Source organism: Thioalkalivibrio sp. ALE9, assembly GCF_000377445.1.
GTDB lineage: Bacteria > Pseudomonadota > Gammaproteobacteria > Ectothiorhodospirales > Ectothiorhodospiraceae > Thioalkalivibrio.
In genome coordinates this window covers 1-57671 of sequence record NZ_KB898133.1, presented here as the reverse complement: position 1 = coordinate 57671, position 57671 = coordinate 1, and the positions used below count along the sequence as shown (strand labels likewise).

The 57671-nt window shown below is 66.1% G+C and carries 48 protein-coding genes, 1 tRNA gene and 3 pseudogenes; 28 read left to right on the top strand and 24 right to left on the bottom strand.

The window, feature by feature from the left end:
- Window positions 1-84: 84 nt before the first annotated feature.
- A tRNA-Phe gene (locus D106_RS0112080) sits at window positions 85-160 on the top strand.
- 130 nt (window positions 161-290) lie between these two features.
- Here the strand turns inward: D106_RS0112080 and D106_RS15305 are convergent.
- Both D106_RS15305 and D106_RS15300 read right to left on the bottom strand, forming a co-directional pair.
- Complete coding sequence (locus tag D106_RS15305) at window positions 291-551, bottom strand: helix-turn-helix domain-containing protein (protein WP_026280491.1); 261 nt, start codon at window positions 549-551, stop codon at window positions 291-293.
- Window position 552: 1 nt separating this feature from the next.
- Window positions 553-833, bottom strand: a pseudogene (locus tag D106_RS15300) (type II toxin-antitoxin system YafQ family toxin).
- Window positions 834-1198: 365 nt separating this feature from the next.
- Between D106_RS15300 and D106_RS0112065 the strand changes: the two are divergent.
- The 3 genes from D106_RS0112065 to def all read left to right on the top strand — a co-directional run bounded on the left by D106_RS0112065 (window position 1199) and on the right by def (window position 3592).
- Entirely contained in the window at window positions 1199-1798 is a 600-nt protein-coding gene (locus D106_RS0112065; protein ID WP_018876727.1) for a type IV toxin-antitoxin system AbiEi family antitoxin domain-containing protein, read from the top strand.
- A 280-nt stretch (window positions 1799-2078) separates the two neighbouring features.
- Window positions 2079-2975 (top strand): nucleotidyl transferase AbiEii/AbiGii toxin family protein, encoded by an 897-nt coding sequence (locus tag D106_RS0112060; protein ID WP_196994415.1) that lies wholly within the window; start codon window positions 2079-2081, stop codon window positions 2973-2975.
- A 65-nt stretch (window positions 2976-3040) separates the two neighbouring features.
- Window positions 3041-3592: a peptide deformylase gene (gene def / locus D106_RS0112055; RefSeq protein ID WP_026280342.1), complete on the top strand. Its 552-nt coding sequence runs from the start codon at window positions 3041-3043 to the stop codon at window positions 3590-3592.
- 101 nt (window positions 3593-3693) lie between these two features.
- Here the strand turns inward: def and D106_RS0112050 are convergent, their stop codons facing one another.
- Together D106_RS0112050 and D106_RS0112045 are read right to left on the bottom strand one after the other, a co-directional pair.
- A complete protein-coding gene (locus tag D106_RS0112050) occupies window positions 3694-3957 on the bottom strand; it encodes a Txe/YoeB family addiction module toxin (RefSeq protein WP_018866579.1) in 264 nt (87 codons plus the stop codon).
- Complete coding sequence (locus D106_RS0112045; RefSeq protein ID WP_018866580.1) at window positions 3950-4210, bottom strand: type II toxin-antitoxin system Phd/YefM family antitoxin; 261 nt, start codon at window positions 4208-4210, stop codon at window positions 3950-3952. Before D106_RS0112045 ends, D106_RS0112050 begins: the two co-directional genes overlap by 8 nt.
- 176 nt (window positions 4211-4386) lie before the next feature.
- Between D106_RS0112045 and D106_RS14930 the strand changes: the two are divergent.
- Window positions 4387-4479, top strand: a pseudogene (locus tag D106_RS14930) (peptide deformylase); the annotation flags it as partial.
- A gap of 3 nt (window positions 4480-4482) precedes the next feature.
- On the opposite strand, the gene D106_RS0112035 reads toward D106_RS14930, so the two are convergent.
- The 4 genes from D106_RS0112035 to D106_RS0112020 all read right to left on the bottom strand — a co-directional run bounded on the left by D106_RS0112035 (window position 4483) and on the right by D106_RS0112020 (window position 6996).
- Window positions 4483-4902 (bottom strand): SRPBCC family protein, encoded by a 420-nt coding sequence (locus tag D106_RS0112035; RefSeq protein WP_018880188.1) that lies wholly within the window; start codon window positions 4900-4902, stop codon window positions 4483-4485.
- Window positions 4903-4959: 57 nt separating this feature from the next.
- Window positions 4960-5280, bottom strand: coding sequence for a hypothetical protein (locus D106_RS0112030; protein ID WP_018866583.1), 321 nt, complete (start codon window positions 5278-5280; stop codon window positions 4960-4962).
- 1164 nt (window positions 5281-6444) lie between these two features.
- Window positions 6445-6777: a hypothetical protein gene (locus D106_RS0112025; RefSeq protein WP_018880187.1), complete on the bottom strand. Its 333-nt coding sequence runs from the start codon at window positions 6775-6777 to the stop codon at window positions 6445-6447.
- 12 nt (window positions 6778-6789) lie between these two features.
- Complete coding sequence (locus D106_RS0112020) at window positions 6790-6996, bottom strand: hypothetical protein (RefSeq protein WP_018880186.1); 207 nt, start codon at window positions 6994-6996, stop codon at window positions 6790-6792.
- A gap of 153 nt (window positions 6997-7149) precedes the next feature.
- Between D106_RS0112020 and D106_RS14920 the strand changes: the two genes are divergently transcribed.
- On the top strand, window positions 7150-7737 hold the full coding sequence (locus D106_RS14920; RefSeq protein ID WP_081620089.1) for a tetratricopeptide repeat protein: 588 nt from the start codon (window positions 7150-7152) through the stop codon (window positions 7735-7737).
- A 447-nt stretch (window positions 7738-8184) separates the two neighbouring features.
- Here D106_RS14920 and D106_RS14330 read toward each other — a convergent pair.
- Both D106_RS14330 and D106_RS15115 read right to left on the bottom strand, forming a co-directional pair.
- Window positions 8185-8932 (bottom strand): annotated as a pseudogene (locus D106_RS14330) (transposase).
- 279 nt (window positions 8933-9211) lie between these two features.
- Window positions 9212-10141, bottom strand: coding sequence for a hypothetical protein (locus D106_RS15115; protein ID WP_155986351.1), 930 nt, complete (start codon window positions 10139-10141; stop codon window positions 9212-9214).
- Between the two features lie 472 nt (window positions 10142-10613).
- On the opposite strand from D106_RS15115, the gene D106_RS0112005 reads away from it, so the two are divergent.
- Complete coding sequence (locus D106_RS0112005; protein WP_026280659.1) at window positions 10614-11027, top strand: (deoxy)nucleoside triphosphate pyrophosphohydrolase; 414 nt, start codon at window positions 10614-10616, stop codon at window positions 11025-11027.
- Window positions 11024-14224: a DUF3427 domain-containing protein gene (locus D106_RS0112000; RefSeq protein ID WP_026280658.1), complete on the top strand. Its 3201-nt coding sequence runs from the start codon at window positions 11024-11026 to the stop codon at window positions 14222-14224. The genes D106_RS0112005 and D106_RS0112000 overlap by 4 nt, the downstream gene beginning before the upstream one ends.
- Before the next feature lie 20 nt (window positions 14225-14244).
- On the opposite strand, the gene D106_RS0111995 is transcribed toward D106_RS0112000, so the two are convergent.
- The 5 genes from D106_RS0111995 to D106_RS0111975 all read right to left on the bottom strand — a co-directional run bounded on the left by D106_RS0111995 (window position 14245) and on the right by D106_RS0111975 (window position 18356).
- Window positions 14245-14451 carry a hypothetical protein gene (locus D106_RS0111995; RefSeq protein WP_018880181.1) on the bottom strand — a complete coding sequence of 69 codons (207 nt, stop codon included), beginning with the start codon at window positions 14449-14451 and terminating at the stop codon, window positions 14245-14247.
- Complete coding sequence (locus tag D106_RS0111990) at window positions 14423-15304, bottom strand: nucleotidyl transferase AbiEii/AbiGii toxin family protein (RefSeq protein WP_018880180.1); 882 nt, start codon at window positions 15302-15304, stop codon at window positions 14423-14425. Before D106_RS0111990 ends, D106_RS0111995 begins: the two co-directional genes overlap by 29 nt.
- The gene (locus tag D106_RS0111985) at window positions 15267-16325 is read right to left on the bottom strand and encodes a type IV toxin-antitoxin system AbiEi family antitoxin (RefSeq protein WP_018880179.1); all 1059 of its coding nucleotides are present in this window, start codon (window positions 16323-16325) and stop codon (window positions 15267-15269) included. Before D106_RS0111985 ends, D106_RS0111990 begins: the two co-directional genes overlap by 38 nt.
- A gap of 231 nt (window positions 16326-16556) precedes the next feature.
- Window positions 16557-17537, bottom strand: a complete 981-nt coding sequence (gene galE / locus D106_RS0111980; protein ID WP_018880178.1) for a UDP-glucose 4-epimerase GalE — start codon at window positions 17535-17537, stop codon at window positions 16557-16559.
- Window positions 17538-17579: 42 nt separating this feature from the next.
- Window positions 17580-18356: a YdcF family protein gene (locus D106_RS0111975; RefSeq protein ID WP_018880177.1), complete on the bottom strand. Its 777-nt coding sequence runs from the start codon at window positions 18354-18356 to the stop codon at window positions 17580-17582.
- 252 nt (window positions 18357-18608) lie between these two features.
- Between D106_RS0111975 and D106_RS0111970 the strand changes: the two genes are divergently transcribed.
- The 5 genes from D106_RS0111970 (at window position 18609) to prsT (ending at window position 27110) form a co-directional block, all read left to right on the top strand.
- Window positions 18609-19244, top strand: a complete 636-nt coding sequence (locus tag D106_RS0111970) for an XrtA/PEP-CTERM system exopolysaccharide export protein (protein ID WP_018866590.1) — start codon at window positions 18609-18611, stop codon at window positions 19242-19244.
- Window positions 19245-19402: 158 nt separating this feature from the next.
- A complete protein-coding gene (locus D106_RS0111965; RefSeq protein WP_018880176.1) occupies window positions 19403-20797 on the top strand; it encodes a TIGR03013 family XrtA/PEP-CTERM system glycosyltransferase in 1395 nt (464 codons plus the stop codon).
- A gap of 7 nt (window positions 20798-20804) precedes the next feature.
- A complete protein-coding gene (gene prsK / locus D106_RS0111960) occupies window positions 20805-22856 on the top strand; it encodes an XrtA/PEP-CTERM system histidine kinase PrsK (RefSeq protein WP_018880175.1) in 2052 nt (683 codons plus the stop codon).
- Window positions 22857-22917: 61 nt separating this feature from the next.
- The gene (gene prsR, locus D106_RS0111955) at window positions 22918-24255 is read left to right on the top strand and encodes a PEP-CTERM-box response regulator transcription factor (RefSeq protein ID WP_018880174.1); all 1338 of its coding nucleotides are present in this window, start codon (window positions 22918-22920) and stop codon (window positions 24253-24255) included.
- 8 nt (window positions 24256-24263) lie between these two features.
- Window positions 24264-27110, top strand: coding sequence for an XrtA/PEP-CTERM system TPR-repeat protein PrsT (gene prsT, locus D106_RS0111950; RefSeq protein WP_018880173.1), 2847 nt, complete (start codon window positions 24264-24266; stop codon window positions 27108-27110).
- Window positions 27111-27964: 854 nt separating this feature from the next.
- Here the strand turns inward: prsT and D106_RS0111945 are convergent.
- The 8 genes from D106_RS0111945 to D106_RS0111910 all read right to left on the bottom strand — a co-directional run bounded on the left by D106_RS0111945 (window position 27965) and on the right by D106_RS0111910 (window position 37519).
- A complete protein-coding gene (locus D106_RS0111945; protein ID WP_026280656.1) occupies window positions 27965-28933 on the bottom strand; it encodes a PEP-CTERM sorting domain-containing protein in 969 nt (322 codons plus the stop codon).
- 381 nt (window positions 28934-29314) lie between these two features.
- Window positions 29315-31573, bottom strand: a complete 2259-nt coding sequence (locus D106_RS0111940) for an RND family transporter (protein ID WP_018880171.1) — start codon at window positions 31571-31573, stop codon at window positions 29315-29317.
- Window positions 31573-33462, bottom strand: a complete 1890-nt coding sequence (locus D106_RS0111935; protein WP_018880170.1) for a LysM peptidoglycan-binding domain-containing protein — start codon at window positions 33460-33462, stop codon at window positions 31573-31575. The genes D106_RS0111940 and D106_RS0111935 overlap by 1 nt, the downstream gene beginning before the upstream one ends.
- 37 nt (window positions 33463-33499) lie before the next feature.
- Window positions 33500-34315, bottom strand: a complete 816-nt coding sequence (locus D106_RS0111930) for an outer membrane lipoprotein-sorting protein (protein ID WP_018880169.1) — start codon at window positions 34313-34315, stop codon at window positions 33500-33502.
- Between the two features lie 4 nt (window positions 34316-34319).
- Entirely contained in the window at window positions 34320-35222 is a 903-nt protein-coding gene (locus tag D106_RS0111925) for a ThiF family adenylyltransferase (protein WP_018876707.1), read from the bottom strand.
- Window positions 35219-36094 (bottom strand): PEP-CTERM/exosortase system-associated acyltransferase, encoded by an 876-nt coding sequence (locus D106_RS0111920; RefSeq protein WP_018876706.1) that lies wholly within the window; start codon window positions 36092-36094, stop codon window positions 35219-35221. The genes D106_RS0111925 and D106_RS0111920 overlap by 4 nt, the downstream gene beginning before the upstream one ends.
- Before the next feature lie 2 nt (window positions 36095-36096).
- Window positions 36097-36813, bottom strand: a complete 717-nt coding sequence (locus D106_RS0111915; RefSeq protein WP_018880168.1) for an acyl-homoserine-lactone synthase — start codon at window positions 36811-36813, stop codon at window positions 36097-36099.
- Window positions 36814-36946: 133 nt separating this feature from the next.
- Window positions 36947-37519 (bottom strand): PilZ domain-containing protein, encoded by a 573-nt coding sequence (locus tag D106_RS0111910; RefSeq protein WP_018880167.1) that lies wholly within the window; start codon window positions 37517-37519, stop codon window positions 36947-36949.
- Window positions 37520-37882: 363 nt separating this feature from the next.
- Here D106_RS0111910 and D106_RS0111905 point away from each other — a divergent pair, with 363 nt between their 5' ends.
- From D106_RS0111905 to D106_RS0111830, 15 genes are all read left to right on the top strand, one after another.
- Window positions 37883-39433, top strand: coding sequence for an XrtA system polysaccharide chain length determinant (locus tag D106_RS0111905; RefSeq protein WP_018880166.1), 1551 nt, complete (start codon window positions 37883-37885; stop codon window positions 39431-39433).
- Window positions 39434-39548: 115 nt separating this feature from the next.
- The gene (locus D106_RS0111900; protein ID WP_018880165.1) at window positions 39549-40445 is read left to right on the top strand and encodes an XrtA-associated tyrosine autokinase; all 897 of its coding nucleotides are present in this window, start codon (window positions 39549-39551) and stop codon (window positions 40443-40445) included.
- Between the two features lie 16 nt (window positions 40446-40461).
- Window positions 40462-41934, top strand: coding sequence for a TIGR03016 family PEP-CTERM system-associated outer membrane protein (locus tag D106_RS0111895; RefSeq protein WP_018880164.1), 1473 nt, complete (start codon window positions 40462-40464; stop codon window positions 41932-41934).
- Between the two features lie 3 nt (window positions 41935-41937).
- A complete protein-coding gene (locus D106_RS0111890) occupies window positions 41938-43044 on the top strand; it encodes an XrtA/PEP-CTERM system-associated ATPase (protein WP_018880163.1) in 1107 nt (368 codons plus the stop codon).
- A 15-nt stretch (window positions 43045-43059) separates the two neighbouring features.
- On the top strand, window positions 43060-43965 hold the full coding sequence (locus tag D106_RS0111885; RefSeq protein WP_018866607.1) for an XrtA system polysaccharide deacetylase: 906 nt from the start codon (window positions 43060-43062) through the stop codon (window positions 43963-43965).
- Window positions 43966-43996: 31 nt separating this feature from the next.
- Entirely contained in the window at window positions 43997-45022 is a 1026-nt protein-coding gene (locus tag D106_RS0111880; protein ID WP_018880162.1) for a FemAB family XrtA/PEP-CTERM system-associated protein, read from the top strand.
- Between the two features lie 339 nt (window positions 45023-45361).
- On the top strand, window positions 45362-45733 hold the full coding sequence (locus D106_RS0111875) for a GxxExxY protein (RefSeq protein WP_018880161.1): 372 nt from the start codon (window positions 45362-45364) through the stop codon (window positions 45731-45733).
- A 50-nt stretch (window positions 45734-45783) separates the two neighbouring features.
- Window positions 45784-47034 carry a TIGR03087 family PEP-CTERM/XrtA system glycosyltransferase gene (locus D106_RS0111870; protein ID WP_018880160.1) on the top strand — a complete coding sequence of 417 codons (1251 nt, stop codon included), beginning with the start codon at window positions 45784-45786 and terminating at the stop codon, window positions 47032-47034.
- Window positions 47024-48583, top strand: coding sequence for an exosortase A (gene xrtA, locus D106_RS0111865; RefSeq protein ID WP_018880159.1), 1560 nt, complete (start codon window positions 47024-47026; stop codon window positions 48581-48583). Before D106_RS0111870 ends, xrtA begins: the two co-directional genes overlap by 11 nt.
- 47 nt (window positions 48584-48630) lie before the next feature.
- Window positions 48631-49755 (top strand): TIGR03088 family PEP-CTERM/XrtA system glycosyltransferase, encoded by a 1125-nt coding sequence (locus tag D106_RS0111860; RefSeq protein ID WP_018880158.1) that lies wholly within the window; start codon window positions 48631-48633, stop codon window positions 49753-49755.
- 202 nt (window positions 49756-49957) lie between these two features.
- Window positions 49958-51880, top strand: a complete 1923-nt coding sequence (locus tag D106_RS0111855) for an XrtA/PEP-CTERM system amidotransferase (RefSeq protein WP_018880157.1) — start codon at window positions 49958-49960, stop codon at window positions 51878-51880.
- A gap of 2 nt (window positions 51881-51882) precedes the next feature.
- Complete coding sequence (locus tag D106_RS14915) at window positions 51883-52833, top strand: class I SAM-dependent methyltransferase (protein WP_081619363.1); 951 nt, start codon at window positions 51883-51885, stop codon at window positions 52831-52833.
- A 41-nt stretch (window positions 52834-52874) separates the two neighbouring features.
- Window positions 52875-54218: a phenylacetate--CoA ligase family protein gene (locus D106_RS0111840; protein ID WP_018880156.1), complete on the top strand. Its 1344-nt coding sequence runs from the start codon at window positions 52875-52877 to the stop codon at window positions 54216-54218.
- On the top strand, window positions 54215-55417 hold the full coding sequence (locus D106_RS0111835; RefSeq protein ID WP_018866617.1) for a glycosyltransferase family 4 protein: 1203 nt from the start codon (window positions 54215-54217) through the stop codon (window positions 55415-55417). The genes D106_RS0111840 and D106_RS0111835 overlap by 4 nt, the downstream gene beginning before the upstream one ends.
- The gene (locus D106_RS0111830; protein WP_018880155.1) at window positions 55414-56622 is read left to right on the top strand and encodes a glycosyltransferase; all 1209 of its coding nucleotides are present in this window, start codon (window positions 55414-55416) and stop codon (window positions 56620-56622) included. The genes D106_RS0111835 and D106_RS0111830 overlap by 4 nt, the downstream gene beginning before the upstream one ends.
- A gap of 374 nt (window positions 56623-56996) precedes the next feature.
- Here the strand turns inward: D106_RS0111830 and D106_RS0111825 are convergent, their stop codons facing one another.
- Window positions 56997-57314, bottom strand: coding sequence for a HigA family addiction module antitoxin (locus D106_RS0111825; protein WP_026279226.1), 318 nt, complete (start codon window positions 57312-57314; stop codon window positions 56997-56999).
- Between the last annotated feature and the right edge of the window lie 357 nt (window positions 57315-57671).

Genomic DNA, 57671 nt, shown 5'->3' with positions numbered 1-57671 from the left:
CGACCGGCCCGGCATGCTTGACGTGGCGGCGCCGGGCCGCTTTAATACCGCCCTTCGTCCGCAGGACGAATCCCCCCGCAGTATGGCCGGGTAGCTCAGTTGGTAGAGCAGGGGATTGAAAATCCCCGTGTCGGCGGTTCGATTCCGTCCCCGGCCACCATTATCTTTCCCGTAGCACCATCCTCCCCATCAATAAGCGTTGGCCGTGTCTGCGTATGGGCCGCCCGAGCTGCGTCGCGTCTGCGACCTGGTGCCCTGCTGACTTTGCGTGTTCCCGAATGGCTTGATGGCTATGCGGCCGATTCATGCTCGACATCCCAGCCCGGGAATACGAGTACGGCGGGGTGGCAGCGCAATGCCCTTGCCAGGACCTTGGCACGATCAACACCGAGACGTACACGGTCATTCTCGATGGCCGAAATGGTCGACTGGGGGATCCCGGAGGCATTCGCCAGATCGTTCTGGCTCATTTCCTGAAGCTCACGCAGGATCCGGACCGATTCGCCAACCGAAACCTCGACCCTCTTGTTTGCGTTGCGATAATCACTCATGTCACGCCCTCCCGTAATCGTGGGAGTTACCTTCTCGACTTCAACGAGCACCTTGTCTTTCTCCACCCGGTAAATGACGCGGTACTGGATGTTCAGTCGAGACGATCGGAAGCCTTTCCACTTGCCCGATAAAGCTTCGTCGTTGAAGCCCCGAATATGCCGCAACCCCTGCGGACCGGAGATGGTGACGATGTCCTTCCACTTCTCGTACCGCTTCTGAACTTCAGCAGGGGCGGCCGCCAGGCTCTTTTCTACCCTCTTGTGTTCAAAGATCTCCCACATACCAAATAGAGTATGCATACTGAATATGGTATATCAAGGTCGGACTCCTGACGCGGGCGCCGAGTACGGCTAGGCGGCAGCCAGAAAGATGGGTGTCTTCCTCATCGCACAGCCGATAACCCCATCTGGGCAACGTCCTGTTTCAGCGTTCCTCTCCGGCAGGTATCCCCGTACCAACGTCAGCCTCGGCTTCGTGGCACCATCCTTCCCATGAGCGTCCGCCGTATCCTGCCCGTGGATACCGTGATCTGCGTCGTATCTGCGACGCCGCACCGTATCCGTCGCTCGCGGTCGTGGACAATCAGGGTGTTTCTTTTTGTCGGTAGTGATTGACTTCTACCGGCATAACGGAACAGCATGCCGGCATGGGCAATAGCGCAGAAGCCATCCTCGATCTCGCGCGCAAACGCGGACTGATCCGGTCGCGCGACCTGGAACCACTGGGCCTGCCAAGAGTTGCGCTGACGCGTCTCGTCCGTCAGGGCATGCTCGCGCGGGTTGCGCGCGGCCTCTATGCGCTGCCGGACCGTCCTGTCTCGGAACACACCGCGCTGGCCGAGACCGCGCGCAAGCATCCGCGAGCGGTGGTGTGCCTGCTCTCGGCATTGCGTTTCCATAATCTCACCACCCAGTCGCCATTCGAGGTCTGGCTTGCCATCCCCAACAAGGCCCGCGCTCCCCGGATCGACTACCCGGCCCTGCGTATTGTCCGCTTTTCCGATCCTCTTCTTGCCGAAGGCGTCGAGGAATACTTGATCGAAGGGGTTCCGGTGCGCGTCACCGGTATTGCCAGGACGGTCGCGGACTGTTTCAAGTACCGCAACAAGATTGGCCTGGATGTCGCTCTGGAGGCCCTGCGCGAGGCCTGGAGTGAGAAGCGGGTGCGCATGGACGAACTCTGGCAGTTTGCCAGGCTGTGCCGGGTCGGCAATGTCATGCGCCCTTATCTGGAGAGCCTGACGTGAGTCCCAAAAACCCCGCCGCCTCGGTGCGTGCCCGACTGCTCGAAAACGCCCGAAACCACAAGCAGGACTACAACCTCGTACCAGGGAAACCCTGATCCATGTACACGCTCGCGCTCGAGTCGCTTTTGCGTGCGAACAAGGCGCGGCGACTGCCGTGCAGTCATTCTGCACAAGGGAGCCGCAACGCCGTTCCCGCGCAAAAGCGGCCGAGCCCCTCGGGGTTGGCACCCCAGGTTCCCCGATCCTGCATTACGCCGCTTGCGGGTAGAGCCACTACCGGCTGCGCACCGCGCCTTGTCTCGGAAAACCTGGGACACCAACGCGAGCGTGTACACGGATCAGGGTTTCCCTAACCCGCTATGCCCTTGAACGGTTCCTGTATCGCCTGAGCACCTCCTCCCATGCAGACCAGTTCCTGCTCAAGGGCGCTTTGCTGTTCGATCTGTGGTTCGACATCCCGCACCGTCCGACGCGTGATGCCGATCTCCTGGGCTTTGGGTCAGCCGAGCTGCCGCATATTGAGGCTGTGTTTCGGGATGTCTGTTCGGTGGAGCAGGACGATGGAATCCGTTTTCAGGCCGACTCGGTACGCGCGGAGGCGATTCGCAAGGAGGCCAGCTACTCCGGTGTGCGGATCACGTTGATAGGGCTGTTGGACGGTGCGCGCTGTCACATGCAGATCGACGTGGGTTTTGGCGATGCCGTGACACCAGGCCCCGACGCCATCGAGTTCCCGGTGATCTTGCCCGACATGCCTGCCCCCAGGCTTCGCGCCTATCCCCGCTCGACCGTTGTCGCCGAAAAGCTGGAGGCCCTGGTGTCGCTTGGCATCGCCAACAGTCGTATGAAGGATTACTTCGATCTCTGGGTCTTGTCGCGTTATGCCGATTTCGAAGGCGAAATTCTGTACCAGCCCATTCACGCGACATTCGAACGCCGCATGACACCGCTGCCGGAAGGTACCCCGTTCGGCCTGAGCGACGACTTCGCACAGGACCGATCGAAGCAGATCCAGTGGCAGGCATTTCTGAAGAAAAACACCCTGGCACACCTCCCGCTTTCCGATGTAGTAACGGATCTGCGAGCGTTCCTGTCGCGTCCGCTGCGCGCGGTCAAACAACGTGCGGTGTTTCGGGAAACCTGGCATGCCGGGCATGGCTGGACGCCTTCCAGCTGACACGCGATTCCATCGCGCATCTCCCGCAGCAGCGGAAGATGCGGCGCCGTGGCACCATCGTTTCCATGAGCATTCGCCGTATTCTGCGCATGGGGCACCCCGATCTGCGTCGCGTCTGCGACCCGGTACCCGACTCGGACTTTGACAGCCCTGGGCTGCACGCCCTGGTGGACGACCTCGTCGATACCATGCACGCCAGCGAAGGCCTCGGCCTGGCTGCTGCCCAGATCGGCGTTCCGCTACGCGTAGCCGTGATCGAGATCCAGCCGGGCAATACCCGTTACCCCGGAGCCGTGCCGACCGGCCGCTTGGTCCTCGTCAACCCGACCGTGACCGTGCTGGACCCAACCCCGCAACGCTACTGGGAAGGCTGCCTGTCCGTACCCGGGCTGCGCGGGGAGGTTGCCCGGCCGCGCCACATCGCCGTGGACTACTACGAGCCCGACGGCACGCCCCGCCACCTGGAACCCGAAGGGTTCCTCGCCACCGTCTTCCAGCACGAGATCGACCACCTCGATGGCACCCTGTTCATCGACCGCGTCACCGACACCACCCGCCTCGCCTTCCTCGACGAATACCGCGAGTTCCACGCGGCACCCTCGTCAAAGCCCACGTAAGCCCGCCCCTGCTGGCCATCCGAATGGGCCCGACTTCCTCCGGCTACTAGGACGGTACCGTCGATCGCCGATACAGGATGCGTCGGTAGTCGACCTCGCACTTAATAGTGATATCGGCAGGAGATGATCGTGATAGACGAATCCTCCACCGCATACACAAGTCGATTGGTGTCATCAATCCGACGCGACCAGAAACCCGCCAGGTTCTCCTTGAGGGCTTCCGGCTTGCCAATGCCTTCAAATGGAGACCGCCTCACGTCTTCTATCAACTTGTTGATCCGCTTCAGGGTCTTCTTGTCCTGACGTTGCCAGTAGAGGTAGTCAGTCCATGCTTCGTCGGTCCAGCAAAGCAACCGACTACTCATCCCCACCTACCAACGCACGCTCGGTCGCCTTTCCTGCCTTGTATTGCGTAATGGACCTGTTGAGGTGCTCTGCATTGGCAGGGGAACGCAAAAGATGCACCGTTTCCATCAGGCTGTTGTAGTGATCAAGTGACATGACCACTGCATCCTCCGAATCACGGCGCGTAATCACCGTGGTGTCGGCATCGTTGACCACCCCATCCAGTACGGCCTTGAGACCGTTGCGAGCCTCGGTGAATGAAACAATCTTCATGGCGCCTCCTGTACCTTGACTTGTACAAGTATAGGCCGGCCGGCCCACATGTACAACCAACTGTGCAGGTTGTGCTATCGCGTCGCCGAGTGAAATACCGGTTACCTGACAGCCACTCGCCTGACGCTGGTGGACCCCGTGTTCACCGCGCGGGGCGCGAGCCTGCTGCCTCGGGCCACCTCGACGGTACCCTGTTCATCGATCGCGTCACCGAAACTACCCGCCTCGCCTTCCTCGATGAATACCGCGAGTTCCACGCGCAGGCGTAGGGATCACGCCCCGTGGGGGCGCGGCCATGCGTTGCGCACCACCTCCGCCCCCAGCGCATCCAGCAGCGGGTGGGCCGCCAGGCCGAGCAGGCCATCGGTCAGGGGATTCTCGTCGCCGCAGCGCACGGCCAGTTCCAGATGCGTACCGCGCGCGCTCGGCGTCAGCCGGTAGCAGCCCTCGCAGGACAACCCGGCCAGCGCGCGCCAGCCGAGCAGGCGCGGCGGGACGGCGACCAGCACTTCCACGTCGAAGGTTAGCGGAACCCCGGCCACCCGCACACACCAGCGGTAGCGCTCGGGCCCGACGCAGGTGATGGACTCGATGGCCTCGCTGTAGGCGGCGAACGCCTCTACCCGGGCCATCAACTCGAATACCGCCTCCGGAGCGGCGTCGATCTCCATCTCGTGGTGGATCACCGACATCGCCCACCGCTCCACATTGCAGGGTCGCCGCCGGCAGGCCCGGAGGCCCAGGCCCGATCAGTCGTGCACGATGATGCGGGAGCCCGAGGCGTCGATATCCACGCGCGAGCTGGAGTAGGCACAGGCCTTCGCGATATCTTCCAGCGCGGGCATGTCATTGAGCTCCGCAAGCCGATGCAGAAGACTGCCGCCTTCGCAGTCGTGTGGCACGCCGTTCTCGTCCAGCGTGCAGCCGAACTCGCCCTCGTTCACCGACCAGTCCATGTCGGCCGGCATCTTCAGCACCACCGGCTCCTCGTGCATCACCTGGAACTTCGCCCGCATGGCGTTCTTGCCATCCTGCCAGTCGAGCACCGGCATGTTGTCTACGCTGCGCATGGTGTGCCTCCTTCGCGATTCCGCGAGGTTGCAACGGATTCCGCCGGGCCGTTCCCTGCCCCTTACCCTGGACGCTAGACCCCGTCCTTGCAGCGGTCAAAGGTTACCCCGGTGGCGTTGGGGAAGGGGCTGTGCGGCCGCTCATCAACGGCATGCTGGAATACTTCAGGCACGCCTATCGCGGGGCAAAAGGCAAGGTCTGACCCCGGTGGCTCGACTGCGCATGGTGTGCCTCCTTCGCGATTCCGCGAGGTTGCAACGGATTCAGCCGGGCCGATTCCTGCCCCTTACCTTGGACGCTAGACCCCGTTCCCGAGGCGGTCAAAGGTGACCCCTGAAGCGATGGGGAAGGGGCTGCGCCCGTAGTTCATCAACGGCATGGTGGGTTGTTTCGCGGAGGGACGCCGAAGGGCAAAAGGCAAGGTCTGACCCCGTGGTCCGCGGTTCTCCGCCCCTGTCCTTTGACGCTAGACCCCGTTCCCGAGGCGGTCAAAGGTGACCCCGGAAGCGGATGGGGAAGGGGCTATGCCGTATTTCAGCAACGGCATGGTGGATTGCTTCGGGGAGGGACACCGCAGGGCAAAAGGCAAGGTTTGACCCCCGTGGGCACGACCTGGTGGATTGCTTCGAGGAGGGACACCGCAGGGCAAAAGGCAAGGTTTGACCCCCGTGGGCACGACCCCCGTGGGCACCCACCGACCGCCACTTGGTGGAAACGACTGCCGACATCCACGGCTACAAGAAGAGGGGTATCCATAGCGGTGACCTCCAGGCAAGATCCGACGCCAAAACTCATCCGGCGTCTCGTCTACCTTTCAGCCATCACTCCAGAAGAGTGGGCACCATCCACGTGGGACGCTCCGGATGATGCAGGGGCGGCGAAGGCGGCATTTCAGAACCGAGCACGTCCAAGCGGAGTGCGGACCCCACAAGCCACACCTCCGCCGCCGTCTCGAGTCTAGAACACCTCAACACCCTTCGCCGGCCTGCGAAATCCAAAGGTAGACCCCGGTGGGTCCGTGGTTCCCCGTTCGATTCCGTCCCCGGCCACCATTGGTTTTCAACGGCTTACGCGGTATTCCCCGCAGACTCGCCGTGCCCCTCCTCGCTCTATGTAAGCACTATGTAAGCAGCTTCGGCTCATCAGCACCGGCTTAGGCGAAGCTATCGGCGCACCAGCCAGTTCACCAGAACCGCAGCGAAAAAGACTGTCAGTCCCACCATCACCGACATGGGCAGACTGATCGCCCATTCCAGAACTCGAGAAAGCCCGGCCCAGCCCTCGATCTGTAGGGGCTCCGGCGGGTCCAGGCCAATGAACTCGAGCGCGTTGCGGAAGGGGAGCGGTAGCCATTCCCCTTCTCGAAGCCAGTGCCACACTTGAAACGCGAGCACGCCCGCAAACCAGAGCAAGCCGACGATTAAAGCAATAGAGACCAACGCAGCCGCGGCCTTGTCCCAAACGTCCTCAACCGGTGGTCGCGTCTCGTAACCCATCCTGTTACCCGCCTACGACGCGATGCTTGGCGCTGCTTCCTCCAGCACCCCGGCCAGCCGGTCGGCGGTATGCGCAACCATCTTCAGCAGCGCGGCGGTGTCGGGGTCGGTATGGCTGGCAATCGCCTTGCACCCGGTGCGGATCTCCAGGGCCAGGTCCCGAGCATCCTCCAGTTCCAGAAGGTGCAAGGTTTGGGTGATAGCATCAGTGTTGCTCATGGCGTCTACTCCTATGCAGTGACGTTGTGGGAAGTGCCCGGGGCAGTTGCAGCTACCCCGGGTGCGTTTTTAACGTAGCACCGGGGTTGCACCGGTGCCAGTGCTGGGCTTGGGGGGGATATGTTTGGGATGAAATGGATAAGTTCGGCTTGCATGGGCGCAGTACTGCTTGGCTGCGCGGTATCCGCACCGGCGGGCGAGTTCGAGTTGTTACGTGGGTTGGCAGCTTATTTAGATGGAGATTACCCGCTGGCATACGAAGAGTTCCGCCCGCTAGCGGAACAAGGAGACAAAGTCGCACAAGAAAGACTCGGGTGGCTATACGACAACGGTCTGGGCATTAGCCAGGATCACGCCGAAGCTGCCAAGTGGTATCGACGAGCTGGCGAACAAGGAAACTGGGACGCGCAAAGCAAACTCGGTTTGCTGTACTACCAAGGCCGTGGCGTCCCCCAAGATTACACTGAAGCCGCCAAGTGGTTTCGAAAAGCGGCGGAACAAGGGAGCGCGGCTGCACAGTATATGCTGGCGGTCCTCTATGGTCTCGGTCAGGGCGTCTTGCAAGACCAAGTTCGTGCTCATATGTGGGCGAACATCGCAACCGTAAACGGAGGACCAAACAGCCCCGAGCTCAGGGATATCAGGGATACATTTGCTCGCGAAATGACCCGCGACCAAATCGCCGAAGCCCAGCGCCGAGCTCGCGAGTGCATGGAGTCCAACTACACCAACTGCGACTGAGCCGCTCCGCTAACCATCTCCACCATCGCCGCCCCCATCGGGCGCCTTCAGTTCGCCATCCACCACCGCCCGTAAGCGTCCAGCGAAATACCTTCTTTTCGTCGTCCCGCCGCGGGTCCGATCATGAAGCCGAGTCCAGTTGGGGAGCAACGGCATCATGGGTTGGAGGCGACGGAGTCGGGAGGAGTGGCAGCGGTTGGTATCGGGTTGGCCGCGTAGCGGTCTAGCCCAGGGAGTGTATTGTGCGCAGCACGGGATCTCCGTCGGCAGCCTGCAGCGCTGGCGGCGGCTCCTGGATGCGGAAGCGGCGACGCCGCGACCGAGTTCGTGCCGGTGACGCTGGTGGGCGATCCGCCGCCCGCGGCGGCCGGTGGGCACCGGGGGTCGGACCTTTAGGAGGTTCGACGGATCAGTAAGATAAAGCCTGTGGGGCGATGAATTGGGGCCTTAGAACGGCAATTTGGGGCCGGGAACGTGGTTGTAAGGGGCGGGGTCTTCGGCGAGGTGGTAAGCATCGGCGTCGTTGCGCACAGAGCGATCGACGGCACGGATGCCCAACTGTACGTGGATTGTCCGCACGAACGGTTCGCTTCCCACGGCGAGCGCCTGCGTCCAACGATCATCCCGAGCGGCTCGGTCGTTGTGTAGCGCATCGTCTACCCACCCTCGATGGGTGTCGGCGAGGGACTGAAGCGTAGGCAGGCCGAGGGCCCGGGCCAGTGCCTCGCGGTCGATGATGCGGTAGCGCCGGGGCGGGAGCTGGATCTCGTGGTAGCCGCATACGAGCCACTCGGAGGGGTGTTGGACGGCGCCGGCGCGGACCATGTTGAAGTCGATGTACACGAGGCAGCGGGCGAGGTGATCGCCCGTTTCGACGGCGGTGGCGTGGTAGCGATCCTCCCAGAACGCACCCTTGCGATTTTTTCTGCGGTTGTAGGCTTGGGCGGTTCGCCCGGCGATCAGGCGCATGGCAGCCGGGATCTCGTTGCGTCCGGTATCGCGTACCAGGAAGTGGACAGTTGGACGTGACGATGTAGTTGAGTACACAGAGGTCGTAGCGTTTGCGGCTCTCGAACAGCCATTGACGCCAGCACAGGCGGTCGCGCTGGAACTTCAGGATGAAGTCCCTACGGTGGCAGCGATGGGTGATGTGCCAGACGCGGCCCGGCGCGAAGTAGCGGTTGGCGCGCGGCATGGGTTCCCTCCCTGGAACAAGCCATTTGGCGGTCGAAATGGGCAGTTTAAGCGCCCGGAAACGGGCTTTGAAAGCGGTAGGTGCTTGACTCTTGGGAGGACCGAGAGGTCCGACCCCGCGTCAGGATAGCTGAATCCTCCGACTGTTGGAGAATCCGTGGTCGTCTAGAACTTCTGCGAAGGAATCATAGCTTCCACGAAATACGGTAACCGTCGCTTTCTCTGCCGGTTCGCTCATCAGAATAAGCCTCTAAAAATGTCGTGAACCATAACGCCAAACTCAGCGGCGAAGCCTTTGGCGAGCCCCCTGTATTTGCTTGTTAAATGAATCATTTGCTACACCAAAATATAAGCTTGTCCCACTTACGAACTTAAATACCGAAAGCCTGTATAAGTTTCGAAGCAGTTTTGGCGCATCGGCTTGATGATCATCGAGATCTCTTACTATATCGGAATATAGCTTGAAAGCCTTTTCTTGCCTTTCCAGACTCTCTTCGATGAGGTCGCAGCTCCTAGCCACAAATGCAGTATTTTTTATTTCGCTATTGTTCCCAGCTTGAGAGAGTCGTTCTAGTTCATCAATTAGATGCTTGCTTTCGACGTTTTCTGGCTCAGAATGGGCTATGCCAACTGTACCTGGACACACATATGTGTATGCACTATGCCCCACTAATTTATGAGGCTGACAGAAATTGGAATTCGGGACAAATGATTGATTCTTGTGAACGTTCCAGAATTCTTCTTTAGTGTGAAATACTGGGCTCGCGTAAGTGACAACACCTTCATGTCCCACGCTTGACTCGAGGGCCTCCAGCGTCTTCTGTTGGTGGTCGAGCACTTTGTATCGGTAGTACTCGTGCCCCCAGGAATCCCATTCTGACGAGGTTTCTTTGATCATACGCTCGGGTCTTTTATGCTGCACAAATGCATTAAATTTGAACTTTGGAAGATCATTATCGAACGCTTCTTCTAGTGCATAGACATCTCTTGGAAAATACAAACCATTCAGATAGTTTCTGAAGAACCGTCTGTACCAAGGATAGCCGCCTAAGAAATGGCGCCAAAAATCCCTATTGCGAGTAAATAGTGCCGCATCAAACCCTAGAAAATTTTCAAGGTGTTGACCCGGTGGAAATATCAGGTTACTTCCCTGCAGCAACTCAATATTCAGGTGTTGCTCGTACTGCTTCTCTTCAAATTCTGCGAGCAAGCTAGGAACTCCTTACCATTTAACAGCAGATTAGACAGAATCTATCATATTGGTGATATGCGGTTTCTGCATAGTATCGTGGGGGGCTCTTGTGGCTGTACGCTGTCACGGGTTAAACCATTCTTTTATCATGGTATTGGCGGTTGCGTCGAGTGTGGGGGTGCTACACGCGGGCCCCCGGGAATGAACGGGAAGTCAATCAATACCTTACATGGCGCGAAGCGTTGGACTGCGGGTGAGCTGTAGGGGGAGGGATTGAAGGTTCGTCGATGGGTTGGTTCGCGGCGGCACGGGAAAATCGGTGGCACCGGCGTGGCGGACGATGGCGCTATACAGAATCGGTATATCACCGTTATCGCAGTGTGGCGTGACGGGCGGAGGCACCACGCGTGGGCCGAGAATCGGGCTTCCTGCGGAAGCTGTGGCGGCGTTCCCTGGTACGATCCGGCCAGAGGTTAACGGAGAGCCGGTGTTGGAAGCGCTCATGGAAGCGAATAGGGCTGTGGTGGTCTGCGGCATTCTGGAGGAAGCACAGGGGCGGATCTTCCTGGCGCGTCGCGGGGCGGATCAGGCGCTGGCGGGGTGTTGGGAATTTCCCGGTGGCAAGGTGGAGCCGGGTGAGAGCCTGGAGGCGGCGTTGTGCCGCGAATTCCGTGAGGAGCTGGCGATGGAGCTCCGGGTGGGGGAAGAGATCGGGCGCACGCGGATTCCGGGGAACGGAAGCCTGGAGTTGGTGGCGCTGCGGGCGTGGACGGATGACGAGAGGCCGGTGCTGACGGTGCACGATCGGTGGTGCTGGGTGTCACCATTGGAGGCTCAAGGGCTCGAGCTTGCGCCTGCGGACATCCCATTGCTCGAAGCCTTTATGGCTGCACGTTCCGAATGAGCCGATATAGCGCCGCCAAGTCGCTGTCCGGTGTCCAATGGGTCGGCCTACATGAACGGCTGGATACACCCCGGGTGCGGCAGGCGCTGGAGGCCCTGGGGCTGGAGGATCACGCCCGCTGGAGCCAGGGGCTCGGGGGCGACGATCTGGCGATGAGCCTGGTCGCCGAGCTGGCCCAGCGGCTCGCCGAACGCGCGGGCGAGCTGCGCGAGAAGGGACACGAGGACTGGACCCGGGCCGTGCAGGGACTGGCGGATGCGTTGGCGGCGGCGGGGCATCCCCTTTCAGGAATTGAGGAAGACCTTCCGCAGCCGCCGTTTCGGCAGTTGCTGGAAGTGCGTTCCCCAGCCGCCGACCATGTAGGGCAGCAGGAGACGCCACGGCCGGATGTTCCGCTGGCTCTGTCCAGCCTGCTCACCGGTTCGGATCGTACGCCCAGCCTGGTCACGCAGATTGAAAAGGAGCTGGCCAGTGCGGAGCGGGCCGACTGGCTGGTGTCCTTCATCAAGTGGAGTGGGATTCGCGCCCTGCGCGAGACGCTGAAGCGCTTTACGGAGACCCCGACGGCCGATGGCTCTCCCAGGCTGCGGATCGCGACGACCTCGTACCTCGGCGCCACGGATCTCAAGGCCATCGAGTTTCTGCTAGGCCTGCCGAACACCGAGATTCGGGTCTCGTACGACACGCACCGCACGCGCCTGCACGCCAAGGCCTACCTGTTCCATCGGGGCACGGAGTTTGGCAGTGCCTACATTGGCTCGGCGAATGTCTCGCGGGTAGCGATGGATGAGGGGCTGGAGTGGACGGCCAAGGTCAGTGAATACGAGCTGCCGCATATGTGGCGCCAGATCCAGACCTCGTTCGAGGCGCACTGGGCAGACCCGGCGGAGTTCGAACCGCTCACCCCGGATAACCTCCCCCGCCTGCAACAGGCACTGGAGTCGGAATCCAGCTCGGGGCCTGGGGAGCAGAAAGACGCCACCGCGTTCTTCGACCTGCGGCCGTATGCCTTTCAGCAGGAGATCCTGGAGGACATCCAGCGCGAGCGCCGTTCAGGGATCGACCGCCATCTGGTGATCGCGGCCACCGGGACCGGCAAGACCATGATCGCGGCGTTCGACTATCGGCGGTTTGCGCGCGAGCAGGCGGATAAAGGGCGCCCGTCGTTGCTGTTCATCGCCCACCGCGAGGAGATCCTGCGTCAGGCAATGGCGAGTTTCCGCCAAGTGCTGCAGGACCACGAATTCGGTGACTTGCTGGTGGGCGGGGCGCGCCCGAGTCAGGACCGCCATCTGTTCTGCACGGTGGCGAGTTGGAATTCACGGGACCTCGATCGCCTAGACCCGGCGCATTTCGATTACGTGGTTCTGGATGAGGCGCACCACAGTACTGCCGGGAGCTACCAGCGCATCCTCGAGCATGTGCGGCCCAAGTGCCTGCTGGGCCTGACCGCGACGCCGGAGCGCACGGATGCCGACGATATCCGCCAGCACTTCGGCCAACGTTACACCCATGAGATCCGCCTGCCGGATGCGATCGAGCGTCGCCTGTTGGTGCCGTTCCATTACTTTGGCGTGGCCGACCATGAGTCCGTGGATCTGAGCCGGGTGAGTTGGCAGCGCGGGCGCTATGACGCCGAAGAACTGGAAGGGGTGTTCACTGGCAACCGGGCGCGCGCCGATTGGGTCCTGCAGCAGGCCCATGAACACGCCACGGATCTAGGCTCGGTCAGGGGCTTGGGTTTCTGCATCAGTCGCGCCCATGCCCGCTTCATGGCCGAGCATTTTTCGGCCAAGCAGGTGCCCAGCGCGGTGCTGACGGGCGACAGCTCAGATCACGAGCGGAAGTCGGTGCAGCGCGACCTGCGTGAGGGGCGCATCCGCTTCATCTTCACGGTGGACCTCTATAACGAAGGCGTGGATCTGCCGGAGGTGGACACCGTTTTGCTGCTGCGCCCGACCGAGAGCCTGACGGTCTACCTGCAGCAGATGGGGCGCGGCCTGCGCTTGCACGAGGGCAAGCCGCACCTAACCGTGCTGGATTTCGTCGCGCCGCAGCACCGGCGTTTTCGTTATGCCGCTCGGTTCCGCGCCCTGAGCGCGCGGCCGGAAAAGCGGGTGGACCACCAGATCCAGGAAGGCTTCCCTTGGTTGCCCAGCGGCTGCCTGATCCACCTCGACCGCCTGGCCACCCAGCACGTACTCGACAACATCCGTGCGCAGATCAACCGCCAGCGACCGCAGATCATCCGCGAGCTGAAGGACTGTTTCCGGGAGGACATCGACTCCGCCAGCCTGCCCAAGATGCTGGACTGCCTGCATATGGATGATGCGGAAGACCTGCTGCGCAAGGACCTGCCCTCCCGGCTACGCGCGGACTGCGGAGGCGAATCGACCGAAGCGCTGGGACCCTATGCCAGCGGCCTCAAACGCGGGCTGCAGCGTTTGGCGCGGTGTGACGATCACCAGTTGCTGGAAACCCTGCAGACCCATCTGGCGCAGCCGGCCGCGAACGTGGAGCAGCTTGCCGAAGAAGATCGGCTCCGGTTGGCCCTCGTCCACAGCACCCTATGGGGCAAGACGCGGCCGGGGGACGGGGACCTAACCGCCGTGGATGCCTTCGTCCGCGAACAGCGCCCCCTGTACCGGGATCTCCAGGAAGTCGCCGCCTGGCGACACGAGCGTATCGTCCCCGCCAGCGGCATCACCTTCCCGGAGCAGACGGGGCCGCTGGAACTGCACGCGTCTTACACCCGCGAGCAGATCCTGCTGGCGCTGGGACTTGGCAGCCTGGAGAAGCCCATCACCCAGCAGGAGGGTGTGCGGCACGTACCGGAGCGGCGGGTGGATGCGTTGTTCGTCACCCTGGAGAAGTCCGAGCAGGAGTTCTCCCCCACCACCATGTACGAGGACTACGCCCTCAACGAGCGGCGGTTCCACTGGCAGTCGCAGTCCGGCACCTCACCCACCTCGGAGACCGGGCAGCGTTACATCCACCACGAGGCGCGTGGCTACACCCCCATGCTGTTCATTCGGCGGGCCAAGCGTGATGCGACGGGCCTCAGCGAGCCATTCACCTTCTGTGGCCCGGTGCGCTACCAGCACCACGAAGGCAGCAAGCCGATGAGCATTGTCTGGGAGCTGGAGTACGAACTGCCCACCCGGCTCCTGCACCTCGCACGCCGCACGGTCTTGTAACGCGGCTGGGGAAACGCGGATCAGGCGGTTTGCAGCGCGGTCTTCTGTTCCCAGGCGAGGGCGTGGCGGACGATCTGGTCGAGGTCGGCGTATTGCGGTTCCCAGGCGAGGGTCTGGCGGATGCGGCGGGCGTCGGCCATCAGGGCGGGTGGGTCGCCTTCGCGGCCCTCACCGTTGGCATCATCCAGCGCGAGGCTTTCAGGTTTCGGAAGCCCGGATGCCGTCAAGCACTTCTTCCAGCATTCGAAGGATGCTGGTGGCGCCCGCAGGATCATGTGGTGAGGTGGCGATCATGTCGCCAACAAGCTGAAGCCGCCCGTCCGGCGCTGTCTCCCGTTCCAGGATTTCGACGAGACTGGCCCGGGGCGTCGGCGCCATGAGGGAGGCCAAGTCTGCTCCGAGCATATGCGCCCCGGCTTCTCGATAGTCGAAGTCTTCGCGATCAAGCAGGCTGGCATGCTCCTCGAACAGGCGATCACGATTGCCGGCATCCAGGTACGTCTCCACAAGGTGCCGAAAGTCTTCCGCATCACGTCGTCGTCGGCCGTCCAGCCGACCATCGTCCCAGGCAATGAGCTTGAGCAGGGCCAGGCCTGCAGGAGAGACGCAGCGAACGTCGGACGGTGGGTCGCTCCGGACCCGCACCAGGCGAGCCGTCTTGAAAGCGTCGCCGAAACCCAGGACGTTCATGCGAACCGTGTGGTCGGGTGGCCAGGTGATCTCGTGGTCCGAGTCCTCGATTTTGCCGTACGGGATCAAGTCGACGGGAAGGCGTTGGTCGCCATCGGTGAAAATCAGCCGCTGCGCGGCCCGATCGGAGACGAAACGCCCGGTTGCCAGCAGGCTGTTCTCGAGATCCTGGAACGTATCCCAATGTGCGATCTCCAGCCCGAGGTCGATATCCCGGGTGGCCCGCCGCACCTCAAGGCCGAAACCATGGTGAAGCACCATATCCCGCGCGGTCGCACCGACCACTACAAACGGGATGCGGAGATCGGCGGCCAGGCGATCGATCTCGCCCAGCGCTTCGGCCAGTAACGGGTCAATCCGGTTCGAGATGTCCAGCCAGACCCTGTTCATAAAGCATCCTTGCGGTTTCGATGTTCCGTTCGTGTCCGCTCGCCAGTAATTCGGCATAGACGAGCAGGCGGGGCGCCAGGTCCGGTGCGTCCGTGTTGCACTCCGGGGGCCAGAAGCTCTTGTGGAGCTCGATATTTCCGGTCGGGTCCTTGCGCAGGCCGAAGGTGGCCAGCAGCGGGCCCGGGGGCATGCGCGTGTGAATGGAGATGCGTTCCGGGACCAGGTAGCCGGTGAGTCGTGCGGCCGCCACTTCACCGCCCCATACTGCACGGTAGGGCTCCAGCGCGGCGTCCTGCCACCACTCCGGGTCGGCCGCGCGGTAACGCCCGAGGAAGGTTTTCGGCCGCAGTTGTTCGGGGTAGGCGAGGGTCCAGCGCTCGATCAGGGTTGGGTAGTTGTGCAGTCGCCGTGTGCGTCGGCCGGTTTCCAGGAGAAAGCCCTGGTCCCGCAGTGCATGCAGCGTTCGGCTGGCGCTCCCCAGTGACACGCCGGCGGCCTCGGCGATTTCCCGATAGGTGGAGCTCACGAGATGTGGAGCGCAAAGCAGGGCGAACACGATGCGCAGCCCGGCGCCCTGAGAGGCGGCGTGCGCTGCGGGTCTGGGATCCGGATATTCCATGGCCGTACGCTTGTTGCCCTTGATGAAGACATAGACTGGCGGGGCGTTGATGTACGCGTTGCCGGCGAGGTCCAGAAAGCCGATGTCCATGTCACGCAGGCGGTCGGCCATCTTCGGGTTCACGTATTCGCTGATGATCAGTGCGGGCCATTCGGGATCGAGCCGGTTGGCGGTCAGCCCCAGTTCGGCTGGAGTGAGCCGAGGCAGGACGTGGATTTCAAAGCATCGGTTAGTGTGTTCCGGGGCGAAGCGCAGGAATGCGGACCGGTCTCCCGCCCGAGCCGTGCTTCCGCGGGCGGGTGCGCGTTCAATTTGCGGCCGTAGTCCCGTCTCGCGCTCCAGGCGTTCGTATGCCTGCTGCAGAAGTGGATGTTCCGCCAGGGTTTCGTCGGTCGGGCGCATTCGTTCATTTCTAGTTCGTGTTCAATATGGTTGAACATAGGAGTAAATGGAACAAAAATCAAAGTCCGGACTGTTTGTGCGGTGAGGGACGGGATGTTTCCCGGCGCGCAGTGATGGTTTGGTGTTGCGCCGGTGGCGAGAGCATCGGCGTCCACCCGCGAATCTTCAGACCTTGCGTTTTGCCCCGTCCGTTATCGGGCGGGGCCGCGATCTCCGGGGAGAGGTGAGTGCTCAGGCGGTCTGAAGCGCGGTTTTCTGTTCCCAGGCGAGGGCGTGGCGGACGATCTGGTCGAGGTCGGCGTATTGCGGTTCCCAGGCGAGGGTCTGGCGGATGCGGCGGGCGTCGGCCATCAGGGCGGGCGGGTCGCCTTCGCGGCGCGGGCCGAGGGTGACGGGGAAGTCCACGCCGCTGGCGCGTTTCACGGCGTCGATCACCTCGAGCACGCTGTAGGCGTGACCGTAGCCGCAGTTGAGCACCTGAGAGTCGCCGCCGCCGTCGAGGTGTTCCAGGGCGCGGACGTGGGCGGCGGCCAGGTCTTCCACGTGGATGTAGTCGCGTTCGCAGGTGCCGTCGCGGGTGTCGTAGTCGGTGCCGAATACGGTGATGCCGTCGCGCTGGCCGGTGGCGGCCTGGCAGGCGACCTTGATCAGGTGGGTGGCGTCGGGCGTGGCCTGGCCCAGGTGGCCGTCGGGAGCGGCGCCGGCCACGTTGAAGTAGCGCAGGCTGACGTAGCGCAGGTCCGAGGCGGCGCCCAGGTCCATCAGCATGCGCTCGGACATCATCTTGGAGGCGCCGTAGGGGTTGATCGGCTGCAGCGGTGCGTCTTCCGCAACCGAGACGGTGTCGGGGATGCCGTAGACCGCGGCGGTGGAGGAAAACACGAAATGGCGCACGCCGGTATCCGCACAGGCCTGCAGCAGATTGAGGGTGTTGCGGGTGTTGTTGCCGTAGTACTTGAGCGGATCGGCGACCGATTCGGGCACGACGATATGCGCGGCGAAGTGGAGCACGCCGTCGAACCCGCGTTCTAGGGTGTCGCGCAGGCCTTCGGTATCGGCCAGGTCGCCGACCACCAGCTCGGCATCCCCCACGGCCCAGGCGTGGCCGGTACTGAGGTTGTCGTACACGGTGACCGTGTGCCCCGCCCTGCGCAGGTGCTGCAGGACATGGCTGCCGATGTAGCCGGCCCCGCCCGTTACCAGCAGTTTCATCCATCGCCCCCGGTCGCTGTGGGTTGGGGCTGGCGGGGCGCGTCAGGGGTCGGGTGGTGCCGGGTGACGGCCGTATTGCCAGCGATACCACAGAATACCGAGGTACTCGTGCATGGCGAGCCAGCTCGTGCGAATGGCGTTAGCCTGGGGTTTGAAGGCGCCTAACGACAGCCGCGTGTCATGCGCGACGAACGCCCCGGTTGGCGCCGGGATGGGCTCCAGCCCGGCGCGTTCGAACGCGGCCGTGGCGCGCGGCAGGTGGTGGGCATGGGTGACCAGCAGCACGCGTTGCAGGCCGTGTTCCTGCAGCAGCGCGGCCGAGTGGTGGGCATTGCCCTGCGTGTCGCGCGCCTGAGGTTCCTGCCACACCGGCGATACCCCGAACTCCTCCAGCACCTCGGCCATCCAGCGGGCCTCCGGTTCCCGATCGTCCGGGCCGCCGCCGGTGGCGACCACCGGCAGGCCGGTGCGTCGGTGCAGGGCGGCGGCATAGCGCAGGCGCACCAGGGCCAGGTCGTTCACCGTCTCGCCGGAGAACTCGACGGCGCCGCTGCGGTAGCCGGCGCCCAGCACGACGATCGCCTCGGCGCGTTCCAGCGCCGCCGCGTCGGGGGGTGACCAGGGCGTCTGCAACGGGGCCATCAGGGCGTGGCTGACCGGCGGGAGGCTGAAGGCGTAGGTCAGCAGGAGCCCGGTGATCAGCAGCGCCTTGCCCGCGAGGGTGCGCATCAGCAGCAGGCCCGCCAGGGCCAGCAGCAGCGGCCCGCTGGGCGGGAGCAGCAGCCAGTCGACCAGAAAACGCAGCGACAGAAAATCCACGGGGCATCCTTGTTGGCGGTAGCAGGACGGCCCGGCGGCGCCGTAACGCGAACGTTAGTCAGGAGCCACCGGGAATGAAGGCCTTACGTGGACTCTGTTCACAACCGGGGCCTAACATCAAGTTGCTTGTGGAATCCGGTATTCCCGGTAAGCGTAGCCAGGTATCGCGGCCTTCGGGGTGCGGTGCGGGCCCGGTTCCCGGTCGGGTGAAGCCTCCAAACAACCGCCAGAAATGTCCAAGGGGGAGTCGCGATGTCCCTGATCCATGCTTCAAAGGTCGGGCCGAAGTTCGGGTTTGCCTTCCTGCTGCCGGCCCTGATCCTGGGTGGCTGCGCCACGACCGATTTTCCGGATGCCCCGACCTCCATCGAGCGCACGGTGATCGAGCAGTACATCATCGGTCCCGGCGACTCCCTGCAGGTGTCTGTGCGTGGCAATCCGGATCTCTCCACCGGCGTATCCGTACGCCCGGACGGGCAGATCACCACCCCGCTGGTCGAGGATGTCCAGGCCAGTGGCCAGACGCCCACCGAACTGGCGCGGGCGATGGAGGAGGAGCTCTCCCGGTTCCTGCGTGATCCGATCGTCACGGTGATGGTGACCGGCTTCGCCGGGCCCTACAGCCGCCAGATCCGGGTGATCGGGCAGGCCGCGGAGCCGCAGGCGCTGCAGTACCGCGAGGAGATGAGCGTGATGGACGTGATGATCGCGGTGGGCGGTATCACCGACTTCGCGGCCGGCAATCGCGCGGTGATCGTGCGCAACGAGGACGGCGAGCGCAAGCAGTACCGGGTGCGCCTGGACGACCTGGTGAACGGCGGCGACATTTCGGCCAACGTGGACATGCTGCCCGGCGACACGCTGATCATTCCGGAACGACGCTTCTGACGAGCCCGGGGCGCGACGGGCGGGTTCCGGGCGCGCGGCGCTGAGGCGCCGCCGGGGAATCGTCGCCGCCACGCTGCGGGATCGGGGACGGTAGACATGGACCCCCTGACAAGGACGCACAACCCCGCTGCGCAAGCGCCTCGGCGAGAGGGCTAGTCGTGCGCATCTTCGGTCACTACATACGCCGCCGCGTGCTGATGCTCGCGGCCGCCGAACTGCTGGTGGCGTATCTGTGCCTGTACCTGGTGCTGACCTTGCCACCCTTTCAGCCGGAGGCCCTCAGCCTGCTGGACCCGGAGCTGGTGGCGGCGACGCTGGTCGTCCTGCTGGTGCTCACCCTGGCGGGCCTGTACGAGTCGGACTATCTGGCCACCCGCAGCACGCTGCGCTCCCTGTTGCGCCTGGTGCCGGCGCTGTTGTTCGTGGGCGGGCTGCTGCTCCTGTATGGGGCCCTGGTGCCGGCGGCGCTGTTTTCGCCAACGGCGGTCGGCGGCGGCGTGCTGCTGTTGCTGACCGGGCTGGTTGCCGAGCGCACCCTCTGGTGCAATTTCTCCGACGCCGACGCCTTCAAGCGCCGCATCCTGGTGCTGGGTACCGGCAGCCGGGCCCGCGCGATCGAGACGGTCCACGCGGACAAGGCCCCGGACGACCTGCCGTTCCGGGTGCTGGGCTACATCGCCACCGAGGGCGAGAAGGACTGCGCGCAGGATCCGGCGCGCCAGTTACAGCTGGGCTGCGATGCGAGTCTGCTGGAGATGGCGCGCGAGTTTCGGGCCCACGAGATCGTGGTCGCCATCCGCGACCGACGGGGCAACCTGCCCGTCCGGCAGCTGCTCGAGTGCAAGCTGAACGGGGTGGCTGTCACCGATGTGTCCAGTTTCTTCGAGCGCGAACAGCAGCGGGTGCAACTGGACTCGCTGAACGCCAGCTGGCTGATCTTCGGCGAGGGATTCCGCCAGCACTGGTCCCGCAACGCCATCAAGCGGACCTTCGACGTGCTGGCCAGTTCGATGCTACTGCTGGCCACCCTGCCGGTGATGCTGGTCACCGCCCTGGCCATCAAGCTGGAAAGCCGCGGCCCGGTGTTCTACTGGCAGACGCGCGTGGGGCTGGGGAATGTGCCATTCGAGGTCTGCAAGTTCCGCAGCATGCGCGAAGACGCCGAAGTCGATGGCGTGGCGCGCTGGGCGGTGCGCGACGACGACCGCGTGACCCGCGTGGGGCGCATCATCCGCAAGCTGCGTATCGACGAGCTGCCGCAGGTGATCAACGTGTTCCAGGGCAGCATGTCGTTCGTCGGGCCGCGCCCGGAGCGGCCCGTGTTCGTCGAGCAACTGACCGAGCAGATCCCCTATTTCCCGGCGCGCCACTCGATCCGCCCCGGCATTACCGGCTGGGCGCAGGTGCGCTACCCCTACGGGGCCTCGGTCGAGGACGCGCGGCAGAAGCTGCAGTACGACCTGTACTACGTGAAGAATCACACCCTGTTCCTGGATGTCCTGATCCTGATCGAGACGGTCAAGGTCGTCCTGTTCGGCCGCGGCGCGCGCTGATCCCGTAATGACCAGTGTTCCCCTGGCCGCGATCGGCTACCTGACAGCGGCACTGGCGTTCCTGGTGCTGGCGGTGGTGACGCTGGTGCGCTGGCGCAACCGGCCCTCGGGCCTGTGGGTGGTCCTGGCCGCGTTGCTGTCGGTGGGCTGGGCGGGCTACCTCGGTTTTCTCGCCTGGCAGTACGGGACCAGCGCGGCGATCTCCGGCGGCGTGATGGAGGTGGCGCGCAATGCCGGCTGGTTCGCACTCCTGCTGGCGTTGCTCGCGGGCAGTGGAAGCCGCCCGGGGGTCGATCCGCGCGCCCTGCGCTGGTGGGCCAGTGGTGTTGCGGCCTTTCTGCTGTTCATCCTGGTGCCGATGCTGTGGCCGCAGTTGCTGGGCGCGATCTGGCCGGGGCTGGCCACATTGCTGATGGCGATCGCCGGGCTGGTGCTGGTGGAGCAGGTCTACCGCAACACGCCGCCGCAGAATCGCTGGGAGATCAAGTTCCTGTGCCTGGGCCTGGGCGGCCTGTTCGCCTTCGACCTGTTCCTGTTCGCGGACCTGGTGCTGTTCCAGACCATCGACAGCCCGTCCTGGCAGGCCCGCGGGTTCGTGAATGCGCTGGTGGTCCCGCTACTGGCAATTTCGGTGAGCCGGCGCCTGCCGCAGCGCGAGGGGCCCACGGTTTCGCGCCACCTGCTGTTTCACACCGCGTCGCTGATCGGGGCCGGGCTGTACCTGCTGGCGGTCGGCGGCGCGGGCTACTACCTGCGCCACCACGGGGGCGACCTGGGTGCCCTGCTGCAGGTGACCCTCCTGTTCGGGGCGGTGCTGCTGCTGGCGGTGGTGCTCTTCTCCGGCAGCGTCCGCGCCCAGCTGCGGGTATGGCTGGCCAAGCACTTCTTCAACTACCGCTACGACTACCGCCAGGAATGGCTGCGCTTTACCGGAACCCTCGCGCAGACCGATGACGAGACCCCGTTCCGGCAGCGGGCGATCCAGGCCATCGGCGAGCTGGTCGAGAGCCCCGGTGGCCTGCTCTGGGTCCATCGCGACGACGGCCGCTTTGCCCTCGACGGCGTGCTGAACCTGGGCGAGCCGGAGTACCCGGCGCTGGAACCGGACGATCCCCTGGTGGCATTCCTGATGCGCTCCGGCTGGGTGATCGACATCGACGAGTTTCGCCGCGATCCGACGTTCTATCACGGGCTGGAGCTGCCGGCCTGGCTGGTGGACAACCCGCGCCACTGGGCCGTGGTGCCGCTGCTGAAAAGCGATGGCCTGGAGGGCTTTGTCGTGCTGGCCCAGCCGCGGGCGCGGCATCGCATCGACTGGGAGGAGCGCGATCTGCTGAAGACCGCGGGTCGCCAGCTCGCCGTGTACGTGGCGCTGGTCCAGACCGACGAGGCCCTGCTGGAGGCGCGCCAGTTCGAGACCTTCCATCGGCTGGCGGCGTTCCTGGTCCACGATCTCAAGAACGTCTCTGCCCAGTTGTCCCTGATCAGCGCCAACGCCGAGCGCCACCGCGACAATCCCGAGTTCGTGGCGGATGCCTTCCGCACCGTGGGCCATGCCCGCGAGCGCCTGGAGCGCACCCTGGCCCAGCTGCGCAAGGCCCAGCCGGGGGCCGACAGCCCGCGTCAGGCGATCGAGGTGGACGCCCTGCTGGAGGAGGTCGCGCACGACAGCCGCGAGGTTCGGCCGGTGCCCCGGGTCACGGTCGAGGCCAGCGCCGGAGTCCTCGGAAACCGCGACGCACTGCGGAATGTGCTGCTGCACCTGGTGCGGAATGCACAGGAGGCCACGCCGGATAACGGCGATATAACCATGACCCTGAAAACCCGGGATCAATGGGCCATCATCGAAATCGAGGACAACGGGGCGGGCATGGACGAGGACTTCGTCCGGCGGCGGCTCTTCCGCCCCTTCCAGACCACCAAGGGAAATGCCGGCATGGGCATTGGCCTGTACGAGGCCCGGGACCTGGTGGTCCGGATGGGTGGGCGGATCGATGTATCCAGCCGCGTTGGCGAGGGGACCGCCTTCACGCTGCGTCTGCCACGGTACGGCACATGAGGCGTCTTCGTGCCGTTCACCATCACGTCCTCGCGGGGCCGGGTGCAAAGTAATGGAGTCGATGCTCAAGCTGCTGATTGTCGAGGATGACGCCGGCCTGCAAAGCCAGTTGCGCTGGTGCCTGGACGGCTACGAGATCCTGCAGGCCCAGGATCGCGCGAGCGCGATGGCGCATATGCGCCGGCACGAGCCCGAGCTGGTCACCCTGGACCTCGGCCTGCCCCCCGACCCGGCCAACGCCACCGAGGGCCTTGCGCTGCTGGAGGAGATCCTGGCGTTCAACCCCGGGGTCAAGGTGATCGTGGTCACCGGCAATGACGATCGCGAGAACGCGCTGAAGGCCGTCGCCCTGGGGGCCTACGATTTCTACATCAAGCCCGTGGATGCCGAGCTCCTGCGCCTGATCGTGGACCGCGCCGCTCGCTTGTACGAACTCGAGGAGGAGAACCGCCGGCTGGCCCGTGGCAGCACCTCTTCGCTGTCCGGGATCATCACCTCGGATCCGCAAATGCTGCAGGTCTGCCGCATGGTGGAGCGCGTGGCGCCCTCCGACGCGACCGTCCTGCTGCTGGGCGACAGCGGGACCGGCAAAGAGGTCCTGGCGCGCGCCGTCCACGACCTCAGCAACCGCGCGAAGGAGCGCTTCGTCGCGATCAACTGCGCCGCGATCCCGGAGAACCTCCTGGAGAGCGAGCTGTTCGGCTACGAGAAAGGTGCCTTCACCGGCGCGACGCGCCAGACCATCGGCAAGATCGAGCATGCCGACAAGGGCACGCTGTTCCTGGACGAGATCGGCGACCTGCCGCAGAGCCTGCAGGCCAAGCTGCTGCGCTTCCTGCAGGAGCGCACGGTCGAGCGCCTCGGCGGGCGCAACGAGATCCCGGTGGATGTCCGCATCATCGGCGCCACCAATCAGGACCTCCAGGCCCTGATCCGGGCGGGCGACTTCCGCGAAGACCTGTTCTATCGCATCAGCGAGATCAGTATCGACATCCCGCCGGTGCGCGAACGCCAGGGGGACGCGACCCTGCTGGCCCACGCCCTGCTGGAGCGCTTCGCGCGCGAGCAGGGCAAGCCGCGCCGCGGCTTTACCGCCGACGCGCTGCGCGCGATCGAGGGCCACCCCTGGCCCGGCAATGTGCGCGAGATGGAAAACCTGATCCGGCGCGCCGTGATCATGGCCGACGGCAACCTGGTGACCGCGGAGGACCTCGGGCTCGAGGACCGCGACCAGGAAGCGCCGCCGGAGCGTCTGCGCGAGGCCCGCGACCGGGCCGAATACCAGTCCGTGATCAAGGCGATGGGCCGCTGCAACGGCAACATCGCCCAGGCGGCCGATACCCTCGGCATTACCCGTCCAACGCTCTACGGCCTGCTCGACAAGTACGGGCTCAGATGAGGCACACCATGGTGACTACCCGATACACGAAACAAGCATCCGGCCCGGCCCGGTCCCGTCACAATGGGATACTGCCGGGACGCCTGAAGCCGCTGGCGCTGGCGGTGGTCCTGGCCACCGGCGTGGGCCTGGCGGGCTGTGACCAGATCGGGACGGCCAGCGAACAGGACTACCTCGACCGTGCCCAGGCCCTGCAGGAGCAGGGGGACTACCGGGGCGCCCGCATCGAGTATCGCAACGCCCTGCAACTGAACACCGATGCCCCGGCCACGCGCCGCAGCCTTGGCGTGGTGTATCTGCAGCTGGACAACCCCGAGGAGGCCCGCCGCCAGCTGGAACGGGCGCAGTCGCTCGGTATCCCGGAGGCGCAGGTGGCGCTGCCGCTGGCCGAGGCGTGGTTCGCGACCGACCGCTTCGCGCGGATCCGGTCGCAGTCGGTGCCGGAGGATCTCGCCGCCGAGGAGCGGCCACGGCTGCACGCGCTGCGGGCGGTCGCCTTTGCCGCCGTGGGCGAGCGCGACGCCGCGGAGGCCGAGCTGGCACAGGTCGAAGCGTCCGAGCAGGCGCCGCTGCAGGCCCTGGCGCATGCCCATCTGTCGATGGCCGAGGGTGATGCCGAGCGGGCGATGGCCTCCCTCGAGCAGGCGCTCGATCAGGACCCCGAGCTGGCGCATGCCTGGAGCCTGCTGGGCGAGTACCGCCGTATCACCGGCGATTCCGAGGGCGCGGAAGAGGCCTTCACCCGGGCCATCGAGGTGCGCCCGGCTTCCGGACGTGACTACATGGCGCGCGCGATGGTGCGCCTGAATGCCGGCGATTATGAAGGGGCGCGGGCGGACGTCGACGGCCTGATGCAGGGTGGCTCGTCGCATCCCGGCGTGCATTACCTGGACGGGATGCTCCTGATGCAGGAGGAACGCTACAGCGACGCGCGCGCGAGTTTCGAACGGGCCGTGGCCGGCAATCGCACCTACAGCCCTGCATTACTGGGGCTTGGCCTGGCGCATCGCAGCCTGGGCAATCTGGAGCAGGCCGAGCACAACCTGAACCGGCATGTGCAGGAGAGCCCGGGATCGCTGCAGGGCATCCGTACCCTGACGGCGATCTATCTGGAACAGGATCGGGTGGAGGATGCGCTGCGGTTCGTGGACCGGGTCAGCCGCGACTACACCGGCGATCCCGCCGACATGGCGGAGCTGCGCGGGCGCCTGCTGCTGGTGGCCGGCGACTCCGAAGCCGGGATCGAAGCCTTGCGCGATGCCGTGGCCGCGAGCCCCGGCTCTCAGGGCCTGCAGGAACTCCTGGCGGTGGCGCTGCTCCGGGGTGGCGAGACCGAGGAAGGCCTGGACGTGATGCGTGCCGCCGGTGGCGGCGAGGTTACGGCGCAACAGGTCGATACCACCATGGTGCTCTACCTGCTGCAGGCGGGTCGCTATGACGAGGCGCTGGAACGCGCCCAGCGCCTGCAGGAGCTGGAGCCGGAGGCCGCCGGACCGCTGAGTCTCCAGGGCGCCGCGCTGATGGGACTGGACCGGACCGACGAGGCGCGCGCCGCGTTCCGCGAAGGGGTCGAACGTGACCCGGACGATATCTCCGTGGCGATGAACCTTGCCAGCCTGGAATTGCAGGCCGGCAACCGTGGCGCGGCACGGGAGGTCCTGGAAGCGATTCAGGATCGCCACCCCGGGCATGCCCGCTCCGCGCAGCGCCTGGCCAACCTGAGTCTCCAGGACGGGGACCAGCAGGGCGCCGCCCGCTGGTTTCGGGTGGCGATCGAGTCACAGCCCGAGATGCTGCCACCGCATCTCGCGCTGGCCCAGATCCAGCTCCAGGGCGGCCGCCCCGAGCAGGCACTGGAGACGCTCGAGGCCGCGAGTGAACATCATCCGGACAATCCCGACCTGCTGTATGCGCTGGCCGATGTCCAGCAGACGCTCAATCGGCCCGATGCCGCGGTCGCCAGTCTAGAGGCGGCCGTCGGGCAGGCGCCGGACAATGTGAACCTTCGGCTTGCCCTGGCCCGCGCGCATGCGCAGGCCGGTGACGAGGCCGCCACCGAGGCCACGCTGCGCGAGCTGCTGGAACGCCAGCCGGAACATTACCGGGCCCGCGTGCTGCTGGCTCGAGGGCTGGTCAACCAGGAGCGCACGGAGGACGCCCGGCCGCATCTGCAGCGGCTGGAAGAACGCTTCGAGGATCGCAGCGAGGTCCAGGCCCTGCTGGGACGTGCGGCCCTGCAGCGGGATGATCCCGCGGCCGCCGTGCGGCACTACCGGGCCGCGCTGGCGGACCCGGGTGGCCAGCGCCGGGACTGGGTCCATGAACTGGCGCGAGCGCAACGGGAATCCGGCGAGTTCGAGGCCGGCCAGGCCACGCTGGAAGACTGGCTCGACGAGCACCCGCAGGACCTGGCCACCCGGCACATCTATGCGGCGCAGCAGATGGCAGCGGGCGACGAGTCGGGCGCCGTGGCCTCGTACCGCCGCATCGTCGAGCAGGATGCGGACGACGTGATCGCCCTCAACAACCTGGCCTGGACCCTGCGTGAACGCGAGACCGAAGAGGCGCTCGGACACGCGCGCCGGGCCGCCGAACTGGCCCCGGAGGCGCCCCCGGTGCTGGATACGCTGGCCGTGGTGCTGATCCACGCAGGCGAGCCGGCCGAGGCTGCGGATATCCTGGGTCGCGCGCACGAGCTGGCTCCGGAGGATCCGGGCATCCAGTACCACCTGGCCTGGGCGGAAAGCGAACAGGGCGCACGCGACGCCGCCGCCGACCGCCTGCGGCAACTGCTGGAGTCGCACGAGGCGTTCCCGCAGCGGGCGGACGCCGAGGCGTTGCTCGAGCGCCTGTAAGCCCGAAGAGGTCCGACGTTCGAAGGGGCTGCCACAGGCAGCCCCTTTTTTCATGCCTGCCCGCACGCCTGCACGGCCGGGATGACGGTGTGTGGGGGTATGAGGCCGGGAATCTGGATGCCCTGTTCCGCCCCCTGTGGGAGCCTGCTCGCAGGCGAATGCCCCTGCCCGCGTCCGGCTCTGGCAGGAGCTTCGCCTGCAAGCAGGCTCCCACAAGGATGTTTCCACCGCGCACCCCTCTGTCGTCATCCCGGAGACCGCGCAGCGGTTATCCGGGATCTGCCGGGATCTGCCGGGATCTGCCGGGATCTGCCGGGATCTGCCGGGGGCTGGCGCGGCGTCGGTGGCGGGGGTGGGAGATCCCGGCTCTTCGCTTCGCTACGGCCGGGATGGCGGAGTGTGGGGGAGTGCAGCGGTGGGGAATCCGGATGTCCTGATGTGACCCCTTGACCCCTGTGGGAGCCTGCTCGCAGGCGAATGCCCCTGCCCGTGCCCGACTCTGGCAGGGGCTTCGCCTGCAAGCAGGCTCGCACAAGGATGCCTCCGCCGCGCGCACCTCCCCCTGCCGTCATTCCGGAAACCGCGTAGCGGTTATCCGGGCTCTCCGGGGTTTGCACGGCGTCGGCGGCAGAGTCTGGAGATCCCGGCTCTTCGCTGCGCTACAGCCGGGATGACGGAGTGTGTGGGAACGCTGTGGGCGGGATGACCGGAGGGAGCCTTGGGGGTAGGGCATCCAGGGTGTTGGTCTGGCGTATGGCCGGAGGGCGGGCAGAAAAAAGGGCTCCGCGGAGGGAGCCCTTAACTCGGTGACCCCACAGGGGGGAGTGGGTCACCAAGGCTGTTGGTGGTGCGTGTTATGCGGCCTGGCGGTGGGTGCTGTTGGAGCGGCGGCGCATGCCACCGACGCCGATGAAGCCCGCCAGGATCAGCAGGGACAGACCCATCAGCGCCAGGGTACCCGGCTCCGGCACCGCGAAGCGCAGGCTGCCGTCATGGGTGGACTGGGTTTCGCTGAACAGGCTTTGCCCATCGCGCTCGTCGCCGTAGACATTGTTGGCATCAGCACCGAAGAAGGTCTCCGGCGGCGGTTCCTGGATGGTGCCCGCGCTGGCAAAGGCCGAGACGATGAACGTCGGGGCGCCTTCTTCGTCTTCGATCAGGTCTGCGAAGTCGATGCCGTCAGCGGTGAACCAGAAGCCCGGCAGCACGCTGGCCACCTGGAATTCGAAGGTGAAGGTCCCTTCGATGAAAGCCCCGCCCTGGCTCTCGAATTCCAGGATGCTGTTACCCGATTTCAGGGTCATCTCCATGACCTGTTCGCCAGCGCTGAAGTGGGCCTGCGCCGCTTCATAGTCTTGGCCGAAACCGGGGTTCGGGTCGGCCATGAACAGACTAAAGCAGCACCCGACCCCGGTATAATTGGCGTTGACGACATAGTTTCCGCCCACGGTACCGGTGCCGGTAATCACGCCGCGGAGCTCGTCCCAGAGCAGCCCCATAGAGTATGTACCGCCAAGGAAGTCGGGGCCGGACTGGGGTGCGGCACCGCCAGCGGAGGTCCGGAAGGACCCGGCATCGCCGTAGCCACGGTCATAGAACACATCGCCAACCTGAACCGGGTCCAACGGATCCTGAACGTATTGGAAGGTCTGGGTGTTCAGGTCGAACTGGATACGGCGGACGTTTTCGACCGAACCGCTGTAGTTCGTGGTGGCGTCGAGGTTGATGTCGAAGTCAATGACTTCCGCTGCCGTCGCCGTACTCGCACTGGCGGCGATCATGCCGACACAGAGCGAAGCGAGAAGTACTTTTTTCGCGTTCATGGGGCTCTCCTGATGCTCAATTTACAGCGATTCAACCATCGCCGGGGTCTGGCCTGGTGGCCGTGTCTGTTGCTTTCGGTTGAATACAAAGCAGGCTCCGTGCCAATTTCCCGGCTCGGGGTGGAGGCCTCTCAAGACATTGAAAATAAAGGAGGAAAGTGGGGGTCATGTGCTGGGCCATGGGCCGCGTGATCGCAGGAGGGTCTTGTGGCCGGGGAACTGTAAAGGGTGTCGACGAGCGGGCCGGCTGGATGAGGCCGTCAGGACGCCCGAAACCGGAGAAACCGGTAAAGAATGTGCAAAAACAGAGGGTTGTTCGGATTACTTGGCTTGTAAAGCATCTCGACAGGCCGGCCGCCAGAGGCGCGACCGGGGGCTCGGTCAGGCCGCGCGGGCCCGCGCGAGCCGGTGCCCGACGACCAGCAGGGCCGGGAGGACCAGCAGGTCGAACAGCAGGGCCGCGATCAGCCCGAAGGCGGTCAGCCAGCCAAAGGCGGCCGTGGGCTGGAAGTCGGACAGGGCCAGCAGCAGGAACTGGCCCACCAGCACGATGGTGGTGGCGGTGATCGCGCGCCCGCTGCGGCGGAAGCTGCGGGCGAGCGCCCAGGCAACCGGGCTGCCCCGCCCGCGGCGCTGACGATAGTTGTGCAGGACGTGGATGGTGTCGTCCACGGCGATCCCGATGGCGACACTGGCAATCATGGCCGTGGCCATGTCCAGCCAGATGCCGAGCAGGCCCATCAGGGCGAAGATCATCGCCACCGGTGCCAGGTTGGGGATCATGCTGAGGACGGTCAGCGGGATCGAGCGCCACATCAGCAGCATCAGAAGCGTGATCATCGCGGCCACGGCATACAGGCTGTGCAGCTGCCCCTCGATCAGTAACCGCTCCTGGTCCGCGAACAGTCGGGCCATCCCGGCCATGTCCCATTCCAGGTCGGCCGGCGGGTTGGCCTCCAGGTGGTCGCGCAGATCGTCCATCAGTGCGTTGATGGCCCGCGCCCCGTGGGCGTTCAGGTTGAGCAGGATGCGGCTGCGTTCGAAGTCGCGGTCGACGGCATCGAACAGGTCGCGGCCGTCGTAGATGAACAGGTACTGGGCGACCAGGTTGGGGTCGTCCGGGATGCGCCGGAAGGCCGGGTCTTCCTCGTTGAAGGCCCAGTGCATCTCGGCGACGAGATCCGGCAGGGACAGGCTGTAGTCCACCTCGGGGCGCTGGTCCAGCCAGTCCTGCACGCGCTGGATGGCCAGCATCCGTTCCGGGTCCTGCAGGCTGTCCCAGTCCGGCCCGTCGAACACCACCTCCAGCGCCATTACCCCGGAGAGTTCGCGCTCCACCGCGCGGGTCGCCTGGGTGATCGAGTGGTCGTCGTCGAAGAAGGCGTAGAGATCGGTTTCGACCTCGACTTGCCGGATCTGTGGGATCGCGAGGGCCACCAGGATGGCGGTGGCCAGCAGGACCCAGCCGGCGCGGCGGATCGCCAGGTGTGCCGCCAGCGCGGTGAAGCGGTCGAGCAGGCGCAGGCCGCGCTGCGGGGCGAGCCAGTCGCCGCGATCCCAGCGCACCATGATCGCCGGCAGGAGCAGCAGCACGACCGCCGCGGCGAGCAGCACGCCGAAGGCCCCGATCAGACCGAAGGTCTCGATCGGCCGGATGCTGCTGACCTGCAGCGACGCCAGCCCCGCCGCGGTGGTCAGCGCCATGAACGCGGTGGGACGGGCCACGGCGGCCAGCGCCGCCTCCACGCGGGCGCGTCCCCGGTGCCCGCGCTGCGCGGCATGCAGCAGGGCGTTGAAGAAGTGCATCAGCATCGCCACCGTCAATGCGGTCAGCAGGGGCGGCAGGATGGCGGAGATCAGCGTGAACGGCCGGTCGAGCAGGATCAGCAGGGCGATCGCGGGCCCGGTGACCGCGCTGATTGTGGCAGCGGACAGCACGACCACCAGCGGGCGCCGGAACAGCCACCACAGCAGCAGGAGGCTGATGGTCATGGTGCCCGGAACCAGGAAGGCGAGGTCCTTGACCATGGCCCGGAGCTGCGCGACATCCAGGGCGATATGGCCGGCGATGGCGGTCAGCTCGCCTTCCAGGTCGTGCTCGGCGATCCGGTCGCGGAGCAGGCGTTCCAGCTGCAGGCGCTGCAGGCTGTTTTCCAGCGCGTGCGGGCGCACGACCACCGCCAGCGCCTCGCCGCCGGGGCCGGCTACCAGGCCGGGGGCGAAGCGGTCACGCAAGACCCGCTCGCGCCATTCATCGGCCGTGCGCTCGTCCAGCGCGCGGCCGTCCACCAGGTGGTCCACGGTGAAGCCGTCGGTCGTGGCCCGGATGTGGTCCAGGGTGGTGACCGACAGGACCCGTTCGACGCTCGGATCGGCCTCCATGTCGCGCACCAGCGCGTCGATGCGTTGCAGGAAATCGGCCTCGAACAGCTCGCTGCCGGTAAACAGGCCGACCAGTACCTGATCCTGAGGGAAGCGTTCGCGCAGTTCGCGATCGAAGGTGACGGCCGCGGCGTCCTCGGGGAAATAGGACTCGGGGGCGTTATCCAGGTTGACCTGCAGAAGAACGGGGCCGGGCAGTAGGATCAGGAGGGCCAGGATGCCCAGGGCCAGCAGGGGGTGCCCCAGAAGCCAGCGCATCAGAACTGGCCCCGCCAGCCGGTGACGAGCATGCGGTTGTCACGATAGAAGCCCCCGGCCGTGCCCTCGGCCCCGTCCAGCCAGTGCAGGCCGATATAGAATTCCATGGGTTCGCGGGCGATCCATGCCAGTTCCGGGTTCAGGTAGACGTCGCGGCGGTTGAGCCCGATCGAATAGCGCAGGCGGGCCCGCCAGTTGTAGTCGGCAAACGGGCTCTCCAGTTCTCCGGTCAGGAAGTAGCTTTCGCGCGCATCCAGCATGTCGCCGGCGTTCAGCAGGTGCTGGCCCGCCAGCTGGGTGGTCATGCGGAAGTCCCCGTCTCCGGGGAAGCCCTCGGCGCCGACCACCCAGTCGACCCCCTCCACCGTGGTCTGGCGCAGGTCATCCGCGCGGGTCACCGGCACGTCGCTCAGCCAGGCGGCCTCGGCGCGCCAGGTCCAGGCGCCGGTGGCAAAGGCGGTGTCGCCGCCCACCACCCAGGTGCGCGGGTGGACGGCCTCCAGCGTCGGGTCCCCGGGTGGCTGGCCGGCCAGGATGGCCTGGCGGGTGTCGGTATCGAAGCGGTAGTAGGGCTGCGAATGCCGGGCCCGCTGGACGGTGACGGCGAAATCGGCGCCGCGGCCGGAGCGCCCCAGGCGCACGCCGGCGCCGCCGTTGCCGGAGACATCGTCGTCCAGCGCGGCCTGCTGGATCACCGGCGCCAGCGCCGGGTCCTGTGGCAGCCCCAGCAGGCGTCCGCGGTTGCGGTCCACCGGGTGCCAGAGGCTGTCAAGGTCGGGCAGCTCCGCCGGCCGGAACAGGGGCAGGAAGACCAGGTCGGCATGCCACGGCCCCTGGAAGAATTCCGCGCGGATCGCCGGGTTCGCGCGGCGCCGTTCGCCGTACGGGTCCAGGCCGAAGCGGGTCAGGTCCTTGGTGCTGAGCCGGTCGGTCGGCGGGATCTCGTCCACCCGTCCCCACAGGATGCGCTGGGTGCCCACGGTGACGCGCGTACGATCGCCCCGGTAGCGCAGGAAATTTTCGTCGTAGTCGGCGCGTGCGCGGGTGGTGCTCGGGTAGTTGCCGCCCTGCTGGGCCTGGATGTCCGCGCGCGCGCCCAGGCGCAGCTCCCAAGCCTCGTTCAGGTCGCGTCGGGCGCTGACCACGCCGCGGCCGTGCTGCACATGGTCCACGGGACGCCCGGATGTGCCCAGCACGCCCAGTTCGATCCGGGCGTCCTCTACCCGCAGGTCCCAGGCGGCGGCGCCGGTCTGGGTGTCCGCGTCCGCATCCTCGGCCGACTCCTCGCCGAATACGAACGCGCGCTGTGCTTCGTCTTCGGCATCACCGTTTGGGGTGTCGCGCGACGGTGCCGGAGTGTCAGGCGCGGCGTCGCTCGCGGGAGCGGAGGATGCCTCAGCGACGGCGACGGGCGCAGCGGCGGGCCCAGCCGTGGGCATGTCCGGGACCTGCAGCACCGCGCCGGCGCGCAGGGTATGCACGTCGCCGTCGAAGGCGTGCGGATTGTGTTCGAACAGGCGCTGGACCATCTCCCGAGTGGGGATGCGCGGGTCCGGGCGCAGGCGCTCGGCCACGCTCCACAGGGTGTCGCTGGCGCGCACGGTGTAGTAGTTGCCGGCGCCCGGGATGGGCGCGGGTTCGGTGCGCGCAAGCTCGTCCGGCGCGGGCGGCTGGAGCGTCGCCTCGGCCTTCAGGCCCTCGGGCCCGCCGTCAAAGGCATCCGGGTTGCGGGCATACAGCGCCTGCGCCATGGCCTGGATGCGGACGGACGGGTCGGGGCGCAGATCGCGGGCGATGCTCCAGAGGGTGTCGCCCGGCTGCACGGTATAGGGGGCCGGCGCCGCGGCGGCCAGCGGCATTGGCCCCAGCACCAGCAGCCCGGCGAGCACCGTGGCGCGCCATCCCCTGGGCCGGGGCGTGGGCGCTTCATGGGCGATAGGGGCGCGCAAGGCTCGGGTCCGACAGGCCGCGGAGGGTGAACAGTTCGTCCGGGAGGCCGCTGTTGTAGGTCACGTCCTCGACCTCGAGGATGGTGGTGCGGCCGCTGGCAAGATCGGTCATGGAGCTGCGGGTTACCGTCCAGTAGCCCTGGATCTCCTCGATCCGCTGTACCTCCAGGCGCTTCGCGGGCTCGTCGCCCCCTTCGTACAGGTCGATACGCAGCGGCAGGAGGGTCTCCTCGTGGATCCAGCTGACCCGCTTGCTGTAGACGGAGTTGCCGCTGTCCACGGGCACGCTCTCGAGCACGGTGACCGGGGTGCCCTCGTAGGTATCCTCGCCCAGGATGCGGTGGTGGTCCTTGTGCGGTTCGCGGTCTTCCAGGTCCTCGAAGTAGAGCTCGGACTGAACGAAGCTGCCACCCCGGTTCTCGCTGCTGATGCGGCGCTCGCGCTGGATCGCGGGCAGGTAGAGCCACTGGTCGACATCGCCGCCCGGGTGGTTGTGGACCAGAATGGCCGTGTCGGCAATGTTGCGCGGCGACGTAAAGCGAATGAGGTTGCGGCTGGCACCGGGCTCGTCGCCATCCAGCCGGTACTCGTAGCTTTCGCGCACGCGCTCGCGGCGGCCGCCGCCGGTGAGTGTCATGATCCCCCGGGTGACGGCATCGTCCCCGTCCGGGCGCTCGTGGACGGCGCGGGCCAGCTCGCGCGCCGCGGATTCCTCCGCCAGGGCCGCGGCCGGCAGGGTGGCGACCGCGAGCAGGAGGCCCGCGCCGAGCAGCATGGCGGTCCGGTTCATCATGGCGTCATTGTACCTCCGGGTTCGCGGCCCGCTGGTGCGCGCGCTGGGCGCGCAGTCGCCGGCGGGCGATCCGGATCAGCAGGCGGTGGAGCGGGTTGCGATTGCCCCCGGGGCGCCAGGTGCGGGCGAGGCGCTGGCGGTAGGCGTCGAAGTGCACGCCCCGCGGGGCCCAGGTTTGCGCGCCGCGCCCCAGCAGCAGTTTGAGCACCTCGGTGCCCATGACCCCGGCGCACAGGTCGCAGGCCATCGGCGTGGAGGGGCCGCGGCGTGCCGCCAGGTCGACGGCTGTCGGGTCGGCCAGGTAGCCCATCTGCAGCATCGCGGGCGCCAGGCCGATCATGAAGCGCAGGGCCAGTTCCTCGTCGTCCAGGTCGTCGTGCAGGTCGAAGTAGGCGTCGAAGCTCATCCCGTCGGGGCGGAAGTTCAGCAGGGCGGCCCCCATGCCGAGCGGGGCCACCGTGACGGCGGGGATGCCGCGCTCGGCACAGGCCCGGAAGACCTGGCGCCGGATGTCGAAGGCGAAGAAGTCGAGGCCGTCCACGTAGACATCCACGCCGTCGAGGAAGGCCTCCAGGTTGTCCGCGTGGACGCCCTGCGCAAAGGCGTCGATCTCGAGTTCCGGGTTGATGTCCCGGGCCATCTCCTCCAGCACCTCGACCTTGGGGCGGTCCAGCCGCGACAGGGCCGCGCCGACCTGGCGGTTCATGTTGTGCAGCTCGAAGATGTCGGGGTCGGCGATGCGGAAATGGCCGATACCGAGGCGCACCAGGGTCAGCAGGTGGGCGCCGCCGACCCCGCCAAGACCGGCGATCGCGATGCGGGCGCCGCGCAGCCGCTGCAGTTCGGCCGGCGTCACCCAGCCAACCGTTCGGGCGAAGGCCGTCTGGTAGTCGAACCCGGAACTCAATGCGCCAACCCGTTGAGTCCCGGTTGCGAGCGTGCCGGTAGCGGCAGGCGTGTCCGGCCGGTCGGGCGGACGACAGGGCACCCGGCAGCGCCCGGGAAGCGGAGCATCTGCGCGGATGTCACCGCCGGGGGAACACGCGGGGCGCGCAGCAAGGTCGACTCCACGTGCCGGCACAGCTCGCTCAGGGCACTCGATCGCTGGATGCTTTCGTGTGCCTCGCCGGAGTCGATGTAGAACGCCGCGCGCTTGCCATGATAGTGCACGACCTCGCCGATCTGGGTGAACTCCAGCCCGGTATGCCGCAGGATGCGGGCGAGGGCCGGCTCCATCATCGCGAAGGCATGCTGCTTGCGGTAGTGCACGCAGAGCAGGGTTGCGGCCACGAACAGGCTGACCGCGAGGATCGGGAACACGCGGATCTGGTCGGGCGAGAGTTTCAGGGCCTCGATGTCCCCGATCGGGGTGGCAGCCTCGCCGTTGCGGCGGCGGAACATGCTGTGCACGGCGAGCCGGGACACCTCGCAGACGTTGTCGCGCTCCAGCCGGTCCGGGCGCCAGGGGGTGTCGAAAAAGCTGTCGTGGCAATGGCGCTCCATGGGCAGCTGTCCGATCGGGTCCCGGGTGTCGACATGCACTACGCGCACACAGCCGGCGGCCATCCCGCTGGGCTTGTGCTCCAGCAGGCAGTGCCAGGCCTGGGCGTCGTACGCGTCGACCTCCTTGTGGCCCGGGCAATCCTCCTCCCGCTCGAAGCCGAACTCCTTGCAGTACACCTGGTAGCGAAGATGCTGGATGTCCTCCAGGTGTTCCCCGGTGCGCTGGGAGAGGTCGAAGTACCGCTTGAACCCGCTGACGATCGAGTCGCTTTCCACGACTAGTTTCCTCCTGCTGCAAGCCCCGCCACGTCCGGTGGCGGCCCCCACGCGGCGGGCACCTCCGTCGGATGCGGCGCCCCGCCCGTGGCGGGCTCTTCCCACGCAGTGTAGTGGGGAATCTCCGCCGCTGCCGGGAGTTGCAGGCGCTCTCGCCAGGCGCGCAGGGCCGTGCCCGCGGCCTCCGTGTGCGCGAGGCACGGGATGCGGGTACCACGATGACGGTGGGGGGCGCCGCACACCTCGATGGGCAGGCCGTGGCGTCGCAGCAGTCGCACGAGTGCCGGGCGCACCAGGAAGAACATCCGGCGGTAGCCGTGGCGCCGCGCGTACTCCTGCGAGGCCTGGCACAGGTGATAGAGCACCTCGGGCGAAGCCCCGCGCACGATCAGGCGCGACACCTCCAGTGCGGGTTCCCGGGACTGGGCTGCCACCTCGGGAAACAGCCGGCAGTTCGCCGTGGTCGGCAGGGGTTGGTTCCCCGGCAGGATCAGGCGCATGGCGCCCACCCAGCGAGCGTCCGGCGGGCGGCCTTCGTGGCTGATCAGGAAATGCTCGGCATGCTCGTCGTAGGCATCGCGCTCGATGCCTTCCGGGTGCTGTTCGGCGGGTTCGAAACCGGTTTCGCGGCAGTACACCTCGTAGCGCAGGCGGAAATGGATCCGTCGGGCGGCCTCCGAGCGTGCGAGATAGGCGCGGAACCGTCCGGCCCTATTCACGCGCAGAGCCGCATCCGGAACCGGATGCGGCGGGCGGTCGAGGGGGTGTGTCTGTACTTCGGTTGGGTGTCGAGTCCGTATTCGGATAATGCATGTTTCTGCTCCCATGGTCCGAGATTGAATGCCGCACCGTTCAGTGCGCGGCATTCGCGAACTGCAGACCGACCCCGCGCGGACTGGAAAACACCACCACGCCGTCGCGTACGCTGCCCTCCGCCACCATGACCCGGATGGGCGTTCCCGGGGGCAGTCGCGGCTGGTAGCGCAGCGGCATGACGCGTGCGCCGTAGCGCGAGATGTCCACCAGCCGGCAGCGCGCCGGTCGTCCCTGCACCCACATCTCGGTGAGTCGGTTGACGATCTCGCGCGGCCAGCGCCGCCGTTCCTCACGCATCGGGGCGGTTGCCCCGTCGTCCTGTCCCTCGCCGAACTGCCATGCCATGGCCGCGCCCCAGTGCCGTTCCTCCGACGAGCTGGCGTAGATCTGTGCCTGCGCCGGATGCGTGATCGGGGGTGACCCCAGTCGGTCGATCAAGGCCGCCACGAAGCTGGCGGAGACCTGTTCATACTCGCCGACGGTCTCCAGATCCTGATACAGCTGGCCGTGGACTTCGTCCAGGATGCGCAGGCGTTCCTCCCAGGGTTGATCCGCGATCGCCGGGAACCAGAAGTCCGCGAGCTCCAGTGCCAACTTTTCGTGACTCATCAGCGATCCTTGAGGGTCGGTGCAGGGGCCGCTGCAGGCTTACGACTCTACCCAGTGACCCGGTAGCAAACCCTGTACCAGTTCACAGAACCGCCCGGGATTCATTCGCCTTCGTGCGATCGCCCGCGCCGTGATCTGCGCGTCAGTTCGCCGTGTGTAAACAATCCCGACATCTGTGGACAGGTGTGCGCAAACCCACTTGAATGAACCTGGGATTTCCCCAAACCCGGCGGGACCGGCACGACGGTGCCAGAGCCGGGTGGTCCCGGCGCAACGCAGGCGCGTCCGGGGGACAGGTATTCGCTGCAGATCGGCCCGCGGGCGCTCCCATGCGCCAGTGCGGTCGGCGGGAAGCTGGGCCGTATGGAAAAGATCGTTCAAGAGCTCTGGCAGCATGTGCGGGGCACCTGGCGCAAGCGCTGGTGGATCCTGCCGATTGCCTGGCTGGTCTGTATCGGTGGCTGGGCCTACGCCCACAACCTGCCGGATACCTACCAGGCGGATGCCCGGATCTACGTGAACACCCAGTCGGTGCTGGACCCGCTGCTGCGCGGGATGACGGTACGCCCGAACACCGAGCAGCGCCTGCGCATGATTACCCGCACCCTGCTCAGCCGCGACAACCTCGAGGAAATCGCCCGCGAGAGCGATCTCGATGTGCTGACCGGGAACGCCAGCCTGGATGCCCAGGTGGCATTGCTGCGTTCGCGGCTGACCCTGGAGGGGGGCGAGCGCGACAACATCTACAGCGTCCGCTTCCGCCACAGCAACCCCGAGGTCGCCTACCGTGTGGTCCGGGAGACGGTTGACCTGTTCATGGCCCGCGGCATGGGCGACTCACGCCTCGACCTCACCACTTCGCAGCAGTTCATCGAGCGTCAGTTGGAGAACTACGAACAGCAGCTGCAGGAGAAGGAGGCCGAGATCGAGCAGTTCAAGCGCGACAACGCGCGCTTCCTCAGTGGCGATGGCAACTTCTACTCGCGGCTCGAGCGCACCCGTGACCAGTTGCAGCAGGCCCGGCTGCAGCGCCGCGAGGCCGAGAGCCGCCTGCAGACCCTGGAGCGGCGGGCCCGCGAGGGCCGGGCCAGTGGCGTGGGCCCCGGCGGCTACGAGAACTCGGAACTGGACCGGCGCATCAGCGAATTGCAGGAGAACATCGACGCGATGCGGCTGCGCTACACCGATGAACACCCGGACGTGGTGTCGTCGCGCCGCATCCTCGTCGAGCTGGAGGAGCGCCGGGAACGGGAGGCGCAGGAGTTCGCGCGCAACCCGCAGGCCATCCAGCGCCCGGGCAGCAGCAACGAGGCGCTGCAGAACGCGATCTCCGAAACCGAAAGCGAGATCGCCTCGCTGACCACCCGCATCGCCGAGTTCGAGGAGCGGGTGGCGCGGCTGGAGGGCGATGTGGACCGCGCGCCGGCGGTGGAATCCGAGCTGACTTCCCTGACCCGCAACTACGACGTGCTGCGCAATTCCTACCGCCAGCTGCAGGACCGTCGCGAGCAGGCGGTGATGTCCGAGGCCGTGGAGAGCCAGACCGACGCGGTCGATTTCCGGGTGCTGGAGCCACCGCGCCAGCCCACGGCGCCGGCCTCGCCGGATCGGCCCATGCTGGCCACCGCCGTCCTGCTGGTCGGCCTGGGGGCGGGCACCGGATTTGCCTTCCTGCTGTCGCAGCTGCGGCGAACCATCAGCAGCAGTCAGCAGCTGGCGGCGGTGACCGGCCGCCCGGTCCTCGGCAGTGTGTCGCGTGTGCGCACCCCGATGACCCGGCACCGGCGGTTGTCCGAGTTGGCCGTTTTTGCGGCGGCGCTGGGGACCCTGGTGGTGGTCTATGCCGTGGTCATGGGGCTCTATGCGACCGGGTCCGAGTTCCTTCTGGACGAGCTCATGGGATGGCTGCGATGAGGGTGCCGGGCGGGTTCGCCGGATACGTTTCCGCTCATCGCCGGGCGCACCGACTATCTTTCAGGGAACGGGCCGATTCGACGCAATCGGTTGCCGGCAGGGGGCAGACAGCGCGATGAGCATTATCGAGAAGGCACTGGACAAGAACCGGGCGCGACAGCCGGTCCCCGAAGCCAGGGCGGAACAGGCGCCGGCCCCCGAAACCGCGACACCCGAGCCCGAACTTCAACGGGCACCGGTATCACAGGAAGTCAGCATCGATTTTGCCTGGCTGCGCAAGCAGGGGCTCATCGTGCCCGGGGATCAACGCTCCAGCGTGGCGGAAGAGTTCCGCATGATGAAGCGCCCGTTGCTGAACAACGCCTTCGGGCGCCACGCGGCAATGCGCGTGCCCCGTGGTCGGCTGATCATGATCACCAGCGCCCTGCCAGGGGAAGGCAAGACCTTCACCAGTGTGAACCTGGCCCTGAGCATGGCGATGGAGCTGGAACGCACGGTGCTGCTGGTGGATGCCGACGTGGCGCGACCGGCGATCCCCCGCACGCTGGGTTTCAAGGCCGACCTTGGACTGATGGATGTCCTCAGCGAGCCGGATATCCAGATCCCCGATGTGCTGCTGCGCACCAACGTGGAGAACCTGACCGTTCTGCCCGCGGGCCGTCCGCACGGGCGTTCGACCGAGATCCTGGCGAGCGACGTGATGCGGGATCTGGTCGATGACCTGCACGATCGCTACGAGGACCGGATCATCCTGTTCGACTCCCCGCCCCTGCTGGCGACCAGCGAGCCGGGCGTGCTGGCGACTCACATGGGACAGGTGGTGATGGTGGTCGAGGCCGATCGCACGCCGGCCACCACGGTGGAGCGGGCCATGCATCAACTGGATTCCTGCGGGGTCGTGCTCACCTCTCTCAACCGCGCGACGCCCGGTATCGGCATGGGGGGGCAGTACTACGGGGGCAGCTACTATGGCAGCGAGCGTGATCATGTCGCCGGCGCCCCGTCGCGCTAGGCCCCGGGGCCCGGCGGTGGCCCGTCGGTGGTGGATCGGCGCGGCCGCGGTCGTGCTGGCGGTGCCCGGTAGTGCGCAGGCCGTCGACTGGACGTTCACCCCCCGGGTCACGGTATCCGCGGAGGTGACTGACAACGCCCGCCTGGCCCCGCGGGGGCAGGAGGAGGCGGACCTGATCGGCACGGTCGCGCCCGGGTTCACGCTGCGCGGCGAAGGCGCGCGCAGCGACACCCGCATCGACTACCGCATGAACTCGCGCTTCTATGCCGACGATACACGCCAGGACCGCACGACCCACACCCTGCGCGGCCGCACGAACTGGGAGCTGGTGGACGATACCTTTTTCGTCGACGCCGGGGCCTCGCGTACCGAGCAGGCGGCCTCGATCCTCGGGCCGGTCGGCATCGGGGGCAGCACCCCGCGCGAGAACCTGCAGGAGACCACCACCTACAGCGTCTCGCCGATGCTGCGCACCCGCTATGGCAGTTTCGCCACCCAGGAGGTCCGCTACACCTACGGCGAGAATCTCTACCACCGCAGCAACCGCCAGGACAGCGACTTCCACCGGGGTGAATACGTCCTCGACAGCGGGGCCGCCTTCAACCGTCCCTTCTGGCAGCTCGCCGGGTTCTACGAGAAAGAGCGCTTCGAGGATGGCCTGGAGGGCGAGTTCGGACAGGTCAGCGGGACCCTGGGCTACCGGTTCGGGCGGTCCCTGCGCCTGTTCGGCGTGGTCGGCGAAGAGTTCAACGACTATGCGACCACCCGCGAGGACGATGACGGCGGCTTCTGGCAGGTGGGGGCGGGCTGGGCCCCGACGAGGGTCACCAACATCGAGGCCCGCTACGGCGAACGCTACTTCGGCAAGAACCGGTCGTTGGCGGTCGACCACCGCAGCCGCCGCGCCACCTATCGCCTCAGCTACAACGAGGGCGTGAGTTCGACCCGGCAGCGGCGCGACGGGCCCTTTGCCCAGCTCGCGGAGGACATCCAGTTCATGTCCGTCGATGAACTTCTGGACAACTACTCCCCGGAAGAGATCTTCCTGTTTCTGCTGAACCCGGAGCTGGGCGACGAGGCATTCGTGGAAGGCTTCTACCTGACCCGAACCTGGCGCGCCGGCTGGAGTTACGACACCGGTCGCAGTGTGTTCGGCGTCAACCTGATCCAGACCGAGCGCGAATCCGAGACTCAGACCAACGTCGGCCTGTTCGAGGACAACCGCACCCAGCGCGGGGCCAGCGCGTTCTGGCAATGGCGCTACGGTCCGCGCACGACGACCCTGCTGACCACCGGCATCAGCCGGACCGACTTCACCGACAGCGATCGCGAGGATGACCTCTGGTTCCTGCGCGCCAGCGTCAGTCGTCAGCTGACGCCGGATACCAGCGCCAGCCTGGCCTACCGGCACCAGCGCCGGGATTCGAACGCCGCGGCCAACGAGTACCGCGAGAACGCGATCATCGGCACGCTGACACGGGAGTTCTGAGGCATGTACGAGGAATTCTATGGTTTCACCGGCCGGCCCTTCGCGCTGAGCCCCGATCCGCGGTTCTTCTACGCGAGCAAGGGCCACAGCCGGGCGATGGCCTATCTCGAATACGGCGTGCAGCTGGAGGAAGGCTTCATCGTCATCACCGGCGAGGTCGGGGCCGGCAAGACCACCCTGGTGCGCAGCCTGTTCGAGACCCTGAGCGACAAGCCCCTGGTGGCGGCCCAGCTGGTGAGCACACAGCTGGATGCCGAAGACCTGCTGCGCTCGGTCTGCCTCGCCTTTGGGCTGGAGGATGCCCCGAATCACAAGGCCGGGCAGCTGCGCCGCCTGGAGTCCTTCCTGCACGACACGCGGGCCCGCGGCCAGCGCGCGCTGCTGGTGGTCGACGAGGCACAGAACCTGGGTCCCGACGCCGTGGAAGAACTGCGCATGCTGTCCAACTTCCAGGGCGAGGACGGCCCCCTGCTGCAGAGCTTTCTGCTCGGTCAGCCGGAGTTCCGGCGCCTGCTGCGCAGCGAGAACATGCAGCAGCTGCGCCAGCGGGTGATCGCGACCTACCACCTCGGCCCGATGGACGAGGACGATACGCGCGCCTACATCGAGCACCGTCTGGCACGCGTGGGCTGGAATGGCCGGCCGCATTTCGACGCTGACATCTGGCCGCGCATCCACGACTACACCGGCGGCATCCCGCGCAAGGTGAACACCTTCTGCGACCGCCTGCTGCTGATGGGGTATCTGGAGGAATGTGCCGATCTGGATGCGGCGCGGGCGCAGCAGGTGATCGACGAGATCGAGGAGGACCTGGAGGGAGTGCTGCTGGACGAGACGCCCCCCGCCGCCGGTTCATCGGGGCCGCGCCGGGAGGCGCACGCGGGCACGGACGACCAAGCCGACCAGGGCGACCCGGATCAGGCTGTCGCCAGCCAGGTCTCCATGCTGCGCATCGAACAGGATCTCGAGGCGCTGGAAGAGCGCCTGCACCGGATCGAGCGCAACCTCCTGGTCAACTTCCGCGTGACCCAGGAGGTGCTCAAAATCGTGCGCGACGAGGGCTACGAGCCGGAGTCCTTGTCCCCGGTTCCCAGCGCCGTACGGTCGTAGGGGCGGAGCCTCGTCATGCAGCCGAAAAACGCCCATCGGCCCAATGCTCTGACCGTCGATGTCGAAGACTACTTCCAGGTCTCCGCGCTGGCGCCGCAGATCCCGCGCGACTCCTGGGATTGTCGTGAGTGCCGTATTGAGCGGAACCTCGATCGCATCCTCGACCTGTTCGAGCGCCGTGGGGCGCACGCCACCTTCTTTACCCTGGGCTGGATTGCCGAACGTTACCCTCAGGCCATCCGGCGTATCGTCGAGGCCGGGCACGAACTCGCCAGCCATGGCTATGGCCACCAGCGGGTAACCGACCTCAGTCCCGAAGCCTTCCGCGCTGACGTTACCCGCGCGCGCGGGATACTGGAGGATCTTTCCGGTTCCCCCATCCGGGGCTATCGCGCGCCGAGCTTTTCCATTGGGGAGGGCAACCTGTGGGCGCTCAGAATTCTGGACGAGACAGGGCATGACTACAGCTCGAGCATTTATCCGGTTCGCCACGACCACTACGGCATGCCGGACGCCCCGCGCGAGCCCCATCGCCCGTTGGAAGGCGGTATCCTGGAACTGCCGCCCGCCACCCTGCGCATGGGCGGCCGAAATCTGCCGGCGGCCGGCGGCGGTTACTTTCGTCTCCTGCCCTACGCCATCTCGCGGCGCGCCCTGCGTCGGATCGAGCAGGTGGATGCGATGCCCGCGGTGTTCTATTTCCACCCCTGGGAGATCGACCCCGGCCAGCCGCGTATTCCCGGCATTACCGCCAAGACGCGTTTCCGGCACTACGTGAATCTGCACCGTATGGAGGCGCGTCTGGATCGCCTGCTGCAGGACTTCACCTGGGATCGAATGGATCGCGTATTCGCTGTCCCCCTCGATTTGCAGGCCCCCGCCCTGACGTCCTCGGAGGGCGCCCGTGTATCAGTCGCCTGAAGACCAGGAACGGATGGCGGCTACGCTGCCCATGCAAGTGTGCACACTCGACGCGACCGGGCATGGGCGCTGGGATGCCTTCGTCGATGGCTGCCCGCAGGCCACGTTCTTCCACCGCGCCGGCTGGGCAACGGTCATGCAGCGCGCCTTCGGGCATCCCGTCTGGTTTTTCTACGCGGAACAGAACGGGGTTATCCAGGGCGTGCTGCCGCTGGTGCGGGTGCGCTCGCGCCTGTTTGGCGATGCCCTGGCCTCGATCCCGTTCGGCGTTTACGGCGGCATTGCCGCGCAGACGCCCACGGCCTTCGAGGCCCTGGATCGGCGTGCCCGGGCGCTTGCCGAAGAGCTAGGGGTGGATTATCTCGAATACCGTCACATGGAACCGCAGCACCCGGACTGGCCAACCAAGGACGATCTCTATTTCACCTTCCGCAAGGTCATGGAGCCGGAGGTCGAGGCCAACATGAATGCGATCCCCCGCAAGCAGCGGCGCATGGTGCGCAAGGGGATCAAGGCCGGGCTGACCAGTGAATTCGAGTCCGATATCGAGCGCTTCTACCCGATTTTCGCGGCCAACGTGCGCCGCATGGGGACGCCGGTCTTCAGTCGTCGCTACTTCGAGACTCTGCTCGACGTGTTCGGCGACGAATGCCGGGTGCTCACGGCGGTGCACGACGGTGATCCGGTCGCCAGCGTCGTGACCTTTTTCTTCCGCGAAGAGGTGCTGCCGTACTACGGCGCAGGTACGCCCGAGGCGCGCCAGGTCGCGGGCTATGACTTTCTCTACTGGGAGCTGATGCGCCACGCCTGCGAGGACGGTTACCGCATCTACGACTTCGGTCGCAGCAAGCGCGATACCGGCTCGTTCAGTTTCAAGAAGAACTGGGGCTTCGAGCCGCAGCCGCTGTACTACGAGTATCACCTGGTGCGAGCGCGCGAGATGCCCGACGTAAACCCGCTCAACCCCAAGTACCGCTATTTCATCAAGGCCTGGCAGCGCCTGCCACAGCCCGTCGCCAACTGGCTCGGCCCCAAACTCTCCCGCTCCCTCGGTTGAAGGGCCTTCCCGCCACCGAGGCCACAGCCAACACCGAGCAGGTCAAGGTCAAGGGCGGATTCACCACGAAGAACACGAAGACACGAAGGCATGCCAGGGCAAGTTCAAATGCAGAGCAGGCCTTGCCACGGGGTACACGGAGAGGGGGGTGATTGCAAGAGCGGGGTCAAGGGCGGATTTACCACGAAGAACACGAAGACACGAAGGAATGCCAAGGCAAGTTCAAATGCAGAGCAGGGCTTGCCACCGGGGCCATGGGGCACACGGAGAGCGGCGACTGCAAGAGCGGGTTGACCGCGAAGGCACGAAGGGAAACCAGAAAGTGATTATGGGGGAGAAATGGAATTCGACCCGCTATCGAAGAAGGCCATTGGATTGGCGATCGAGGTACATCGCGAGCTTGGGCCGGGGCTCTTGGAGTCGGTTTACGAGAAATGCCTGGTGCACGAAATGCTGGAATCCGGCCTGTACTGCGTGTCCCAGGTTCCGATCCCGGTCACGTACAAAGGGCGGGAGCTGGATTGTGGCTACCGTATCGACATCCTGGTCGAGGACAGACTGATGCTGGAGCTGAAAAGTGTGGACGCCCTGCAAAGGATTCACGAGGCCCAAACCCTCACATACATGAAGCTCGCGAATGTTCCGCAAGCGCTGTTGATCAACTTCAACAATGTGCGCCTGAAAGACGGTCTCAAACGACTAGTCCGTTGAAGTGAAGGCCCTTCTTCGTGCCTTCGTGACCTTCGTGGTGAATACGCCCTATGGATGATCTTCTTTATCTGGTGCATCGGATTCCGTGGCCGCCGAACAAGGGCGACAAGATTCGTTCGCACCACATCCTGCGCTATCTGGCGCAGCACTATCGTGTGCACCTGGGTACGTTCATCGATGACCCGGCGGATGCGGCGTATCTGCCCGAGCTCAAGCGTATCTGCACGTCGGTCTGTGCCCGTCCGCTGCCGCGCCGGCGGGCCCAGTTGCGCGCGCTGACCGGCTTCCTGAGCGGCGAGCCGCTGACCGTGCCCTGGTATCGCGACCGCGAACTGGCACGTTGGGTTAGGACCACGCTGATCCGCCAGCCGGTCGCCTGTGCCGTGGCCTTTTCCTCGGCGATGGCCCAGTACCTGCCGGAAGGGGGCGGGCGAACCCGGGTGGTCGACTTCGTGGACGTCGATTCCGACAAGTGGACGCAGTACGCCCCGACGCGGCGCTGGCCCATGAGCGCGGTGTATCGGCGCGAGGGCCGTCGGCTGCTGGACTACGAGCGCCGGGTCGCGCAGGCCAGCGATGCCAGTCTGTTCGTGTCGCCGGCCGAAGCAGACAGCTTCCGCCAGCGCGCCCCGGAGGCGGCGGACCGGGTGCATGCACTGAACAATGGCGTCGATGCCGCCTTCTTCGCACCCGAGGCGGTGGCGGGTTCCAACCCCTATGTCGCCGGCGTCCGCACCATCGTGTTTTCGGGCGCGATGGATTACTGGCCCAACGTCGATGCGGTGGTGTGGTTCGCCGATCACGTCCTGCCCGGCTTGCGCGCGGAACACCCGGGTGTGGGGTTCTGCATCGTCGGCAGCCGGCCGGCGCCGGAGGTGGCGGCCCTGGCGGCCCGGCCCGGCGTGACGGTGACCGGCTTCGTGGACGACGTGCGTCCCTGGATCGCGCACGCCACGCTCGCGGTCGCGCCGCTGCGCATCGCCCGTGGCGTGCAGAACAAGGTCCTGGAGGCGATGGCGCTGGGGCGTCCGGTCGTGGCCAGCCCGCAGGCCCTGGAGGGGCTGACCGCGACCCCCGGGCACGAGGTCGTCGCGGCGGACGCCGAGCCGCGCGCGTTCCTGGAGGCCGTCTCCGGGTACCTGCGCGCCCCGGACCCGGCGCTGGGGCAGGCGGCCCGCGCCCGGGTGCTGGCGGACTACGACTGGGCGCGCAATCTCGCGCACCTGGGCGAGATCCTGCGGCGTCGCCCGGGCCGCGTGTCGGGTACGGTGTCGATCGAGGAGGCCGCACATGGTCGCTGACGCGCTGAATGCCCGAACACGCGCCCGCGGTTCCTCCTGGTGGTTTGCCGCGCCGGTCCTGGTGCTGGGCCTGGTCGTGCTGGGGTGGATGTTCTACCCGACGTTCGCCTCCATCGTTGCGATCTGGAACCGCTCGGACACCTTTGCGCACGGCTTCCTGATCGTCCCAATCGTCCTGTTCCTGCTGTTTCTCAAGCGTCAGGAGGTGCTTGCGCTGGAGCCGCGCCCATCCTGGTGGGCGCTGTTGCCCCTGGTGGGGCTGTCCCTCGTCTGGGTGGCGGGGGAGTTGGTGGATGTGGTGTCGGTGCGCCAGTTCGCGGCCGTGCTGATGATTCCCGCGCTGTTCTGGCTGGTGCTGGGCAACGCGATCACCTGGCGCCTGCAGTTCCCCCTGGCGTATCTGCTGTTCGCGGTCCCGTTCGGCGAGTTCCTGGTGCCGCCGATGATGGATCTGACCGCGGATTTCACGGTGACCGCCGTGCAGCTGACCGGGATCCCGGTCTATCGCGACGGGCTGTATTTCGATCTGCCCACCGGCCGCTGGTCGGTGATCGAGGCCTGCAGTGGCGTGCGCTACCTGATCGCGTCGGTCGCGCTGGGCACGCTGTATGCCTATCTCATGTACCGCAGTCCCTGGCGGCGGATCGTGTTTGTCGGTGTGTCCATCGTGGTCCCGATCGTCGCCAACGGCCTGCGCGCCTACATGATCGTGATGATCGGCCACCTGAGCGACATGGAGCATGCGGCCGGGGTGGATCACCTGATCTATGGCTGGATCTTCTTCGGCGTGGTCATCGCGCTGATGTTCGCGATCGGTGCGTTGTGGCGCGAGGACATAGAGCCGTTGCCGACCCCGACGGTGCCTCCCGCGCAACCCGGGCGCTCCGCGCAGGCGGGTTCGTTCGTTGCCGCCGCGGTGCTGACGGTCGTCCTGGCCAGTGCGGCGCCGCTGTATGCCGAGTGGATGAACCAGCGTGATCTCGGCCCCGTGGCGGGCCTGGGTACGGGCCCGCTGGCACCAGCAGGCTGGCAGGTCCTAGAGGAACAGGATACCGCCTGGGAGCCGGGGTATCGTGGCGCCCGCGACGGTCGCGGCGGCCTGGTGACGGCCGCCGACGGCGGCGAGCCGGTGGGTATGCATGTGCTGTTCTACCGCGAGCAGTACCGGCACGGGAACATGGTGGGCTGGAGCAATACCCTGGCCGGGCGCGATCGGGCGCTGGAATGGTCGCAGTCGCGTCGCGGCCGGGCCACGCTGGAGGGATACCCCAACCCGGAACGCTTCCTGCTGAACGGCCCCGGGCAGCGGTTCCTGGTGTGGCGCTGGTACTGGGTGGATGGCCGCCTGACTACCCGGCCGCATGAGGTCAAGGCGCGGGAGGCGCTGAACCGGTTATTCGGTGGTCGGGACGATGCCGCGCTGGTGGTGCTGTATGCGCCGCTCGAGTTCGACAACGGCACCGATGCGGCGGAGGCGGCATTGCGGACCTACGCCGCGGATGCCCTGCCCGAGCTGCTCGAACAGCTCGACCACGTCGCGCGGCAGTGACGGGCGCCTCCGTACCCGTGGCCCGGGAGGGTGATCAGCGCCCCTGTGTGGCGCACATCATCCATCGCCTGGATATCGGCGGGATGGAGAACGGGCTGGTCAACCTGATCAATCACATGCCGGCCGATCGCTTCCGCCACGCGATCATCTGCATGACGGACTACACCGACTTTCGCCGACGCCTCGAGCGGGATGATGTCAGCCTGCACGCCCTGCACAAGCGCGAAGGCAAGGATCCGCGGGTGCACCTCCGCCTGTGGCGGCTGCTGCGCCGCCTGCAACCGGACATCGTGCATACCCGCAACTTCGGCACGCTGGAGGCGCAGGTGACCGCCGCGCTCGCCGGGGTGCGGGCGCGGGTGCACGGCGAGCATGGCTGGGATGTCGGGGACCTCGACGGCACGCGTGACCGCAACCGCCGCCTGCGTCGCCTGGTGCGGCCACTGGTGGGGCATTACATCGCCCTGTCGCAGCACCAGAAGGGCTATCTGCGGGAGGCCATCGCGGTACCGGCGGCGCGTCTGTCGCACATCTTCAATGGTGTGGATACCGGCCGCTTCGCGCCGCCGCACGAGGGCTTTGTGTCCCCGTTGCCGCAGGCATTTCGGGACCCCGGCACGTTCGTGATCGGTTCGGTCATGCGCATGCAGGCGGTCAAGGCGCCACTGGATCTGGCGCGGGCCTTTGTCGCGCTGCGCGAGCTCCTGCCCGAGGCCTTTCCGCGCCTGCGCCTGGTGATGATCGGGGGCGGCCCCCTTCGCGCCGAGGTCGTTCAGTTCCTGGAGCAGGCCGGGGTCGCGGACCAGGCCTGGCTTCCCGGCGCCCGGGAAGACGTCGCCGACTGCCTGCGGGCGCTGGACCTGTTCGTGTTGCCGTCGCTGGCCGAGGGGATCTGCAACACCATCCTCGAGGCGATGGCGACGGGCCTGCCGGTGGTCGCGACGGATGTCGGGGGCAACCCCGATCTGGTACAGCCCGGGGTGACCGGGGCACTGGTGCCGGCGGGGGATCCCGACGCGATGGCCCGCGCGCTGATGGCCTATCCCGCCGATCCCGCGCGGACCGCACGCGAGGGACAGGCCGCCCGCGCCCGGGCTGAGGCGGCGTTCAGCATGGAGGCGATGGTCACGGGCTACATGGCGGTATACGACCGGGTACTGGCCCGGCGTTAGTTGTGGCGCTAACGCCAGCCGCCCCGCGGCGCGAATCGCGGGCGCTCGGTGGCGGGGTTGTCGTTTATTCTGGATTTTCCGTGATGGTGCGAGGGCCCGGCCCGAACCGGTGTCCGCCCGGCGGCATCGCCCAGTGTCGACCTGGCCGTGGATCGCCTGAATTCGACCGACGCCCAGGCAAGGAAGCAATCAGGATCCCTACATGTGCGGCATTACCGGCATCTTCGATCTGCGCGACCGGCGGCCGGTCAATCGGGCCCTGCTGGAGGCGATGAACGAGACCCAGTTTCACAGGGGTCCGGACGAGGGCGGTGTGCATCTGGAGCCGGGTGTGGGGCTGGCGCATCGGCGCCTGTCGATCATCGATCTTGCGAGCGGGCAGCAGCCGCTGTTCAACGAGGACGAGACCGTCGTCGTGACCTACAACGGCGAGATCTACAACTTCCCCGAGCTGACCGCCGAGCTGCAGCAGGCGGGCCATCGCTTCCGCTCGCACTGCGATACCGAGGTGATCGTGCATGCCTGGGAGGAGTGGGGCGAGGCCTGCGTGCAGCGCTTTCGCGGCATGTTTGCCTTCGCCGTCTGGGACCGCAACCGGGATACCCTGTTCCTGGCCCGCGATCGTCTCGGGATCAAGCCGCTGTATTACAGCGCGCTGGCCGACGGGCAGCTAATCTTCGGTTCGGAGCTCAAGGCGCTGATGGCGCATCCGGGGCTGCCCCGGCGCATGGATCCGCATGCGGTGGAGGACTACTTCGCCTTCGGTTACGTGCCGGAGCCGCGCAGCATCTTCCGCGGCGTGCACAAGCTGCCGCCCGGCCACACGCTGACCGTGCATCGCGGGCAGGGCAACCTGAGCGAACCACGCGAATACTGGGACGTGCCGTTCGCGGACAACGGCGTCACGCACCTGGACACGGCCGCCGAGGAACTGACCGCCCGCCTGCGCGAGGCGGTGGACATCCGCATGGTGGCAGACGTCCCGCTGGGCGCGTTTCTCTCCGGCGGGGTCGACTCCAGCGCGGTGGTTGCGATGATGGCGGGGCTGTCCGACGACCCGGTGCGCACCAGTTCCATCGGCTTTGCCGACCCGGCCTACGACGAGTCCCGCTACGCCCGCCTGGTGGCCGAGCGCTACCACACCGATCACCACACGCAGGAGGTCGATCCCGACGACTTCGCGCTGCTGGATCGCCTGAGCGGGCTGTACGACGAACCGTTTGCCGACAGCTCCGCTTTGCCGACCTACCGCGTCTGTGAACAGGCGCGCCAGCAGGTGGTGGTGGCCCTGTCGGGGGATGGCGGCGACGAGAACCTGGCGGGCTACCGGCGCTATCGCCACCATCTCGCCGAGGAGCGTCTGCGCGCACCGTTGCCGCTGGGGATGCGGCGCCCGCTGTTCGGCACGCTCGCAAAAGTCTATCCCAAGGCAGACTGGGCCCCGCGCCCACTGCGCGCGAAGGCGACCTTTCAGGCGCTGGCCAGGGATTCGGTCGAAGGCTACTTCCAGGGCGTCTCTATCCTGCGCGACGACCTGCGCGCGCACCTGTTTTCCCCGGCATTCCGGCGCTCGCTGCAGGGCTACGGCGCGCTGGAAGTCCTGCGCCGGCACGCGGAACGCGCGCCCACCGAACACCCGCTGTCCCTGGTGCAGTACCTGGACATGAAGACCTACCTGCCGGGCGACATCCTGACCAAGGTCGACCGCGCGAGCATGGCGCATGCACTGGAGGTGCGGGTCCCCATCCTCGACCACCAGCTGGTCGAGTGGATCTCGGGCCTGCCGCCGGAACTCAAGCTGCGCGGCCCCGAGGGCAAGTTCGTGTTCAAGAAGGCCATGGAGCCCTACCTGCCGGAGGAAATCCTTTACCGCCGCAAGAAGGGGTTCTCCGTGCCGGTTGCGGAATGGTTCCGCGGCCCGTTGCGCGAGCGCATGCAGGCCCAGGTCCTCGGCCCGCGCATCGCCGACTCCGGCATCTTCGACATGGATTTCCTCAAGACCCTCGTGAACCAGCACGTCAGCGGCGCCCGCGACCACAGCCCGGCCCTGTGGTCGCTGCTTATGTTCGAGAGTTTTCTGGCCCATTCGGAAAGGCGACAGCCCTCCGTGGTTGACTGGAGGTAACAATGTACGGACGTCGACCGGTCGCAGATGCCAAACGGGCCTCCAGAGCGATTCTGAGTAATCTTCTCGCAAGGGGGGCGCCGCGCTTGTATGTGCGGTTGATAGGGGAAACCGGCCGAGGACAGAAGAAAGAAACCCCCGAATCGGTTGCTGCCTATTTCCGAAACTGCTTTGAGGCGTACTTCCAGAAGCTGGACTTGAATCTGGACTCCGCAAGGGAGTGGCTCGACGGCCGCGTCCTGCTGGAGTATGGCCCTGGAGATGTTCCCGGTGTCAGTCTCCTGATGTTGGCCCACGGCGCCCGCAAGGTTTTTTGTGTCGATCGGTTTTCGCTCGATCAAAGATCCCCGTTTCAGGTAGCGGTTTTGCAGGAAATTCTTGATGGCCTGGATGGCGAAGTCCGACAACGGGGGGAAGCGTGTTTTGTTCGGGCGGGCGATCCTGCATCAGGTTTCAAGCCGGAATGTCTTGAGTACCGGGTAACGAAAGACGGATTGTCGGGCCTGACAGATAGCATCGATCTTGTTTATTCCCGTGCTGTACTCGAGCACGTGAATGATCTGGACGCCACTTTTGACGACATGGCCAGGGCTCTAAAGTGGGATGGGGTGGCAATCCATCAGGTGGACCTCAAGAGCCATGGCCTGCATCGCGAAAATCCTCTGGATTTTCTGACTTGGCCTCCCCTTCTCTGGAATCTCATGTATGAAGGCAAGGGTGTCCCGAACCGCCTTCGACTGGATCGCTATGTTCAGGCTCTGGCCAATTCGGGATTGACGACCCGAATCCTTGAGCCTACGGCTCATGCGGATCAAGAAGACATTGATGCGGTCCGCCCGTACCTGGCCAAACCTTTTCGCGATCTGGATGACGAAACGTTGCGCTGCCTGGGCTTCTGGCTAGTTGCCGAAAAGCATCCTGGCGAGAAGTGCCAAGACCGACCCGACGGATGACTGACCCATCCATGCCAGGCGCTCATGCAAGCGCGGCGCCGTTGCTGCCCCAGCCCGACTGGCCGCTGCGCATGCCGCAACGGCTGGCGGGGCGGGTGCTCTGGCCGCTGCACGAACGGCTGCGTGCGCGTGAAACGGCGTCCTACCTGCAGGCCCTGCAGCGAGGCGAGCAGGCCGGGGCCGCCGCTCTCGGGCGCTTGCATCAATCACGCATAGAGGCCCTGGTGGCGCATTGCGCGGAGCACGTGCCCTGGTACCGGGAAGCCCTGGCAGGCCGTGCTCCCGAGTTGGAGGATTTTCCGATTCTCGAACGCGATACTGTGCGCGAGAACGGGCGTGCCCTGGTGGCCGACAACGCTACGGGGCCGTTATTGCCCTCCAGTACCGGGGGCTCGACCGGGCGGCCCCTGGTTTTCTGGACGGATCGCGTCAAGGAGGCGCGCCATAACGCGCAGAAGCTCCGGTTTCGGGGCTGGTTCGGCATCCGTCCGGGCGATCGTCAGGTCGACTTCTGGGGTTCCCCCATCGAGCTCGGCAAGGCGTCGCGCCTGCGCGTGATCAAGGATCGCTACCTCCTGAACCAGGTCGTGCTCTCGGCCCACGATCTCACCCCCGAGCGTCTGCGCGCCTATGCCGGGTTCCTCGGGCGCTTTCGACCGCGCCTGGTCTATGGCTACCCCACCGTGATCGTGCGTGTCGCGCAGACCCTGCGCGAGCACCCGGAACTCGCGCGTGGCTGGCGGCCTCAGGCCGTGGTGTGTACTTCCGAGATGCTGTATCCGCAGGTGCGCGACACCATTGGCGAGATCCTGCAGTGTCCGGTCGCCAACGAATACGGATCGCGCGATGCGGGACTGATCGCCCACGAATGCCCGCACGGTCGCCTGCATATCGCGAGCGAACACGTGCACGTGGAGGTCGACGAACCGGACGCCGACGGGATCGGCGATCTGCTTGTCACCAACCTCGACGGGTATGCGATGCCGTTCGTGCGCTATCGCGTCGGCGACCGCGGCCGGCTGGGCGAGGCCGGTACCTGCCCCTGCGGCTCGCTGTTGCCGACGCTCGATCGCCTGGAAGGGCGGCGCAATGACTTCCTGGTGGGCGCCGAGGGGCGGCGGGTCCACGGCTCTGCCGCCAACTACGTGATGCGCGAGTTGCCGCAGGTCGCTCAGTACCGGCTGGTGCAGCGTGCGGACCTCTCCCTCGATATCGAGGTGATCGCCAATGGCGCCTGGGGCGAGGCGCAGACCCGCACGGTTACCGAAGGGATGCACCGCATCCTGCATGCCGATGTGCCTGTGCGCCTGGAGCTGGTCGAGTCCATCGCGCCGTCGCCTTCGGGCAAGTATCGCTGGGTCGAGAGCGAGGCGCTGGAGACGTGAAGATCCTTTACCACCATCGCACTCGCGGCGAGGATGCCCAGGGCATTCATATCCAGTCCCTGTGCGACGCCTTCCGTGAGCTGGGCCATGAGGTCCACATGGTGGCGCCCCTGCAGCGCAGGGCCGAGGCGAGCAATACGCCAGTGCCCGCCAGGAACGAGGAAGGGGACGGGGATGCGAGGCCCACGCTGAAGGGCGTGCCGATCCCCTTCTGGTTCTACGAACTGCTTTCGCTGGCCTACAACGGGCCCGCCTTCGTATTGTTGCTGTGGGCGGTGCTGCGCCACCGGCCGGCCTTCATCTACGAGCGCTACAGCCTGTTCAGCTTTTCCGGTCGGCTGGTGGCCTGGCTGACCCGGCGTCCTCTCGTGCTGGAGGTGAACGCCCCGCTCAGCCTGGAACTGCAAACGCACGGGGATCTCGTGTTGCGGCGGCTGGCCCAGCGCATCGAGGACTGGCTTTGCCGCAGTGCCACCCGCACCATCGTCGTCACCCAGGCCATGGCAGATATCTTTGCCGCGCGTGGCGTCCCGCGCGAACGCCTGATGGTGATGCCCAATGGCGTGGACGGGGCCCGTTTCAACCCCCAGGTGGACGGTCGTTCCGTACGCGAGCGTTACGTACCCGCGGATGCCCGGGTGGTGGGTTTTGTCGGGTGGATCCGGCCCTGGCACGGCGTGGACGGGCTGATCCACGCCTGCGCGGCGCTAACGGGTGTGCACCCCAGCCTGCACCTGCTCATTGTGGGGGATGGCCCCGCCGTTCCTGCTCTCCAGAAGCTGGTAGTGGATCTGGACCTTGCCGAACGCGTCCATTTCACCGGGCCGGTGGAGCGCGTCGCCATCCCGACCCATATCGCGGCGCTGGATATCGCCGTACAGCCGGATGTCACCGACTACGCATCCCCGATCAAGCTGTTCGAGTATCTGGCGCTGGGTCGAGCGGTGGTCGCTCCGGACAAACCGAACATCCGGGAAGTGGTGCGCCACGACTCTAGCGCCCTGTTGTTCCCGCCGCGCGACTGGGGTGCTCTCGCCGAGCGCCTGGATGCCTTGCTGGCGGACGATGCGGCCCGCGTGCGGCTGGGTCGTCAGGCCGCGACCCTGGTGGAGGAGCGCGGCTATACCTGGCAGGCCAATGCGCGACATGTGATCGCCAGCGTCTGCCCGGCGGATGCGTCGGCACGGGATACGGCATGAAGCTCCTCGTCCTGTCGCGGGTGTTCCCCAATGCCGTGCAGCCCACCTACGGGGTATTTGTGCGCGAGCGCATGTTCCGCGTGGCGCGCCACATCCCGCTGGTGGTGGTCGCACCGGTTGCCTGGTTTCCCGGTCAGGGACTGATCCGCCGTTTCTGGAATCCGCACTACCGGCCCCCGGTGCCCTGTCACGAGGTGCAGGACGGGATCGATGTCTACCACCCGCGGTTCCTCTGCATCCCCGGCATCATGAAGTGGACCGACGGGCCATTACTTGCGCTCAGCCTCCTGCGGCTGGTGCGGCAGCTCAAGCGGGATGAGGCCGTCACTGCTATCGATGCCCACTTCATCTACCCGGATGGCGTGGCCGCATGGCTGCTGGGTCGATGGCTGGGCCTGACCCACACCATCACCCTTCGCGGAACCATCCTGCGCATATCGCGCACACGGCTGTCGCGCTGGATGTCCGCGCGTGCGATGCACGCCGCCGCCCGTGTGTTCTCCGTCTCCGGCGATCTGCGCCGCGTCGCGCTGGGCATGGGCATTGCCGAGAATCAGGTGCAGGTGATGCCCAATGGCATCAACCTCGACTACTTCTACCCCGAGGACCGGGTGACCTGCCGCCAGGAACTTGGCCTCCCGAAGGACGCAAAGGTCCTGATCACCGTCGGCGGGCTCAACGAGCGCAAGGGCTTCCACCGGGTGATCGAGCAGATGCCAGCCCTGTTAAGGCAGTTCCCCGGCCTCCATTACCTCTGCGTCGGTGGCGGCGGACCGGACGGCAATGGCCAGGCCTGGCTGGAAGGGCTCGCGCGCGAGCAGGGCGTGCAGGATCACGTGCACTTCACCGGGGCCGTGGCACCGGAACGTCTGCGGTTCTACTACTCTGCCGCCGATGTGTTCGTGCTGGCCACCCGCTTCGAGGGCTGGGCGAACGTCTTCCTCGAGGCGGCTGCCTGCGGCCTGCCCACGGTGACCACGCGCGTGGGGGGCAACCCGGAAGTCATCTGCTCGGATGCACTGGGCACACTGGTCGAGCTGGGCGATGGCGATGCCCTGCGCCGCGTCATCGAGGACGCGCTTACAACCGACTGGGACCGCGCGGCGATCCAGGCCTACGCCCGCGAGAACCGCTGGGAGGCCCGCATCCCGATACTGGTGGATGCTCTGCGCTCCGTCCATTCCGCACAACCGCCAGCCCACTGAACAAGGCCAGGGCGTTTTCACCACAGAGGACACGGAGCACACAGAGGGGAAAGATCGGGTTCACCACGAAGCTCACGAAGGCACGAAGACGAGCTTGTTCACAGGAAGCGCGGGAAGAAGGGAAGATTTGTGAGGGTGGTGACGGGGCATGCCGGGTGATCGGGGTAACCCCAGCGCGGCGGATGCAGGCGACCACCGAAGCCCACAAGGACCTGAGTCCGCACTCCGCCGCCCAGATGTCATCTCGGCTCTCCGCTTCGCTGCGGCCGGGATGACGGTGGTGGTGCGCTGTGGCGGGGATGACTGCGTCTTTTCATCCAGAGCTTTCCCGCTCTTCTCGTCTTCCTGTGACCCGCCCTTGCGGCGAACCTGGCTCAGGCAGTCTGTTTCCACGAACTGAATTCGCGGATTTGTTCCAGATCGGCCTGTTCCGACTGCTGCGCTTTGAATAAATCCCAGCGCACCTGAAGGTTCAACCAGAAGTCGGGCGACATGCCGAAAAAGCGTGCCAGACGCAGCGCCGTGCTTGGGGTAATGCCGCGCTTCTGGTTCACCAGCTCGTTGATGCGCTGATACGGAACATGGAGCGCATCAGCCAGTTGGCGCTGGGAGATGTGCATCGGCTCCAGGAACTCTTTCGCCAGCATTTCACCGGGGTGAGTCGGCTGTCGGTGGGTAGGGATGCGGACCATGATTCTGCCTCAGTGGTAATCCGTGATTTCGACCTGGTCGGGCCCGGCGTCTGTCCAGGCAAAGCAGACCCGATACTGCTCGCTTTTCATGCTATGCCAATACCGGAAGAGGGCGTAGCGTGGGTGCCATGGTCCGGAGATCCCGGCTCTCCGCTGCGCTGCGGCCGGGATGACGACAGTGGTGTGCTGCGGCCCGGATGAAAGTGTCTTTCCGTCCAGAGCCTTCCCACTCTTCCATCTTCCTGTGACTCGCCCTTGGCCTGAAGGGATTGAATTCACCACGAAGCACACGAAGGCACGAAGAAATTCTTGTGCTGTCTTTACAGCATGCCTGCGACACCCCGGTGCCGGACAGTG

Coding starts and splice junctions, on each gene's coding strand:
- D106_RS15305 (WP_026280491.1), bottom strand. CDS start 551: ATGAGTGATTATCGCAACGCAAACAAGAGGGTCGAGGTTTCGGTTGGC.
- D106_RS0112065 (WP_018876727.1), top strand. CDS start 1,199: ATGGGCAATAGCGCAGAAGCCATCCTCGATCTCGCGCGCAAACGCGGA.
- def (WP_026280342.1), top strand. CDS start 3,041: ATGAGCATTCGCCGTATTCTGCGCATGGGGCACCCCGATCTGCGTCGC.
- D106_RS0112050 (WP_018866579.1), bottom strand. CDS start 3,957: ATGAGTAGTCGGTTGCTTTGCTGGACCGACGAAGCATGGACTGACTAC.
- D106_RS0112045 (WP_018866580.1), bottom strand. CDS start 4,210: ATGAAGATTGTTTCATTCACCGAGGCTCGCAACGGTCTCAAGGCCGTA.
- D106_RS0112035 (WP_018880188.1), bottom strand. CDS start 4,902: ATGTCGGTGATCCACCACGAGATGGAGATCGACGCCGCTCCGGAGGCG.
- D106_RS0112030 (WP_018866583.1), bottom strand. CDS start 5,280: ATGCGCAGCGTAGACAACATGCCGGTGCTCGACTGGCAGGATGGCAAG.
- D106_RS0112025 (WP_018880187.1), bottom strand. CDS start 6,777: ATGGGTTACGAGACGCGACCACCGGTTGAGGACGTTTGGGACAAGGCC.
- D106_RS0112020 (WP_018880186.1), bottom strand. CDS start 6,996: ATGAGCAACACTGATGCTATCACCCAAACCTTGCACCTTCTGGAACTG.
- D106_RS14920 (WP_081620089.1), top strand. CDS start 7,150: ATGGGCGCAGTACTGCTTGGCTGCGCGGTATCCGCACCGGCGGGCGAG.
- D106_RS0112000 (WP_026280658.1), top strand. CDS start 11,024: ATGAGCCGATATAGCGCCGCCAAGTCGCTGTCCGGTGTCCAATGGGTC.
- D106_RS0111990 (WP_018880180.1), bottom strand. CDS start 15,304: ATGAACAGGGTCTGGCTGGACATCTCGAACCGGATTGACCCGTTACTG.
- D106_RS0111985 (WP_018880179.1), bottom strand. CDS start 16,325: ATGCGCCCGACCGACGAAACCCTGGCGGAACATCCACTTCTGCAGCAG.
- galE (WP_018880178.1), bottom strand. CDS start 17,537: ATGAAACTGCTGGTAACGGGCGGGGCCGGCTACATCGGCAGCCATGTC.
- D106_RS0111970 (WP_018866590.1), top strand. CDS start 18,609: ATGTCCCTGATCCATGCTTCAAAGGTCGGGCCGAAGTTCGGGTTTGCC.
- prsK (WP_018880175.1), top strand. CDS start 20,805: ATGACCAGTGTTCCCCTGGCCGCGATCGGCTACCTGACAGCGGCACTG.
- prsR (WP_018880174.1), top strand. CDS start 22,918: ATGCTCAAGCTGCTGATTGTCGAGGATGACGCCGGCCTGCAAAGCCAG.
- prsT (WP_018880173.1), top strand. CDS start 24,264: ATGGTGACTACCCGATACACGAAACAAGCATCCGGCCCGGCCCGGTCC.
- D106_RS0111945 (WP_026280656.1), bottom strand. CDS start 28,933: ATGAACGCGAAAAAAGTACTTCTCGCTTCGCTCTGTGTCGGCATGATC.
- D106_RS0111940 (WP_018880171.1), bottom strand. CDS start 31,573: ATGCGCTGGCTTCTGGGGCACCCCCTGCTGGCCCTGGGCATCCTGGCC.
- D106_RS0111930 (WP_018880169.1), bottom strand. CDS start 34,315: ATGATGAACCGGACCGCCATGCTGCTCGGCGCGGGCCTCCTGCTCGCG.
- D106_RS0111910 (WP_018880167.1), bottom strand. CDS start 37,519: ATGAGTCACGAAAAGTTGGCACTGGAGCTCGCGGACTTCTGGTTCCCG.
- D106_RS0111905 (WP_018880166.1), top strand. CDS start 37,883: ATGGAAAAGATCGTTCAAGAGCTCTGGCAGCATGTGCGGGGCACCTGG.
- D106_RS0111900 (WP_018880165.1), top strand. CDS start 39,549: ATGAGCATTATCGAGAAGGCACTGGACAAGAACCGGGCGCGACAGCCG.
- D106_RS0111890 (WP_018880163.1), top strand. CDS start 41,938: ATGTACGAGGAATTCTATGGTTTCACCGGCCGGCCCTTCGCGCTGAGC.
- D106_RS0111885 (WP_018866607.1), top strand. CDS start 43,060: ATGCAGCCGAAAAACGCCCATCGGCCCAATGCTCTGACCGTCGATGTC.
- D106_RS0111880 (WP_018880162.1), top strand. CDS start 43,997: ATGCAAGTGTGCACACTCGACGCGACCGGGCATGGGCGCTGGGATGCC.
- D106_RS0111875 (WP_018880161.1), top strand. CDS start 45,362: ATGGAATTCGACCCGCTATCGAAGAAGGCCATTGGATTGGCGATCGAG.
- D106_RS0111870 (WP_018880160.1), top strand. CDS start 45,784: ATGGATGATCTTCTTTATCTGGTGCATCGGATTCCGTGGCCGCCGAAC.
- xrtA (WP_018880159.1), top strand. CDS start 47,024: ATGGTCGCTGACGCGCTGAATGCCCGAACACGCGCCCGCGGTTCCTCC.
- D106_RS0111855 (WP_018880157.1), top strand. CDS start 49,958: ATGTGCGGCATTACCGGCATCTTCGATCTGCGCGACCGGCGGCCGGTC.
- D106_RS14915 (WP_081619363.1), top strand. CDS start 51,883: ATGTACGGACGTCGACCGGTCGCAGATGCCAAACGGGCCTCCAGAGCG.
- D106_RS0111830 (WP_018880155.1), top strand. CDS start 55,414: ATGAAGCTCCTCGTCCTGTCGCGGGTGTTCCCCAATGCCGTGCAGCCC.
- D106_RS0111825 (WP_026279226.1), bottom strand. CDS start 57,314: ATGGTCCGCATCCCTACCCACCGACAGCCGACTCACCCCGGTGAAATG.